51 protein-coding genes (2 of these 51 running past the window's edge) are annotated in these 55,807 nt (G+C 72.5%); 27 read left to right on the top strand and 24 right to left on the bottom strand.

The features are described from left to right. The 10 genes from nusA to FFT10_RS04495 form a co-directional block, all read left to right on the top strand. Positions 1–772 carry the 3' portion of a transcription termination factor NusA gene (nusA, locus tag FFT10_RS04540; protein ID WP_137731598.1) on the top strand. The gene continues 707 nt to the left of window position 1, outside the view, so 772 of the gene's 1,479 nt are visible here — the last part of the coding sequence; the start codon falls outside the window, past its left edge; it ends in the stop codon at positions 770–772. Positions 773–860: 88 nt separating this feature from the next. Further along, the gene (gene infB / locus FFT10_RS04535; protein WP_137731597.1) at positions 861–3,782 is read left to right on the top strand and encodes a translation initiation factor IF-2; all 2,922 of its coding nucleotides are present in this window, start codon (positions 861–863) and stop codon (positions 3,780–3,782) included. Between the two features lie 82 nt (positions 3,783–3,864). Beyond that, positions 3,865–4,230, top strand: coding sequence for a 30S ribosome-binding factor RbfA (gene rbfA, locus FFT10_RS04530; RefSeq protein ID WP_137731596.1), 366 nt, complete (start codon positions 3,865–3,867; stop codon positions 4,228–4,230). A 4-nt stretch (positions 4,231–4,234) separates the two neighbouring features. Then, positions 4,235–5,209: a tRNA pseudouridine(55) synthase TruB gene (gene truB / locus FFT10_RS04525; RefSeq protein WP_137731595.1), complete on the top strand. Its 975-nt coding sequence runs from the start codon at positions 4,235–4,237 to the stop codon at positions 5,207–5,209. An 18-nt stretch (positions 5,210–5,227) separates the two neighbouring features. Further along, entirely contained in the window at positions 5,228–7,057 is a 1,830-nt protein-coding gene (gene typA, locus FFT10_RS04520; protein WP_137731594.1) for a translational GTPase TypA, read from the top strand. Further along, complete coding sequence (locus FFT10_RS04515; protein WP_137731593.1) at positions 7,054–7,971, top strand: DMT family transporter; 918 nt, start codon at positions 7,054–7,056, stop codon at positions 7,969–7,971. The genes typA and FFT10_RS04515 overlap by 4 nt, the downstream gene beginning before the upstream one ends. Then, positions 7,968–8,501 carry a VOC family protein gene (locus tag FFT10_RS04510; RefSeq protein WP_137731592.1) on the top strand — a complete coding sequence of 178 codons (534 nt, stop codon included), beginning with the start codon at positions 7,968–7,970 and terminating at the stop codon, positions 8,499–8,501. The genes FFT10_RS04515 and FFT10_RS04510 overlap by 4 nt, the downstream gene beginning before the upstream one ends. Further along, entirely contained in the window at positions 8,474–8,794 is a 321-nt protein-coding gene (locus FFT10_RS04505; protein WP_137731591.1) for a hypothetical protein, read from the top strand. The genes FFT10_RS04510 and FFT10_RS04505 overlap by 28 nt, the downstream gene beginning before the upstream one ends. A gap of 70 nt (positions 8,795–8,864) precedes the next feature. Beyond that, entirely contained in the window at positions 8,865–10,556 is a 1,692-nt protein-coding gene (locus FFT10_RS04500) for a wax ester/triacylglycerol synthase family O-acyltransferase (protein WP_162520692.1), read from the top strand. After that, positions 10,553–11,434 carry an alpha/beta fold hydrolase gene (locus FFT10_RS04495; RefSeq protein ID WP_137731589.1) on the top strand — a complete coding sequence of 294 codons (882 nt, stop codon included), beginning with the start codon at positions 10,553–10,555 and terminating at the stop codon, positions 11,432–11,434. The genes FFT10_RS04500 and FFT10_RS04495 overlap by 4 nt, the downstream gene beginning before the upstream one ends. On the opposite strand, the gene FFT10_RS04490 is transcribed toward FFT10_RS04495, so the two are convergent. Beyond that, the gene (locus FFT10_RS04490) at positions 11,431–14,250 is read right to left on the bottom strand and encodes a cation-translocating P-type ATPase (RefSeq protein ID WP_137731588.1); all 2,820 of its coding nucleotides are present in this window, start codon (positions 14,248–14,250) and stop codon (positions 11,431–11,433) included. The two genes, FFT10_RS04495 and FFT10_RS04490, sit on opposite strands and share 4 nt — an antisense overlap. Before the next feature lie 128 nt (positions 14,251–14,378). On the opposite strand from FFT10_RS04490, the gene FFT10_RS04485 reads away from it, so the two are divergent. The 7 genes from FFT10_RS04485 (at position 14,379) to FFT10_RS04455 (ending at position 18,413) form a co-directional block, all read left to right on the top strand. Further along, positions 14,379–15,038: a BON domain-containing protein gene (locus FFT10_RS04485; RefSeq protein WP_137731587.1), complete on the top strand. Its 660-nt coding sequence runs from the start codon at positions 14,379–14,381 to the stop codon at positions 15,036–15,038. 5 nt (positions 15,039–15,043) lie between these two features. Beyond that, complete coding sequence (locus tag FFT10_RS04480; RefSeq protein WP_137731586.1) at positions 15,044–15,766, top strand: VIT1/CCC1 transporter family protein; 723 nt, start codon at positions 15,044–15,046, stop codon at positions 15,764–15,766. Positions 15,767–15,849: 83 nt separating this feature from the next. Beyond that, complete coding sequence (locus tag FFT10_RS04475) at positions 15,850–16,452, top strand: pyridoxamine 5'-phosphate oxidase family protein (protein ID WP_137732052.1); 603 nt, start codon at positions 15,850–15,852, stop codon at positions 16,450–16,452. Between the two features lie 111 nt (positions 16,453–16,563). Beyond that, positions 16,564–16,929, top strand: a complete 366-nt coding sequence (locus FFT10_RS04470; protein ID WP_162520691.1) for a BON domain-containing protein — start codon at positions 16,564–16,566, stop codon at positions 16,927–16,929. Further along, positions 16,926–17,723, top strand: coding sequence for a sensor histidine kinase (locus tag FFT10_RS04465; RefSeq protein WP_137731584.1), 798 nt, complete (start codon positions 16,926–16,928; stop codon positions 17,721–17,723). The genes FFT10_RS04470 and FFT10_RS04465 overlap by 4 nt, the downstream gene beginning before the upstream one ends. 139 nt (positions 17,724–17,862) lie before the next feature. Next, positions 17,863–18,027, top strand: a complete 165-nt coding sequence (locus tag FFT10_RS04460; RefSeq protein ID WP_137731583.1) for a DUF1328 domain-containing protein — start codon at positions 17,863–17,865, stop codon at positions 18,025–18,027. 44 nt (positions 18,028–18,071) lie between these two features. Then, entirely contained in the window at positions 18,072–18,413 is a 342-nt protein-coding gene (locus FFT10_RS04455; RefSeq protein WP_137731582.1) for a hypothetical protein, read from the top strand. A 90-nt stretch (positions 18,414–18,503) separates the two neighbouring features. Here the strand turns inward: FFT10_RS04455 and FFT10_RS04450 are convergent, their stop codons facing one another. Together FFT10_RS04450 and FFT10_RS04445 are read right to left on the bottom strand one after the other, a co-directional pair. Continuing rightward, positions 18,504–19,196, bottom strand: coding sequence for a Crp/Fnr family transcriptional regulator (locus FFT10_RS04450; protein WP_137731581.1), 693 nt, complete (start codon positions 19,194–19,196; stop codon positions 18,504–18,506). A 116-nt stretch (positions 19,197–19,312) separates the two neighbouring features. Beyond that, positions 19,313–20,032, bottom strand: a complete 720-nt coding sequence (locus FFT10_RS04445; RefSeq protein WP_137731580.1) for a Crp/Fnr family transcriptional regulator — start codon at positions 20,030–20,032, stop codon at positions 19,313–19,315. A gap of 232 nt (positions 20,033–20,264) precedes the next feature. On the opposite strand from FFT10_RS04445, the gene FFT10_RS04440 reads away from it, so the two are divergent. Genes FFT10_RS04440 through FFT10_RS04425 form a run of 4 tightly spaced genes read left to right on the top strand, consistent with a single transcriptional unit; the run spans position 20,265 to position 30,589 of the window. Continuing rightward, on the top strand, positions 20,265–20,867 hold the full coding sequence (locus FFT10_RS04440; RefSeq protein ID WP_162520690.1) for a sterol desaturase family protein: 603 nt from the start codon (positions 20,265–20,267) through the stop codon (positions 20,865–20,867). Positions 20,868–20,905: 38 nt separating this feature from the next. Then, positions 20,906–22,111 (top strand): OmpA family protein, encoded by a 1,206-nt coding sequence (locus tag FFT10_RS04435; protein WP_162520689.1) that lies wholly within the window; start codon positions 20,906–20,908, stop codon positions 22,109–22,111. A 14-nt stretch (positions 22,112–22,125) separates the two neighbouring features. Beyond that, on the top strand, positions 22,126–22,368 hold the full coding sequence (locus FFT10_RS04430; protein ID WP_137731577.1) for a hypothetical protein: 243 nt from the start codon (positions 22,126–22,128) through the stop codon (positions 22,366–22,368). A gap of 4 nt (positions 22,369–22,372) precedes the next feature. Continuing rightward, positions 22,373–30,589, top strand: coding sequence for a GH36-type glycosyl hydrolase domain-containing protein (locus FFT10_RS04425; protein WP_137731576.1), 8,217 nt, complete (start codon positions 22,373–22,375; stop codon positions 30,587–30,589). 22 nt (positions 30,590–30,611) lie between these two features. Here FFT10_RS04425 and FFT10_RS04420 read toward each other — a convergent pair whose 3' ends face one another. Then, positions 30,612–31,586, bottom strand: coding sequence for an OmpA family protein (locus FFT10_RS04420; protein WP_137731575.1), 975 nt, complete (start codon positions 31,584–31,586; stop codon positions 30,612–30,614). Between the two features lie 47 nt (positions 31,587–31,633). Continuing rightward, positions 31,634–32,014 (bottom strand): DUF4398 domain-containing protein, encoded by a 381-nt coding sequence (locus FFT10_RS04415; RefSeq protein ID WP_137731574.1) that lies wholly within the window; start codon positions 32,012–32,014, stop codon positions 31,634–31,636. Between the two features lie 275 nt (positions 32,015–32,289). Here FFT10_RS04415 and FFT10_RS04410 point away from each other — a divergent pair, with 275 nt between their 5' ends. Next, a complete protein-coding gene (locus FFT10_RS04410; protein ID WP_137731573.1) occupies positions 32,290–32,604 on the top strand; it encodes a BON domain-containing protein in 315 nt (104 codons plus the stop codon). A 135-nt stretch (positions 32,605–32,739) separates the two neighbouring features. Here the strand turns inward: FFT10_RS04410 and FFT10_RS04405 are convergent, their stop codons facing one another. The 6 genes from FFT10_RS04405 to ssuC form a co-directional block, all read right to left on the bottom strand. Further along, positions 32,740–34,164 carry a serine hydrolase domain-containing protein gene (locus FFT10_RS04405; RefSeq protein WP_137731572.1) on the bottom strand — a complete coding sequence of 475 codons (1,425 nt, stop codon included), beginning with the start codon at positions 34,162–34,164 and terminating at the stop codon, positions 32,740–32,742. Positions 34,165–34,259: 95 nt separating this feature from the next. Next, positions 34,260–35,444, bottom strand: coding sequence for a helix-turn-helix transcriptional regulator (locus FFT10_RS04400; protein ID WP_137731571.1), 1,185 nt, complete (start codon positions 35,442–35,444; stop codon positions 34,260–34,262). Positions 35,445–35,455: 11 nt separating this feature from the next. Further along, positions 35,456–36,046 carry a hypothetical protein gene (locus FFT10_RS04395; protein WP_137731570.1) on the bottom strand — a complete coding sequence of 197 codons (591 nt, stop codon included), beginning with the start codon at positions 36,044–36,046 and terminating at the stop codon, positions 35,456–35,458. A 58-nt stretch (positions 36,047–36,104) separates the two neighbouring features. Continuing rightward, positions 36,105–37,115 (bottom strand): sulfate ABC transporter substrate-binding protein, encoded by a 1,011-nt coding sequence (locus tag FFT10_RS04390; protein ID WP_137731569.1) that lies wholly within the window; start codon positions 37,113–37,115, stop codon positions 36,105–36,107. A gap of 82 nt (positions 37,116–37,197) precedes the next feature. Continuing rightward, positions 37,198–37,956: an ATP-binding cassette domain-containing protein gene (locus tag FFT10_RS04385; protein ID WP_137731568.1), complete on the bottom strand. Its 759-nt coding sequence runs from the start codon at positions 37,954–37,956 to the stop codon at positions 37,198–37,200. Then, complete coding sequence (gene ssuC, locus FFT10_RS04380) at positions 37,953–38,762, bottom strand: aliphatic sulfonate ABC transporter permease SsuC (protein WP_137731567.1); 810 nt, start codon at positions 38,760–38,762, stop codon at positions 37,953–37,955. The genes FFT10_RS04385 and ssuC overlap by 4 nt, the downstream gene beginning before the upstream one ends. A gap of 205 nt (positions 38,763–38,967) precedes the next feature. On the opposite strand from ssuC, the gene FFT10_RS28930 reads away from it, so the two are divergent. Next, a complete protein-coding gene (locus FFT10_RS28930; protein WP_444544322.1) occupies positions 38,968–39,516 on the top strand; it encodes a thiamine-binding protein in 549 nt (182 codons plus the stop codon). A gap of 19 nt (positions 39,517–39,535) precedes the next feature. On the opposite strand, the gene FFT10_RS04370 is transcribed toward FFT10_RS28930, so the two are convergent. Genes FFT10_RS04370 through FFT10_RS04355 form a run of 4 tightly spaced genes read right to left on the bottom strand, consistent with a single transcriptional unit; the run spans position 39,536 to position 43,365 of the window. Then, the gene (locus tag FFT10_RS04370) at positions 39,536–40,615 is read right to left on the bottom strand and encodes a sulfate/molybdate ABC transporter ATP-binding protein (RefSeq protein WP_137731565.1); all 1,080 of its coding nucleotides are present in this window, start codon (positions 40,613–40,615) and stop codon (positions 39,536–39,538) included. Positions 40,616–40,618: 3 nt separating this feature from the next. Further along, positions 40,619–41,500: a sulfate ABC transporter permease subunit CysW gene (gene cysW / locus FFT10_RS04365; RefSeq protein WP_137731564.1), complete on the bottom strand. Its 882-nt coding sequence runs from the start codon at positions 41,498–41,500 to the stop codon at positions 40,619–40,621. A gap of 4 nt (positions 41,501–41,504) precedes the next feature. Continuing rightward, positions 41,505–42,338 carry a sulfate ABC transporter permease subunit CysT gene (gene cysT, locus FFT10_RS04360; RefSeq protein ID WP_137731563.1) on the bottom strand — a complete coding sequence of 278 codons (834 nt, stop codon included), beginning with the start codon at positions 42,336–42,338 and terminating at the stop codon, positions 41,505–41,507. A 7-nt stretch (positions 42,339–42,345) separates the two neighbouring features. Beyond that, a complete protein-coding gene (locus tag FFT10_RS04355; RefSeq protein WP_137731562.1) occupies positions 42,346–43,365 on the bottom strand; it encodes a sulfate ABC transporter substrate-binding protein in 1,020 nt (339 codons plus the stop codon). A 168-nt stretch (positions 43,366–43,533) separates the two neighbouring features. On the opposite strand from FFT10_RS04355, the gene FFT10_RS04350 reads away from it, so the two are divergent. After that, positions 43,534–44,523 carry an ABC transporter substrate-binding protein gene (locus tag FFT10_RS04350; protein ID WP_137731561.1) on the top strand — a complete coding sequence of 330 codons (990 nt, stop codon included), beginning with the start codon at positions 43,534–43,536 and terminating at the stop codon, positions 44,521–44,523. A 9-nt stretch (positions 44,524–44,532) separates the two neighbouring features. On the opposite strand, the gene FFT10_RS04345 is transcribed toward FFT10_RS04350, so the two are convergent. Together FFT10_RS04345 and FFT10_RS04340 are read right to left on the bottom strand one after the other, a co-directional pair. After that, on the bottom strand, positions 44,533–45,324 hold the full coding sequence (locus FFT10_RS04345) for a VOC family protein (protein WP_137731560.1): 792 nt from the start codon (positions 45,322–45,324) through the stop codon (positions 44,533–44,535). Positions 45,325–45,351: 27 nt separating this feature from the next. Next, positions 45,352–46,194: an isocitrate lyase/PEP mutase family protein gene (locus FFT10_RS04340; protein WP_137731559.1), complete on the bottom strand. Its 843-nt coding sequence runs from the start codon at positions 46,192–46,194 to the stop codon at positions 45,352–45,354. A 180-nt stretch (positions 46,195–46,374) separates the two neighbouring features. Here FFT10_RS04340 and FFT10_RS04335 point away from each other — a divergent pair, with 180 nt between their 5' ends. Then, complete coding sequence (locus FFT10_RS04335; protein ID WP_137731558.1) at positions 46,375–46,983, top strand: hypothetical protein; 609 nt, start codon at positions 46,375–46,377, stop codon at positions 46,981–46,983. A gap of 37 nt (positions 46,984–47,020) precedes the next feature. Here the strand turns inward: FFT10_RS04335 and FFT10_RS04330 are convergent, their stop codons facing one another. The 6 genes from FFT10_RS04330 to FFT10_RS04305 form a co-directional block, all read right to left on the bottom strand. Further along, positions 47,021–48,604, bottom strand: coding sequence for a gamma-glutamyltransferase (locus FFT10_RS04330; RefSeq protein WP_137731557.1), 1,584 nt, complete (start codon positions 48,602–48,604; stop codon positions 47,021–47,023). A 78-nt stretch (positions 48,605–48,682) separates the two neighbouring features. Continuing rightward, complete coding sequence (hpaH, locus tag FFT10_RS04325) at positions 48,683–49,486, bottom strand: 2-oxo-hept-4-ene-1,7-dioate hydratase (RefSeq protein ID WP_137731556.1); 804 nt, start codon at positions 49,484–49,486, stop codon at positions 48,683–48,685. Positions 49,487–49,499: 13 nt separating this feature from the next. Continuing rightward, positions 49,500–50,435, bottom strand: a complete 936-nt coding sequence (gene hpaD / locus FFT10_RS04320; protein WP_137732051.1) for a 3,4-dihydroxyphenylacetate 2,3-dioxygenase — start codon at positions 50,433–50,435, stop codon at positions 49,500–49,502. Positions 50,436–50,437: 2 nt separating this feature from the next. Then, positions 50,438–51,907: a 5-carboxymethyl-2-hydroxymuconate semialdehyde dehydrogenase gene (gene hpaE / locus FFT10_RS04315; protein WP_137731555.1), complete on the bottom strand. Its 1,470-nt coding sequence runs from the start codon at positions 51,905–51,907 to the stop codon at positions 50,438–50,440. 10 nt (positions 51,908–51,917) lie between these two features. Continuing rightward, the gene (locus tag FFT10_RS04310) at positions 51,918–52,697 is read right to left on the bottom strand and encodes a fumarylacetoacetate hydrolase family protein (protein ID WP_137731554.1); all 780 of its coding nucleotides are present in this window, start codon (positions 52,695–52,697) and stop codon (positions 51,918–51,920) included. After that, positions 52,694–53,392: a fumarylacetoacetate hydrolase family protein gene (locus FFT10_RS04305; protein ID WP_137731553.1), complete on the bottom strand. Its 699-nt coding sequence runs from the start codon at positions 53,390–53,392 to the stop codon at positions 52,694–52,696. Before FFT10_RS04305 ends, FFT10_RS04310 begins: the two co-directional genes overlap by 4 nt. A gap of 50 nt (positions 53,393–53,442) precedes the next feature. Here FFT10_RS04305 and hpaR point away from each other — a divergent pair, with 50 nt between their 5' ends. Together hpaR and FFT10_RS04295 are read left to right on the top strand one after the other, a co-directional pair. Continuing rightward, positions 53,443–53,934 carry a homoprotocatechuate degradation operon regulator HpaR gene (hpaR, locus tag FFT10_RS04300; protein WP_137731552.1) on the top strand — a complete coding sequence of 164 codons (492 nt, stop codon included), beginning with the start codon at positions 53,443–53,445 and terminating at the stop codon, positions 53,932–53,934. After that, on the top strand, positions 53,924–55,339 hold the full coding sequence (locus tag FFT10_RS04295; protein WP_137731551.1) for an MFS transporter: 1,416 nt from the start codon (positions 53,924–53,926) through the stop codon (positions 55,337–55,339). Before hpaR ends, FFT10_RS04295 begins: the two co-directional genes overlap by 11 nt. Before the next feature lie 43 nt (positions 55,340–55,382). Here FFT10_RS04295 and FFT10_RS04290 read toward each other — a convergent pair whose 3' ends face one another. Beyond that, positions 55,383–55,807: the 3' portion of a MarR family winged helix-turn-helix transcriptional regulator gene (locus tag FFT10_RS04290; protein ID WP_137731550.1), read on the bottom strand. Its footprint extends 37 nt past the window's final position; the window shows 425 of its 462 coding nt (coding positions 38–462); its start codon lies off the right edge, out of view — the gene reads right to left on this strand; its stop codon occupies positions 55,383–55,385.

The raw sequence follows: 55,807 nt of genomic DNA, 5'->3' as shown, positions 1-55,807 counted from the left end.
CAAGATCGCCGTGGTCTCGCACGACAAGCGCGTCGACCCGATCGGCACCTGCGTGGGCGTGCGTGGTTCGCGCGTCAACGCGGTGACGAACGAGCTGGCGGGCGAGCGCGTGGACATCGTGCTCTGGTCGGAAGACCCGGCGCAGTTCGTCATCGGCGCGCTGGCGCCGGCCAATGTGCAGTCCATCGTCGTCGACGAAGAGAAGCACGCCATGGACGTGGTGGTTGACGAGGAGAACCTCGCCATCGCCATCGGCCGCGGCGGCCAGAATGTGCGGCTCGCATCCGAGCTGACCGGCTGGCGCATCAACATCATGACGGCCGAGGAATCGCAGGCCAAGCAGGCGGTCGAGAGTGATTCGATCCGCAAGCTGTTCGTCGAGAAGCTCGACGTCGATGAGGAAGTGGCCGACATCCTGATCGCCGAGGGTTTCTCCAGCCTGGAAGAAGTGGCCTACGTGCCGCTGCAGGAAATGCTGGAGATGGACGCCTTCGACGAGGACACCGTCCATGAGCTGCGCACCCGGGCCAAGGACGCGCTGCTGACGATGGAAATCGCCCGGGAAGAGAATGTCGAGGCGGTGTCGCAAGACCTGCGTGATCTGGACGGCCTGACGCCCGACCTGATCGCCAAGCTGGCCGACGGCGGCGTGAACAGCCGCGACGACCTGGCCGACCTGGCTGTCGATGAACTGGTCGAGATGACCGGCATCGACGACGAGGCGGCCAAGGCTCTGATCATGAAGGCGCGGGAGCACTGGTTCACGGCCTGACGGCCCATTCCGTCGCCGGCACCAGCCTCCACCCACGCCACCGCACCACCGCTCGCTAGATTCGCAAGATTCGCAAGGAAATTCACCCATGGCCGTGACGACCGTCGCCCAGTTCGCAGCCGAGCTCAACCGTCCTGCCGGGACGCTGCTCGAGCAGCTGCAGTCTGCCGGTGTCGCGAAGAAGTCGCCCGACGACGCGCTCACCGACTCCGACAAGGAGCGCCTGCTGGAGCACCTGCGCCGCGCGCACGGCACCGACAGCGGTGAGCGCAAGAAGATCTCGATCGTGCGCAAGAGCACCAGCGAGATCAAGCAGGCCGATGCCTCCGGCAAGGCCCGCACCATCCAGGTGGAAGTGCGCAAGAAGCGGGTGTTCGTCAAGCGCGACGATGCGCCGGCCGGCGCCGACGAAGCCAGCACCCAGCAGGCCGAGGAGGCCGAGCTGCAGCGCCGCGAGGACGAGGCCAACGCCCAGGCCGAGCTGCTGCGCCAGCAGGAGGAAGCCCTGGCCGAGCAGGCGCGCCAGCGCGCCGAGCGTGAGCGCCAGGAGCGTGAAGCTGCCGAAGCCGCCGCCAAGGCCGCGGCCGAGGCGCGCGCCGCGGCGGAAGCCGAGGCGGCGCGTGAAGCCGCGCAGGCCGCTGCCAAGGCGGCGGCGGCTGCGGCCATCGAGAAGGCATCCAGCCCGGCACCCGCGCCGGCAGCGGCACCCGCTTCAGCGCCAGCTCAGGCCAAGGCCGCCCCCGCGGCGCCGGCTGCTGCGCCTGCCGCGCCGGCCGCGGCCGAGCCGGCCAAGCCCGGGATCCGCATCGTCAAGGCGGTCGACGCCGAGGCCGCCGAGAAGGCCGCCCTGGACGCCGTGGCCCGCCGCCGCAAGGCCGCCGAGGCCGAGGCCGCGGCCATCCGCGAGATGATGAACAAGCCCAAGGGCGTTCAGACGGCCAAGAAGCCCGAGCCGCCTCCGCCGGCCCCGGGCAAGGAAGCCATCTCCGGCACCATCCACAAGCCCAAGGCGGCCCCGGGCGCCCCGGGCGCGACCACCACCACCGCGGCCAAGCCGGGCGACAAGAAATCGGTCAAGAGCGAGAAGCTGTCGTCCAGCTGGGCCGACGACGCCGCCAAGAAGCGCGCCGCCGCCGGCAAGGGCCGCAGCGATTCGGGCGCGTCCAACCGGCCGGGCTGGCGCGCACCGCGCGGCGGCCGCCGCGGCGAGCGGGATTCCGGTCCCAGCACTTTCCAGGCCCCCACCGAGATGGTGATCCAGGAAGTGCACGTGCCCGAGACCATCAGCGTGGCCGACCTGGCGCACAAGATGTCGGTGAAGGCGGCCGAGGTGATCAAGCAGCTGATGAAACTGGGCCAGATGGTCACCATCAACCAGCAGCTGGACCAGGAGACCGCGATGATCGTGGTCGAGGAGATGGGCCACAAGGCCTTCGCCGCCAAGCTGGACGATCCGGACGCCTTCCTCGAAGAAGAGCACAGCGCCACCGAGGGCGAGGACCTGCCGCGTGCGCCGGTGGTCACCATCATGGGCCACGTCGACCACGGCAAGACCTCGCTGCTGGACTACATCCGCACCACCCGCGTGGCCGCGGGCGAAGCCGGCGGCATCACCCAGCACATCGGTGCGTACCACGTGGAAACCCCGCGCGGCATGATCACCTTCCTGGACACCCCGGGTCACGCCGCCTTCACGGCGATGCGTGCCCGCGGCGCCACCGCCACCGATCTGGTGATCCTGGTGGTGGCGGCCGACGACGGCGTGATGCCGCAGACCAAGGAAGCCATCTCCCACGCCAAGGCCGCCAACGTGCCGATGGTGGTGGCGATGAACAAGATCGACAAGCCGGGCGCCAACCTGGAACGCCTGAAGGGCGAGCTGGTGTCCGAATCGGTGGTGCCGGAAGACTTCGGCGGCGATGTGCCGTTCGTGCCGGTGTCGGCCAAGACCGGCGAAGGCATCGACAACCTGCTGGAGCAGGTGCTGCTTCAGGCCGAGATCCTGGAACTGAAGGCACCGAAGGACGCACTGGCCAAGGGCCTGGTGATCGAAGCCAAGCTCGACAAGGGCCGCGGCCCGGTGGCCACGGTGCTGGTGCAGAGCGGCACGCTCAAGCGTGGCGATGTGGTGCTGGCCGGCAGCAGTTATGGCCGCGTGCGCGCCATGCTCGATGAAGACGGCAAGTCCTGCCAGGAAGCCGGCCCGTCGATCCCGGTCGAGATCCAGGGCCTGACCGAGGTGCCGCAGGCCGGCGACGAGTTCATGGTGCTGACCGACGAGCGCCGTGCCCGTGAAATCGCCACCTTCCGCCAGGGCAAGTACCGCGAAGTGACGCTGAACCGCCGCCAGGCCGCCAAGCTCGAGAACATCTTCGAGAACGTGGGCGAAGGCGCGGCGCAGACCCTGCCGCTGATCATCAAGGCCGACGTGCAGGGCTCGCAGGAAGCACTGGCGCAGTCGCTGCTCAAGCTCAGCACGCCCGAGGTCAAGGTGCAGATCGTGCATGCGGCCGTGGGCGGCATCAGCGAGAGCGACATCAACCTGGCCATCGCCAGCAAGGCAGTGATCATCGGCTTCAACGTGCGGGCCGATTCCAACGCCCGCAAGCTGGCCGAAGGCAACGGCATCGACCTGCGTTACTACAACATCATTTACGACGCGGTCGACGATGTGAAGGCGGCCATGACCGGCATGCTGGCACCGGAGCAGCGCGAAGAGGTCATCGGCTCGGCCGAGATCCGCACGGTGTTCGTCGCCAGCAAGATCGGCACGGTGGCCGGTTGCATGGTCACCTCGGGTGTGGTGCGGCGCAACGCCAAGTTCCGCCTGCTGCGCCAGAACGTGGTGATCTACACCGGCGACCTCGATTCGCTCAAGCGCATGAAGGACGATGTGCGCGAGGTGAACGAAGGCTTCGAGTGCGGCATCAAGCTGAAGAACTACAACGACATCGCCGAGGGCGACCAGCTGGAGTTCTTCGAGGTCAAGGAAGTCGCACGAACGCTGTAAGGCGGATTTGCCCTCACCTGCAAACCCCGCCCACTGCAAAGTCGGCGGGGTTTGTGCTGATGGACACCCCCAGGAACCCACCATGCGCCACAAACGTGCCATCCCCAACCGCAGTCTGCGGGTGAGCGACCAGATCCAGCGGGATCTGGCCGAGCTCATCCGCGACCTGAAGGACCCGCGCATCGGCATGGTCACCATCAACAGCGTGGAGGTGACGCCCGACTACGCCCATGCCAAGGTGTACTTCTCGCTGCTGCTGGGCGACACCGCCGAGTGCGAGGCCGGGCTCAACGAGGCCGCCGGCTTCCTGCGCAACGGCCTGTTCAAGCGCCTGCAGATCCACACCGTGCCGACGCTGCACTTCCAGTTCGACCGCACCACCGAGCGTGCGGCCGAGCTGAGCGCGCTGATCCGCACCGCCAACGCCACGCGCGCCAAGGACGACTGACACCGTGGCCCAGCCTGCGCGCCAGAAGATCAGCCGTCGCCCGGTGCACGGCGTGTTGTTGCTCGACAAGCCGCTGGGCTGGTCGAGCAACGACGCGCTGCAGAAGGCGAAATGGCTGCTGCGCGCCGAGAAGGCCGGCCACACCGGCACGCTCGATCCGCTGGCCACCGGCCTGCTGCCGCTGTGCTTTGGTGCGGCCACGAAGTTCAGCCAGATCAGCCTGGATGCCGACAAGGCCTACCGCGCCACGCTGCGCCTGGGCCAGCGCACCACCACCGGCGACCGCGAAGGCACGGTGACCGAGGAGCGGCCGGTGGCCGTCGATGCGGCCCAGCTGCAGGCCGCGGTGGCCCGCTTCACCGGCGCCATCGCCCAGCTGCCGCCGATGCATTCGGCACTGAAGAAGGACGGCAAGGCGCTGTATGAATACGCCCGCGCCGGCACCGTGGTGGAGCGCACGCCGCGCCAGGTGCAGATTCACGCCATCGACATCGTCGGCTGGCAGGATGCCGAGCTGGTGATCGACGTGCGTTGCAGCAAGGGCACCTACATCCGCACCCTGGCCGAGGACATCGGCGAGGCGCTGGGCTGCGGCGCCCACTTGAGCGCCCTGCGCCGCACCGCCAGCGGCCCGCTGACGCTGGCCGGCACGGTGACGCTGGCCGACCTGGAAGCCATGGACGAAGCCGCCCGCCTGGCCCTGCTGCAGCCGGTGGATGCCTTGCTGGCCGACTGGCCCCAGGTCGTGCTGGATGCCGACGAGGCCGGCCGCTTCCTCACCGGCCTGCGGCGGCGCCTGCTGCAGCCCGATGCCCCCGCGCTGCGTGTCTACGGGCCGCAGCCCCGCGCCTTCCTCGGAAGCGCCCACATCACGGCCGGGGAACTGATCCCCGACCGCCTGCTCAGCCCCGCCGAGGTGCAGTCGCTGTTGAGCCCCCTCCAACACCCTGCACCCGAGCCGCTGCAAGCAGCCGCCTGAATCTTCCAGAGAACCACCATGACCCTGCAAATCCGCAACATCGCCATCATTGCGCACGTCGACCACGGCAAGACCACGATGGTCGACCAGCTGCTGCGCCAGAGCGGCACCTTCGCCGAACACGAGAAGGTGGTCGACACCGTGATGGACAGCAATGCCATCGAGCGCGAGCGCGGCATCACCATCCTGGCCAAGAACTGCGCCGTCAGCTGGGAAGGCACCCACATCAACATCGTCGACACCCCCGGCCACGCCGACTTCGGTGGCGAGGTGGAGCGGGCGCTGTCGATGGTCGACGGCGTGCTGCTGCTGATCGACGCCCAGGAAGGCCCGATGCCGCAGACCCGCTTCGTCACCAAGAAGGCGCTGGCCCTGGGCCTGAAGCCGATCGTGGTGGTGAACAAGGTCGACAAGCCCGGCGCCAAGCCCGATGCGGTGATCAACGCCGCCTTCGATCTGTTCGACAAGCTCGGCGCCAACGACGAGCAGCTGGACTTCCCGGTGGTCTATGCCTCGGGCATCAACGGCTGGTCCAGCCTGGAAGAGGGTGCGCCCGGTGAGCAGTGGGGCCCCGACATGTCGGCCCTGTTCAACACCATCCTCAAGCATGTGCCGGCCCAGAAGGGCGACCCGGCCGCGCCGCTGCAGCTGCAGATCTCGGCGCTGGACTACTCCACCTTCGTCGGCCGCATCGGCGTGGGCCGCATCAGCAACGGCACCATCAAGCCCGGCATGAACGTGGCCGTGATGGAAGGCCCGGACGGCAAGACCATCAGCGGGCGCATCAACCAGGTGCTGACCTTCCAGGGCCTGGACCGCGTGCAGGTGACCGAAGCCGGCCCCGGCGAGATCGTGCTGATCAACGGCATCGAGGACATCGGCATCGGCGTGACGGTGACCGACCCGGCCAACCCGGCGCCGCTGCCGATGCTGAAGGTCGACGAGCCGACGCTGACGATGAACTTCTGCGTCAACACCAGCCCGCTGGCCGGCCGCGAAGGCAAGTACGTCACCAGCCGCCAGATCTGGGACCGGCTGCAGAAGGAACTGCAGAGCAACGTGGCGCTGCGGGTGTCGGAGACCGATGAAGACGGTATCTTCGAGGTGATGGGCCGCGGTGAACTGCACCTGACCATCCTGCTGGAGAACATGCGCCGCGAGGGCTACGAGCTGGCGGTGAGCAAGCCGCGCGTGGTGTTCCGCACCATCGACGGCGAGAAGCATGAACCCATCGAGCTGGTGACCGCCGACGTGGAGGAAACCCACCAGGGCGGCGTGATGCAGGCCCTGGGCGAGCGCAAGGGCGAGCTGGTGAACATGGAGCCGGACGGCCGCGGCCGCGTGCGCCTGGAGTACCGCATCCCGGCACGGGGCCTGATCGGCTTCACCAACGAGTTCCTGAACCTCACGCGTGGCTCGGGCCTGATCAGCAACATCTTCGACGGCTACGAGCCGCACAAGGGCGAGATCGCCGGCCGCAAGAACGGCGTGCTGATCAGCATGGACGCCGGCGAGATCTTCACCTATGCGCTGGGCAAGCTGGATGACCGCGGCCGCATGTTCGTCAAGGCCAATGATCCGGTCTACGAGGGCATGATCGTCGGCATCCACAACCGCGAGAACGACCTGGTGGTCAACGCCACCCGCACGAAGCAGCTGACCAACTTCCGCGTCAGCGGCAAGGAAGACGCGATCAAGATCACGCCGCCGATCGAGCTGACGCTGGAGTACGGCGTCGAGTTCATCGAGGACGACGAGCTGGTCGAGATCACGCCCAAGTCGGTGCGGGTGCGCAAGCGCCACCTGTCCGAGCACGAGCGCAAGCGGGCCTCGCGCGAAGCAGCATGACCCACGGCAGGGCCGTGTCGCTGATGCTCCTCGTCACCCTGATGTGGAGCACGGCGGGGGTGGTCACGCGGCACCTGGAAAGTGCGCAGAGCTGGGAGGTGACCTTCTGGCGCAGCGGCTTCAACGCCCTGGCGCTGGTGGTGGCGCTGCTGTGGCTGCGCGGGCCGCGGCTGTGGGCCGACATCCGCCACGGCGGTGCGGCGCTGTGGGTGTCGGGCCTGTGCTGGATGGTGATGTACACCAACTTCATGCTGGCCATCACCCTGACCACCGTGGCCACGGTGCTGATCACGATGTCGATCGCGCCGCTGCTGACCGCGCTGTTCGCCCGCGTCTTCCTGCGCCATGCGCTGCCGGTGCGCACCTGGGCGGCCATCGGCGTGGCCGGTGCGGGCATCGCCTGGATGTTCGGCCAGCAGGCCCTGGCGCCGGGCGCGTCGATGACAGGCGCCCTGGTGGCGCTGGGCGTGCCGATCGCCGGTGCCACCAACTGGGTGCTGCTGCAGCATCTTCACCAGCGGCATGCCGCCGACCCGTCGGTGAAAGCGCCCGACATGCTGCCCGCGGTGCTGATCGGCGCCACGCTGTCGGCGGCGGTCACGCTGCCGATGGCGCTGCCGTTCGCCGCCACCGGGCATGACCTGGCGCTGCTGGCCGGCCTGGGCGTGTTCCAGCTGGCCATCCCGTGCCTGCTGGCGGTGGCGCTCACCCGCGTGCTGCCGGCGCCCGAGATCTCGCTGCTGGCCCTGCTGGAGGTGGTGTTCGGCGTGCTGCTGGCCTGGGTGGGCGCGGGCGAGGCGCCAGGCGCCAATGCGCTGGCCGGCGGCGCGCTGGTGGTGGGGGCGCTGCTCTTCAACGAGTGGCTGGCGCTGCGCGAACGGCGCGGCAGCACCGCGCTGGGGCAACCGGCGTGACCAGCAGCCGCCTCGCGCTGTTCGCGCTGCTGGTGGCCGACCACGACGACGCCATCGATTTCTTCACCCGCGCGCTGCGCTTCCGGCTGGTGGAGGACACCGACCAGGGTGGCGGCAAGCGCTGGGTGGTGGTGGCGCCGCCGGGCGGGCAGGGCGGCGCGCTGCTGCTGGCACGGGCAGTCACTGAACGCCAGCGCGCCCAGGTGGGTGAGCAGTTCGGCGGCCGCGTCGGGCTGTTTCTCGAGACCGACGACTTCGCCGCCCAGCATGCCCACATGCTGGCCCACGGCGTGCGCTTTGCCGAGGCACCACGCCACGAGGCCTACGGCACGGTGGCGGTGTTCGAAGACCTCTGCGGCAACCGCTGGGACCTGATCCAGCGCCGGCTGGCGGGTTTACGCCACGCGGGCGGAATTGCCGCCCGTTGCCGGCACTCCTGCGGGGTTTGGCGCCCGGCGCGCTCGGGATACTGGGGCCATCCCAGCCCGCCGAGCCGCCCGCCATGCGCCGACCCGACACCAGCCCGCTGATCGCCGACCGTGCCGAATTCGTCGATGCCCTGGGCCAGCTGCTGCGCGGCCATGTGCTGGTGCGGGTGAGCGATGCCTCCTGGGGTTGCCAGCTCAACGGCGCGCCGCTGCGCTGGTCGTTCCACACGCTGCTGCATTTCGGTTTGATCGCCCGCTACGACAACCCGTCGGGCTTCCAGGGCGTCGACTATTACCGCATCACCGACAGCGGCCGCTGGTTCGCCCGCCAGGCGCTCGCGGTCTGGCACAGCATGCCGCTGTGGCAGCGCACGCTGGTGCGGCTGACCGGCTGAGCCAGCGCCCGCCGCCGGGTGAAACCCCGGGGCGCGGCCGCCCGGCCGCAGGGCTAGCATGGCCCGCACCATGAAGCAGCTCTCCGGCCTGGACGCCACCTTCCTCCACCTCGAGACGCCCGAGATGCCGATGCATGTCGGCGCCCTGCATGTCTTCGAGATCCCGCCCGGCCAGACCGGCAAGTTCGTCACCCGGCTGCGTGCCCACATCGCCAGCCGGCTGCCGGCCGCGCCGGTGCTGCGCCGCCGGCTGTGGTGGATGCCGCTGAACCTGGCCAACCCGGCCTGGGTGGATGCCGAGCCCGACCTGAAGCAGCACATCGTCGAGATCAAGCTGCCGCCGTCGGCGAAGCTGGGCGACGGTCAGGCGGCGCTGGAAGAGGCCGTCTCGCAGCTGCATCCGGTGCTGCTCGACCGCAAACGGCCGCTGTGGAAGATGCATGTGCTCGAAGGCCTGGCCAATGCGCCTGACGGCAGCCGCCGCGTCGGCCTGTACACCCAGTTCCACCATGCGGCGGTGGATGGCCAGGCGGCGGTGGCGCTGGCCCAGGTCATCCTCGATCTGCAGGCCGCCGGGCGGGATCTCGCGATCCGGCCGAGCAGCCGCAGCAAGGTGTTCCAGCTCGGCTGGCAGGAAATGCTGCGCGGCGCGATTGCCAACGAGGCGAGCCAGGTGGCGCAGATCGTCAAGCAGCTGCCCGGTACCGCCAAGGCGCTGGCCGGGGCGGCCGGCGCGGCGCTGCAGCGCACCCAGCTGCTGGCCGGTGACCAGGCCACGCCGTCGAACCTGACGCTGGCGCCGCGCACCGTGCTGAACCAGAGCGTCGGCCCGGGCCGCGCCTTCGCCGCCATCAGCCTGCCGCTGGACCGGCTGAAGGCCAGCGCCCGCACCCACGAGGCCACGCTCAACGACATCGTGCTGCTGCTGTGCAGCACCGCACTGCGGCGCTGGCTGGGTCAGCACGGCGGCGTGCCGCGCAAGAGCCTGGTGGCGGCGGTGCCGATCTCGCTGCGCGCCAAGGGCGACACCAGCTCGGACAACCAGGCCTCGATGAGCCTGGTCAGCCTGGGCACCCAGGTGGCCGACCTGCGCAAGCGCCTGGCCCACATCAAGCAGGCCACCAGCGCGATGAAGGCCACGGTGGGCGGCCTGAAGAGCGTGCTGCCGACCGACTTCCCGTCGATCGGCGTGCCCTGGCTGATGGAGGCGCTGACCGCGCTGTACGGCAAGGCGAAGGTGGCCGACCGCATCCCCCAGGTGGCCAACCTGGTGATCAGCAACGTGCCCGGGCCACCGGTGCCGCTGTTCATGGCGGGCGCGCGGATGACGGCCAACTTCCCCACCAGCATCGTGGTGCACGGCATGGCCCTGAACATCACGGTGCAGAGCTACGACCAGCAGATGGATTTCGGCCTGATGGCCGACGCCGCCGCCATGCCCGATGTGCGCACCCTGGCCGATGCGCTGCGCGTGGCCTTCGACGACCTGTGCCTGCTCGATGACGAGCTGAACGCCCCGCCCACGCTGGCCGACACCGGCCTGGCGGTGGCGGCCCAGGCCGGCAAGCGGGTGCAGGGCGGCCTCAGCAGCATGGGCGGCAAGGTGGGCAGCCTGGTCGGTGGGATGGTGGGCAGCGTGGTCAAGCGGGCGGTGCAGGGCGCCGTCAGTGGCGCGGTGAAGCCGGCTGCCAAGCCCGCGCCGGCTGCCCGCAAGGCCCTGGCCAAGGCCGCAGGAAAGCGCCCCCGTACCATCAAGGCATGAAACTCCAAGCGAACGGCCTGCAGATCGAGGTGGATGTGCAGGGCCCCGCCGGCGGCGAGCCGGTGCTGCTGATCATGGGCCTGGGCATGCAGCTGGTGGCCTGGCCGGAAGAACTGGTGGCCGAGCTGGTGGCGCGCGGCTTCCGCGTCATCCGCTTCGACAACCGCGACATCGGCCTCAGCCAGGGGCACGACCACCTGGGCATGCCGCGCATGGTGGGCGCGATGCTGCGCTACACCCTGCGCCTGCCGGTGCCCTCGCCCTACACCCTGCGCGACATGGCCGACGATGCCGCCGGCGTGCTGACCGCGCTGGGCATCCCCGCCGCGCATGTCTGCGGCGCGTCGATGGGCGGCATGATCGCCCAGCAGATGGCCCTGCGCCACCCGCAGCAGGTGAAGAGCCTGACGCTGATCATGACCACCAGCGGCGCCCGCCATCTGCCCCAGCCCAGCCTGCGGGTGCGCCAGGCGCTGCTGGCCCGGCCGCGCAGCACCGCGGTGGCCGATGTGGTGGCCCACATGGAAGGCCTGGTGCACACCATCGGCAGCCCCGGCTACCGGCCCGAGCCGGCCCGCCTGCGCGAGCGGCTGGAAGCCTCTGTGCGCCGCGCCTACCGGCCTGCCGGCACGGCGCGCCAGCTGCTGGCCATCGTGGCCGATGGCGACCGCACGCCGCTGCTGCGGCAGATCCGCCACCCGACCCGGGTGATCCATGGCGCCGACGACCCGCTGGTGCCACCGGCCGCCGGCCAGCACCTGGCCAGCCTGATCCCCGGCGCCACGCTGGACCTGGTGCCCGGCATGGGCCACGACCTGCCGCTGCCGCTGCTGCCGCGCATCGCCGACGGCATTGCCACCGCCGCCGGGCGCGCCTAGCCCTGGGGTCGGCGCCGGCCCCACCACTTCCGCAGCTCGCTCCCCCACAGCGTGCCGCTGGCCAAGGCCCCGCACAGCGCCCACTGCGCCGGCGCCATCGGCACCGTGCCGAAGGCCTGGTTCAGCCAGGGCAGGTGCACCACCGCCACCTGCAGCAGCACCCCCAGCGCCAGTGACGCCCACAGCCAGCGGTTGTGGCTGAAGCCGGCCTGCAGCGCGCTGGCCGTGGCGCTGCGGCAGGCCAGGGCGTTGAACAGCTGGCTCAGCACCAGGGTGGTGAAGGCGGCGGTGCGGGCCAGGTCGATGCTGCCGCTGCCGGCGATCAGCCCGCCGGGCAGGCAGGCGTCCAGCGCCAGCAGGGTCAGTGCGGCCATCAGCCCGCCACCGCGCAGCACCGCCCAGGCCAGCGGCGCATCCAGCAACCGGGCCTGGCGCGGGCGCGGCGGGCGCTGCATCACGGCCGGGTCCACCGGCTCCACGCCCAGGGCCAGGGCCGGGCCGCTGTCGGTGATCAGGTTGATCCACAGCACCTGCGTGGCCAGCAGCGGCAGCACCAGGGCGCCACCGGGTGCGCCCAGGCCCAGCAGGCCGGCCCCCAGCACGCCGCCCAGCACCACCAGCACCTCGCCCAGGTTCGACGACAGCAGGTAGTGCAGCGTCTTGCGCAGGTTGTCGAACACGCCGCGGCCCTCGCGCACCGCGTGCACCAGGGTGGCCAGGTTGTCGTCGGCCAGCACCATGCGCGCCGCCTGGCGGCTGACTTCGGTGCCGGCCAGGCCCATGGCCACGCCGATGTCGGCCGCGCGCAGGGCCGGCGCGTCGTTGACGCCATCGCCGGTCATCGCCACCACCGCGCCGCCGGCCTGCAGGGCCTGCACCAGGCGCAGCTTCTGCGCCGGCGCCACGCGGGCATAGACGCCGGTGCCGGCGCTGGCGGCGGCCAGCGCGGCATCGTCCATCGCGCCGATCTGCGGGCCGGTGAGGGCGGCCGCGCCCGGCGGCACCAGGCCCAGGTCGGTGGCGATGCGCAGCGCCGTGGCCGGGTGGTCGCCGGTGATCATCACCACCCGGATGCCGGCCTGCTGCGCCTGGGCGATGGCGGCGGCGGCCTCGGGCCGCGGCGGGTCCATCAGGCCCAGCAGGCCGCGCCAGGCCAGGCCCTGCTCCAGCGCGTCGGTGGGCGGGGCGGCGGCTTCGGCGGCCGTCAGGTCGCGCGTGGCCACCGCCAGGGTGCGCAGGGCCTGGCCCGACAGCGTGGCCGCCTCGGCCAGCAGCTGGTCGCGGATGGCGTCGTCCAGCGGCTGCAGCGCGGCGCCCACCCAGCGGTGGCTGCAGCGCGCCAGCACCACCGCCGGCGCACCCTTGCACACCAGCATGGCGGCATCGGCGCGCTGGTGGTCGTGCACCAGGGTGGCCATGCGCTGGCGCTCGGCGCTGAAGGCCAGCTCGCCGAAGCGGCTGTGGCGCTGCGCCGGCCAGCGGCGCGCGCCCAGCTTGGCATCGGCCACCACCAGGGCGGCCTCGGTGGGGTCGCCCTGGGCCAGCCAGGTGCCGGCGGCGCTGCGGTGCACGCTGGCATTGCAGGCCAGCACCGCGCAGCCCAGCAGGGCCGTCACCTCGTCGGTCAGCACGCCGGTGGGCAGCGGCTGGTCGTGCGCGTCGGGCAGCAGCACCTGGCCGCCGGGGCCATAGCCGGTGCCGCTGCAGCGGGCCGCGCCGCTGGCGGTGGCCAGGCGCAGCAGGGTCATCTCGCCGCGGGTCAGGGTGCCGGTCTTGTCGGTGGCGATGACCGAGGCGCAGCCCAGCGTCTCCACCGCCGCCAGCTGCCTGACCACCGCCCGGTGGCCGGCCATGCGCTGCACGCCCAGCGCCAGCAGCACGGTGACGATGGCGGCCAGCCCCTCGGGCACCGCCGCCACCGCCAGCGACACGCCCAGCAGCAGCAGCGGCAGCGCGTCGGCCAGACCGGCCGGTGGCGCCACCGCCGCCACGGCGGCCACCACCACCGCGGCCACCGCCAAGGCCGCCCAGCCCAGCCAGCGGCCCAGCCGCGCCACTTCCACCTGCAGCGGTGTGGGCGGCGGCGTGGTCTCGGCCAGCAGCCGGGCGATGGCGCCCATCGCGGTGCCCATGCCGGTGGCGGTGACCACCGCCAGGCCATGGCCCTGGACCACCGCCGTGCCCTGCCACACCATGTTGCTGCGGTCGGCCAGGGCCTGGGCGGCGGGCAGCGTGGCGCTGCGCTTGGCCACCACCGTGCTCTCGCCGGTGAGCGCAGCCTCCAGCAGGCCCAGGCTGCTGGCGCGCAGCAGGCGGGCATCGGCGGCCACGGCATCGCCTTCGGCCAGCACCAGCAGGTCGCCGCGCACCAGGCTGGCCGCCGGCACCCGCAGCAGCTGGCCACCGCGGCGCACGCTCGCCTGGGCCGCACTCAGCCGGGCCAGGGCAGTCACCGCCTGGTCGGCGCGCGCCTGCTGCCAGGCCCCGATGCCGGTGTTCAGCAGCAGCACGGCAGTGATCACCACGCTGTCGATCGGCGCCCCCGCCGCGCCTTGCAGCCACCACACGCCCAGCGACAGCGCCGCCGCACCGGCCAGCAGCAGCGACAGCGGCTCCGCCAGCGGCGCCAGCAGCCTGCGCCAGGGTGCGGGCGGCGCCGCCCGGTGGAGCTGGTTGGGGCCGTCGGCAGCCAAGCGGCGGGCCGCCTCGGTGGTGCCCAGGCCCTGGCTGGTGTCACAGCCCTGCCGGCGGGCGACATCGGCGGCCTCCTGCAGGCTGTGGTCGTCGGCGGGGAAGGTGGCGGGCTGGACGGGCACGCTGGGCTTGTAGCCCGGCCGCGGCGCCTGGTCTGTGCGGTGGGGGCGGTGTTCTCCAGCGCACAGACGGCCGCGCGGCGGGCCGGCAGCCTGTGCGCACCTCCACCTTTCTGCACCGAGACCCCGCCATGAAGACCGATGCGCAGCTGGCCCAGGACGTCACCGACGAGCTGGAGTGGGAGCCGGCCTTGCAGGCCGGGCCGATCCGGGTGCAGGCCCGCGCCGGCGTGGTCACCCTCAGCGGCGAGTTGCCGAATCCGGCCGAGCGCTGGATCGCCGAGCGCGCCGCCCGCCGCGTGGCCGGCGTGCAGCAGCTGGCGCTGGCGCTGACGGTGCGCCCGCCGGCCAGCGGCCCGCGTGCCGACAGCGACATCGCCCACGATGCCCGCAACGTGCTGGCCTGGCTGGTGGGGCCGCCGGTGCCCACGGTGCAGGTGGCGGTGTTGCGCGGCTGCATCACGCTGGGCGGCCAGGTGGCCTGGCCCTGGCAGAAGCCGGTGATCCTGGATGCGATGCGCCTGCTGCCCGGCGTGCAGGGCCTGACCGATGCGATGCGGGTGTTGCCCGGCCCGCCGCTGTCGGCACCGCCGCCGCCGGACAGCCGGCCGATCGAGGCGGCGCTGCGTCGCCGCATCGCCAGCGGCCCGCTGCGGGTGCTGGTGGAGGGCAGCGGCGTCACCCTCTGCGGCCAGATCCGCACGCCGGCCGAGCGGGCCCTGGCCCACCATGCGGCCTGGGGCACGCCCGGTGTGCGCGCGGTGCACGACCGCCTGCAGCTGATCGGCTGAGCCGCATGGCCCGCCTGCCTGCCGCGCCCGCGGCCGACGCGCAGGCCCCCGAGCACCACCACACCCAGCGCGTGGGCTGGCTGCGGGCGGCGGTGCTGGGCGCCAATGACGGCATCGTGTCCACCGCCAGCCTGGTGCTGGGCGTGGCCGCCGCCAACGCCGACAGCCACAGCGTGCTGCTGACCGGCGTGGCTGGCCTGGTGGCGGGCGCCATGTCGATGGCCGCCGGTGAATACGTGTCGGTGCATGCCCAGGCCGACACCGAGCAGGCCGACCTGGGCCGCGAGCGTGCCGAGCTGCAGCGCAGCCCTGCCAGCGAGCTGCAGGAACTGGCGGCGCTCTACCAGGCCCGCGGCCTGCAGCCGGCACTCGCGCTGCAGGTGGCCGGGCAGCTGACGGCCACCGATGCGCTGGCCGCCCATGCCCGTGACGAGCTGGGCATCAGCAGCACGCAGGCGGCGCAGCCGCTGCAGGCGGCCTGGGCCTCGGCGGCGGCCTTCTCGGTGGGCGCGGCGCTGCCGCTGCTGGTGACCTTGGCCGCGGGCAACCGCACCAGCCTGATGGTCTGGCTGGCCGCCACCGCGCTGCTGGCGCTGGCCGGGCTGGGTGCCCTGTCGGCCTGGGCCGGCGGCGCAGCGCTGTGGCCGGGCGTGTGGCGGGTCAGCTTCTGGGGTGCGCTGGCGATGGCGTTGACCACCGTGGTGGGCCGGCAGTTCGGCGCTGGTTGACCACGCCGCATGACGGCGCGGCGTGGCAGCATCGGGGCCGTCGCCACCACAGGCCGGCCGCGCCGGCGCCCGCCATGCCCCACCTGCTGCACACCGACGCCGAACTGCGCCAGCTTTATGCCCAGCCGATGGAGCGCGCCGTGCGCAAGGAGATTCCGGCGCTGGACGTGCATTGCCGGCGCTTCATCGCGTTGTCGCCGTTCCTGGTGCTGTCCACCGGCAGCGCCGACCACCAGCTCGATGCCTCGCCGCGCGGCGGCGCCCCCGGCTTCGTCCAGGTGCCCGATGACCACACCTTGCTGCTGCCCGACGCACCGGGCAACAACCGGCTGGACTCGCTGCAGAACATCCTGGCCACCGGGCAGGTGGGGCTGCTGTTCATGGTGCCCGGCGTTGACGAGACGCTGCGCGTCAACGGCCGCGCCGTGCTGTCCACCGACCCCGCCGACATCGCCGCCTGCGACGACGGCAGGCGCGCGCCCAAGCTGGTGCTGCGGGTGACCGTGCAGGCCGCCTACCTGCACTGTGCCAAGGCCTTCATGCGCAGCCGGCTGTGGGACCCGGCGGCCCGGGTCGAGCGCAGCGTGCTGCCCACCATCGGCCAGATGATCGCCGACCAGACCGGCCTGCAGGTGGCTCCCGAATCGCAGGAGCAGATGGTGCGCCGCTACGCGGCCGACTTGTAGCCGCAGGCAGGGCGCGGTCGCGGTGCGCTGGCGCACCGACACCGGCACGCTGGTCGCGCATCGTGGGGGCATTGCGCCGTGACGCCGGCGCGCCACCCAACGAGGACTGCCGTGCCGCCTGCCCTGATCGCCCGCCCCGCCTTCCATTCCGCGCCGCGGGCCGGCGTTGCCACGGCGCTGGTGGTGCTGGCGTTCGCCGCGTTGCTGGGCGCCTGCAGCAAGTCGGCACCCGAGCCGGTGGCCGCTGTGCAGCCGTCGACGGTCAGCGACGGCGAAGTCACCGCCGCGGTGCGCAGCCTGCTGGACGGCGATGCCCAGACCAAGGCCTTCGCGATCACCGTGTCCACCAGCGCCGGCGAGGTCAGCCTGAACGGCACCCTGGACACCCAGGTGCAGATCGACCATGCCCTGGCCCTCACCCGTGCCACCGCCGGCGTGCGCAGCGTCAAGGACGGGCTGGTGCTGAAGCCATCGTGACCCGCCGCTCGGCCCGGGCGCCACGCCCGCTGGTGCTGGCAACGGCTGCGGTGCTGGCGGTGGTGTCGCTGGTCCTGGTGGCCCGGCAGCGCCGCTCGCAGGCCGAGCAGCGGACGCTGGAGGCCGAGGTGGCGCTGCGCACCGGCGAACTGGTGGCCCTGACCCAGCACCTGCAGACCGCCCGCGAGGACGAGCGCGCCCGCCTGGCGCGCGACCTGCACGACGAGCTGGGCGCACTGCTCACCGCCGCCAAGCTGGACGCCGCCCGCATCCGCAGCCGCCTGGCCGGCCAGGCGCCGGAGGCGCTGGAGCGCCTGGCCCACCTGGTGGCCTCGCTCGACAGCGTGATCGCGCTCAAGCGCAGCATCAGCGAGAACCTGCATCCCTCATCGCTGCACCAACTGGGCCTGGTGCCGACGCTGGAGAACCTGGCGGCCGAGTTTTCGCAGGCCGCCGACATCCCGGTGCACTGCAGCCTGCAGCCGGTGCAGCTGCCGCCCACGGCCGAGCTGATGGTGTTCCGCCTGGTGCAGGAGTCGATCACCAACATCAGCAAGTACGCCCATGCCAGCCAGGTGTGGCTGGCCCTGCACCAGGCCGGCGGCCAGGTGCGGCTGGAGGTGCGCGACGACGGTGTGGGCTTCGACCCCGGCCTGCTGCCGCGCAGCGCCTGCGGCCTGGTGGGCATGCGCTACCGGGTGCAGGCCGAGCATGGCAGCCTGCACCTGGCCAGCGCGCCCGGGCGGGGCACGCGCATCGAGGTGCGTCTGCCGGCCGCGCAGCTATCTTGCTAGGGCCATGGCCGATTGGGCGGGCGCGGTGTCGGCGCCGTCCTACGCCTGCGCGGGCAGGCTGCCGCTACAGCGCGGACCCGGGTCCGCCCACACTGGAGGCACCGATGCAGCCACCGGCTGCCCACCCTGGAGACCCACCATGCTGCACTACGCCGTCGTCTTTCTCGTCATCGCCCTGATCGCCGCCGTCTTCGGCTTCGGTGGCATTGCCACCAGCGCGGTGGGCATCGCCAAGATCCTGTTCTTCGTGTTCGTGGTCCTGGCCGTGCTGAGCTTCCTGTTCGGCCTGGTGCGCCGGCCATGAACCAGCCCCTCGCTTCCATCCTCCACACCCTGAAAGGCAACACCATGACCGAACTGAACACGCCCGCGTCCGCCGCCAACATGATCGACCGCGCCACCCAGCGCAGCGACGCCGCCATCCAGGCCGGCACCGAAGCCGCCCACCAGGCGCTGGAGGGTCTGTCGCAGTCGGCCCGTCAACTGCAGGCCGATGCCGGCCACCTGAGCCAGCGCGGCCTGGACGCCCTGCGCGACGGCACCCGCGACCTGCGCATCAGCGCCCGCCGCGCCGGCGAGCGCACCGTGGGCTACATCCACGACGAGCCGGTCAAGTCGATGCTGTTCGCAGCGGCGGCCGGTGCCGCGGTGATGGCGCTGTTGAGCCTGGCCGGCCGCTCGCACCGCTGAGCGCGGCGCAGGACCGCTGACCTGCCTCAGGCCCGCAGCGCCTGGTCCGCCAGGTGCTTCATGCCCGCAGCGCCTGGTCCGCCAGGTGCTTCATGCCAGCAGCGCCTGGTAAGCCAGGTGCTGCCGGGCATAGCAGGGGCAGGCGGCCTGCTCCAGGCCGGCACGGTCGAGCACCGTGACCCGGCCGCGGTGGTAGGCGATCAGGCCGAGGCGCTGCAGTTCGCCTGCCGCGACTGTCACGCCCACCCGGCGCACGCCCAGCATGCAGGCCAGGAACTCATGCGTCACCTGGAACTGGCTGGCATGCGCCCGGTCGGCGCTCATCAGCAGCCAGCGCGCCAGGCGCGGGCCGATCAGGTGGAAGCGCAGGCAGGCGGCCGACGAGGCCATTTGCGCCATCACCACGTACACATAGCGGTGCAGCGTCTGCCGCAGGGCGGCGCTGCGCGCCAACTCGCGCACCAGCGCAGCCGCGGGCAGGCGCCAGGCCTGGCCGGCGCCCTGCACCAGGGCCTGCAGCGGCGACACCGCCACCCCCAGCACCAGCGCAGCGCCGAACAGGCCCTCCCGCCCGACCATGCCCACCTCCAGGCTGGGGTGGTCCTCGATGCGGGTGAGCAGGGAGATGAAGCCATCGACCGGGAAGTAGGCAAAGGGCAGCGGCACGCCGGCTTCGCAAAGCACATCGCCCAGGTGCAGCTGCACGCTCTCGCAGCGCCCCAGCAGGCGCTCGAGGTCGGCGGCCGGCAGCAGTTCAAGCAGGTGGTTCTGGTCAGGGGCCAAGGGGTGCTCCGCAGGTGGGCCGCCACGGGTGGGGCCCGTGGCATGCAAGCCGGACAGTCTGGGCAGCACGGTGGCGCCGGTCTGTGCCCTGTCGAACACAGGCGGCGCCCGGTCGCTCACATGGCCTGGCGCTCCGGCAGCAGCCGCTCGTATTCCTTCTTGACCACGGCATAGCACTCGCAGGTGCGCTCGGCCAGGCCGGGCCGGTCGAGCACGGTGATGTGGCCACGGGCATAGCGGATCAGGCCCAGCTTCTGCAGCTTCAGCGCCGCCTCGGTCACGCCCTCGCGGCGCACGCCCAGCATGTTGGCGATCAGCTCCTGCGTCATCACCAGCTCGTTGCCGGGCAGGCGGTCCAGGCTCAGCAGCAGCCAGCGGCACAGCTGCTGGTCCAGGCTGTGGTGGCGGTTGCACACCGCCGTCTGCGCCATCTGGGTGATCAGCGCCTGGGTGTAGCGCAGCAGCAGGTGCATCACCGGATGGGAGCGGTTGAACTCGTCCTTGATGGCGGCGGCGCGCAGGCGGAAGCCCTCGCCGGCGCTCTGCACCACGCCGCGGCTGGGGGTGGATTCACCGCCCATGAACAGCGAGATGCCGACCACGCCCTCATGCCCCACCACCGCGATCTCGGCCGAGGCGCCGTTTTCCATCACGTACAGCAGCGACACGATGGCGGTGGTGGGAAACACCACATGGCTAAGTGACCGGCCGGACTCATAGACCACCTGGCCCAGCGGCATGGTCACCCGCTCCAGCTGCGGCAGCCAGCGCTCCCATTCGGTGGGGGGCAGGGCGGCCAGCAGCTGGTTGTCCTTCGGTTCGGTCTTGGGTGTCATGGGCGGGCCTCCGGTGGGGCGCTGCAGGGCAGCGCGGGGGCATGGCGCGGCGTGCTGGCGCGCATGCGGCGTTCACCGGTGCCAGCACCGGAGGGTGGCCGGATCATAGGCATGCGACGGTGCGCCGACTGTGCGGCACCGCACCGACCGACCCGGGCGCGGCGGTTAGCTTGGGCCACGGCCTGCGGGGCCGGCCCGGCCCGGGCCGGATGCGCCGGCCGACAGGATGCGCATGGGTCTGCTCTCGCTGGAACACAGTCCCACGGTCTACTGGGCCGACTTCGCCTGGCATGCCGCGCTGGCCCTGGGGCTGGCGGTGGCGGTGGGGGCCGGGATGCCTGCCACCCCGGTGGCCACCGGCCTGGGCCCCGCCCTGGCCCTGGCGGCCGCCGGTGCCGCGGCCTGGACCCTGGCGGAGTACCTGCTGCACCGTTTCGTGCTGCACGGCCTGCCACCGTTCAAGGCCTGGCATGTGCTGCACCACCAGCGGCCGCGGGCGCTGATCTGCGGTCCCACGCTGCTGAGCAGCACGCTGATCGGCGGGCTGGTGTTCGTGCCGGCCTGGTGGCTGCTGGGCGCGGCCCATGCCCAGGCGCTGACCCTGGGGCTGGTGCTGGGCTACCTGGCCTATGGCGTGGTGCACCACGGCGCCCACCACGGCGGTGGTGGCGCCTGGATGCGGGCGCGGCGCCGCTGGCATGCGCTGCACCACCATGCGCCCGCGCCCGGCGGCTATGGCGTCAGCACCGGCCTGTGGGACCACGTGTTCGCCACCGTACCGACACCCGGATGCCGCCGCCCTACAACCGGCACCTTGCCGGCGGCCGGGCCCTGAGCCCCGCCGCCTGCCCACCGAGCACCCGAAGGATCGCCATGCGCCACACCTCCACACCCCAGCGCCCGCCGCTGCACCGCCTGCTGCCGCTGGCCCTGCTGGGCGGCATGCTGGCCAGCCCGGTCAGCGCGCAGGACCCTGGCGCCTACTACGTCGGCCTGGGCGTCGGCCAGACCCGCGGCGGGCTGGACGCACTGCGCATCGGCGACGGCGTGGTCGCGCCGGTGGCGGGCGGCTTCAGCAGCCAGACCGTCACCACCGACAACCGCGATGTCGGCTACAAGGTGTTCGGCGGCTACCAGATGACCCCCTGGCTGGGCATGGAACTGGGCTACTTCCACCTGGGCAAGCAGCGCTTCACCACCACCACGGTGCCGGCCGGCCAGCTCAACGGCCAGCTGCGCTCGCAGGGCGTGAACCTGGACCTGGTGGGCACGGTGCCGGTCAGCGGCAACCTGTCGGCCCTGCTGCGCGCCGGCGTGGCCTATGCCCGCACCCGTGACCAGTTCAGCGGCAGCGGCGCGGTGGTGGTGACCAACCCCACCCCCAGCGATCGCAGTGCCAACCTGAAGCTGGGCGTGGGCCTGCAGTACGCCTTCAGCCCGTCGGTGCTGCTGCGCGGCGAGGCCGAGCGCTACCGCAACAGCGACGCGGTGGGCGGGCATGGCCATGTCAACCTGTTCTCGGTCAGCCTGGTCTTCCCGTTCGGCGGTGCCCCGGCCACCATGCGCCGCACCGCGGCACCGATGCCGATGCCCATGCCGATGGCCGCTGCGCCCATGCCCCCGCCGGCGCCGATGCCCGCCGCCATGCCGGCGCCCGCGCCGGTGGTGGCGGTGGTGGTGCCGCCGCCGGCCGTGCCGCGGCGCATCAGCCTCAGCACCGAGTCGCTGTTCGGCTTCGACGCTGCGCAGGTGCAGCCGGCCGGCCAGACCGCGCTGGACAGCTTCAGCGCCGAGCTGGCGGGCGCCAGCTACAGCAGCATCCAGATCGAGGGCCACACCGACCGGCTGGGCAGCAGCGCCTACAACCAGGCCTTGTCGCTGCAGCGCGCCGAGGCGGTGAAGGCCTATCTGGTGACGCATGGCAAGCTCGATCCGGCCAAGCTGCAGGCGGTGGGCAAGGGCGAGACCATGCCGGTCACCGATGCCGCCACCTGCCCCGGCCAGCGCCAGAGCAGCGCGCTGATCGCCTGCCTGCAGCCCGACCGCCGCGTGGTGATCGACGTGGCCGGCAGCCGTTGACGCGGGGGCACGCCATGACCACCCCACCGCACAACGGCCTGCACTGGAGCACCGCCGCCTTCGGCGACAGCACCGACACCGCGCCCGGCGAGCTCTGCGCCCTGGACCAGCACCTGCAGCATTGCCAGGCCGGCCACCGCCGGCTGCGCGCCCTGGGCCGCGGCGCCGAGGGCCTGCACGGCTTCGTGGCGCCGCGCTTCATCACCACGCTGGCCCTGCTGGCCGCGGCCGCTGCGCTGGTGCTGGTGCTGTTCTAGGCCGATGGGGCCGGACACCCTGCGGCGGCTGTTGCCCGATGCGCCGCCCGCGCTGCGTGCGCTGCTGGCGCCGGCACGCGGCATGGTGCTGCCGCCGATCCGCTCGGAGATCTTCGGGCCCGAGCGGTTCGCCCAGCATGGCCGCAGCCTCGGCCTGGCGCACCAGGCGGTGCGCCCGCGCGCGCGTGAGGCCACCTTCTTCCCGCGGCTGCGCGGCAACATCGCGGTGCTGCGCAGCGCCCATGCCTACCTGGGGGCCCGCGAGGCCGGCGGCGACGACATCAGCCCGGCGGCCGAATGGCTGCTGGACAACTTCCACCTGATCGAAGCCCAGCTGCAGGCCATCCACGACGGCCTGCCGGGCAGCTACTTCCGCAGCCTGCCGGTGCTGCAGGACGAGCCGCTGGCCGGCCTGCCGCGGGTCTACGGCATCGCCTGGGCCTTCGTGGCCCACACCGACAGCGATGTCGACGACGACCTGCTGGTGCGCTTCCTGCGTGCCTACCAGGACAGCCGCGAACTGGGCCTGGCCGAGATGTGGGCCCTGCCCACCACGCTGCGGGTGGTGCTGGTGGAGAACCTGCGCCGCCTGGCCGAGCGCCTGGCCACCCACAAGGCCGCCCATGCGCTGGCCAACCTGGTGAGCGACCGCATCCACGGCCTGCGCCTGCCGGTGCTGGTGCAGCTGCGGGCGCTGCTGGCCGCGCGCGGGGTCGACGGCGTCTGGCTGGCCCAGCTGTCGCTGCGCCTGCAGGACCGCGTGGCCGGCTCCGGCATGCCGGTGGCGCCCGACTTGCTGGACTGGCTGCAGCAGGCCCTGCCCGAGCCGGCCGCCGCGCTGGCCCAGCAGAGCGCCGACCAGACCGCCGACAACCTGAGCGTGCGCAACGCGGTGACCTCGCTGCGCGCCATCGGCGATGCCGACTGGCCCGACATCGTCGGCCGCAGCAGCGTGCTGATGCAGCGCATGCTGGGCGCACCGCTGTTCGCCGCCGAAGACACCACCACCTGCGACCGCACCCTGCATGCCATCGAGCTGCTGGCCCGCCGCAGCGGCCTGGGCGAGCTGGCCGTGGCCGGTGCACTGCTGGGGCTGATGCAGGCCCCGGCGGGCGGCCATCCGCTGGCTGCCACGGCGGGCCACTGGCTGGCCGGTGACGGCCGCCCGGCGCTGCGCCAGGCCCTGGGCCTGCCGCCGGCGCCCTGGCGCGCGGCCTGGCAGCGCTGGGCACCGGCGCTGGCCCTGCCCGTCTACCTGGGCACGCTGGCAGGGCTGACGGCGGCGCTGCTGGCCTGGCTGCTGGCCGGCAGCGGGCTGGCCGTGCTGCCGGCGCTGCTGGCCGGGCTGCTGCTGCTGGGCCCGGCCGGCGAGGCGGTGGTGGCCCTGGTCAACCGGCTGATCAGCGAATCACGCCGGCCGGCCCACCTGCCGCGCCTGGCCCTGGCCGAGGGCATTCCGGCCGCGCACCGGGTGCTGGTGGTGGTGCCGGCCTTCCTGTCCAGCAGCGCCGGCGTGGCCGCGCTGCTGCACCGCCTGCGCCTGCACCACCTGGCCAACCCCGAGGACCAGGCCCAGTTCGCGTTGCTGGCCGACTGGCCCGATGCGCCCGCCGCCACGCTGCCGGGCGATGCCGCGCTGCTGGCCGATGCCCAGCGCCAGCTGGCGGCGCTGAATGCGCTGCACCCGCGGCCCGGTGCGCCGCGTTTCATCCTGCTGCTGCGGCCGCGCCGCTTCAGCCCCAGCGAGCAGTGCTGGATCGGCTGGGAGCGCAAGCGCGGCAAGCTGGCCGAGCTGGTGCACGCCCTGGCCACCGGCGACGCCGGCGCCTTTGCCGACCTGGGCCCGGCCGCACAGCTGGTGGCGGGCACGCCCTACATCGTGACGCTGGATGCCGACACCCAGCTGCCACCCGGCCGCCTGCGCGAGCTGGTGGCCGTGGCCGCCCATCCGCACAACCATCCGGTCATCGATCCGGTGCAGCGCCGGGTGGTGGGCGGTGCCGGCATCCTGCAGCCGCGGCTGGCCACGCCGCTGCCGGCCGCCGGCCAGGCCACCCGCTTCCACTGGCTGTTTGCCGGCCAGGGCGGGGTGGACCCGTACGGCGCCGCCAGCTCCGAGCTGTACCAGGACCTGTTCGGCGAGGGCAGCTTCAGCGGCAAGGGCCTGCTGCATGTGGCCGCACTGCAGGCGGTGCTGGCCGACCGCCTGCCTGAGGCCCTGGTGCTCAGCCACGACCTGCTGGAGGGCAGCCTGGCGCGCTGCGCCGTGCTCAGCGACATCACGCTGGTCGAGGATGCGCCCTTCCACCCCGACGTGGCCGCCTCGCGGGTGCACCGCTGGATGCGTGGCGACTGGCAGCTGCTGCCGCTGCTGTGGCCCGGCCGCCTGCCGCTGGCCGGCGTGCACCGCTGGAAGATGCTGGACAACCTGCGCCGCGCCCTGGTGGCGCCGCTGTCGCTGGGCCTGCTGCTGCTGTCGCTGGCTGGCCGTGGCCTGGCGCCGGCGGCGGCGCTGGCCCTGGTGCTGGCGGCCTTCGCCGCCGGCCCGCTGATGGGGGCGCTGGCCGGCCTGGCGCCCAGCCGTGACGACATCGCCAAACGCCACTTCTACCGCGCTGCGCTGGCCGACGTGCTGCGCGCCGCGCTGGGCGGCCTGTGGCACCTGGCGCTGCTGCTGCAGCAGGCGCTGGCGGCACTGGATGCCATCGGCCGCGCGCTGTGGCGCCAGGCCGTCAGCCACCGCCACCTGCTGCAGTGGACCACCGCCGCCGCCGCCGAGGCCGCCGCCGCGTCCGGCATGCGCCGCCTGCTGCGCCAGCACCGGACCACGCCGGTGGTGGCGCTGGGCCTGCTGGCCGCGCTGGCCGCCGATGCCTGGTGGGGCAGCGGCGCCGGCCGCGACCAGCTGCCGCTGGCCGCCGCGCTGTGCGGCCTGTGGGCCAGCGCGCCGCTGTGGACCTGGTGGGCCAGCCGGCCGCTGCCGGCCTGCGACGGCGCGCCGCTGGATGCCACCGCCCGCCGCCACCTGCTGGTCGTGGCACGCGACACCTGGCGCTACTTCGAGCGCTGCGTCACCGCCGCCGACCAGCACCTGCCGCCCGACAACCTGCAGACCACGCCGCACACCATGCTGGCGCACCGCACCTCACCCACCAACATCGGCCTGTACCTGCTCAGCGCGGCCTGTGCGCAACGCTTCGGCTGGATCGGCGCGGCCGAGTTCTGCACCCGGCTGGAGGCCACGCTGGCCACGGTCGACCGGCTGGAGCGCCACCGCGGCCACCTGCTGAACTGGTACGACACGCTGACCGGCGCCGCGCTGCTGCCGCGTTATGTGTCGACGGTGGACAGCGGCAACTTCAGCGGCCACCTGCTGGCCGTGGCCCAGGCCTGCACGGCGCTGGCGGCCGAGCCCGACGGCGCCGCCGAGGCCGCCCGCCTGCAGGCCCTGGCCGCACGCTGCGCCGCGCTGGCCTGGCAGGCCGACTTCGGCTTCCTGTACCACCCGCGCCGGCACCTGCTGCACATCGGCTACCGGGTGGCCGAGCAGCAGCTGGACGCCGGTTTCTACGACCTGCTGGCCAGCGAATCCCGGCTGACCAGCCTGCTGGCCATCGCCAAGGGCGACGTGCCGGTGCGCCACTGGTCGGCCCTGGGCCGGCCGTTCTTCCCGGTGGGCGCGGTGGCCGGGCTGCGCAGCTGGTCGGGCTCGATGTTCGAGTACCTGATGCCCAGCCTGGTGCTGGACGAGCCGCCCGGCAGCGTGCTCAGCAGCGCCTGCCTGGCGGCGGTGCGCGAGCAGATGGCCTATGTGGCCCGCCAGCACCTGCCCTGGGGCATCTCTGAATCGGCCTATGCCGGCTGCGACCACACCCTGGCCTACCAGTACGCGCCGCAGGGCGTGCCGGCCCTGGCGCTGCGCCGCACGCCGCCGGACGAGCTGGTGATCGCGCCCTATGCCAGCGTGCTGGCGGCCCAGGTGGCGCCGGCACTGGCCAGCGCCAACCTGGTGCGCCTGCAGGCCCTGGGCGCCCGGGGCTCGCTGGGCTTCATCGAGGCACTGGACTACACGCCGGCGCTGCAGGTGGCCGGCGGCGCCTGCATCCCGGTCAACACCTTCATGGCCCACCACCAGGGCATGAGCCTGGTGGCCCTGGCCAATGTGCTGCTGGACGGCGTGGTGCAGCGCTGGGGCATGGCCGATCCGCACCTGCAGGCGGTGTCGGCCCTGCTGCATGAACGCGCCCCGCGCGAGGTGCCGATGCGCCAGCCGCTGCCCGCCGGCCCGCGCACGCCGCCGTTGCTGGCCCGCGCGCCGGCCCTGCTGCGCCATGTGCTGCCCGGCCAGCAGGCGGTGGAACCCACCCAGCTGCTGAGCAATGGCCGCTTCCATGTCAGCCTGCGGGCCAACGGCGCCGGCACGCTGCGCCTGGGCGCCCTGGCCCTGGTGCGCGAGCGCGACGACGCCCTGCGCGACGACCAGGGCCACTTCCTGTACCTGCGGCGCACGCCCGGCGGCCCGCTGGTGTCGATCACCCAGCACCCCGCGCCCGATCCGGCTGCCCACTACCGCAGCGTGTTCCATGCCGACCGGGTGTGCTTCGACGCCGAATGGCCGGCGTTGCAGGCCCATGTGACCTGCTGGGTCAGCCCGGAAGACGATATCGGCTTCCGCCAGATCGAACTGCGCAATGCCAGCGATGCGGCGATCGAGATCGAGCTGGTCTCGGCCTGCGTGCCGGTGCTGGCCGATCCACGTGCCGACGAGGGCCACCCGGCCTTCGGCGGGCTGTTCGTGCAGGCCCAGTGGCAGCCGGCGCAGCAGGCCCTGGTGTTGCAGCGGCGGCCGCGCCTGGCCGACGAGGCGGCGCTGCACCTGGCCCACTTCATCACCGATGTGGAGCCCAGCGTCCAGGCGGTGCTGCTGGGCGTGCACGGCCAGGCCGACCGCGCCCGCTGGCTGGGCCGCAACCGCGCGCCCAGCCAGCCGCTGGCCGCGCTGCAGCCGCTGCCTGCCCAGGGCGCGCCACTGGTGCTGGACACCGGGCTGGACCCGGCCTGCGTGCTGGCCCTGCGCTGGCGCATTGCGCCACAGGCGGCGGCCCGCTTCACCCTGGCCACCGCAGCCAGCGCCGATGCCGGCAAGTTGCGCGCGCTGGTCGACACCTACCGGCAGGCCAGCCATGTGCAGCGGTCCTCCCTGATGTCGGCCACGCTGGCCGGCATCCGCCAGCGCAGCCAGCGGCTCAATGCCGACAACCTGGCCGCGGTGCAGGCACTGACCACCGCGCTGGTGCAGTGCCTGCACCGCAGCAGCGGCCCGGCCGGTGGTGCCGATGCGGCCTGCGACCGGCGCCTGCTGTGGCGCCTGGGCATCTCGGGCGAGCGGCCGGTGCTGCTGGTGTCGGCCGGCTCGGTGGCCGGCATGGGCCTGCTGCGCACCCTGGCGCAGGCGCTGCAGCTGTGGCAGTGGGGCGGCCTGGCGATGGACCTGGTGGTGGTCAATGCCGAGCCGGCGAGCTACCTGATGCCGCTGCAGCGCGAGATCGGCGCGCTGCGCGACCGCCATGCCGCCGAGGGCGCGGCCGGCACGGTGGGCTTCCACCTGCTGCGCGCCGATGCGCTGTCGGCCGACGAACTGTCCACGCTGCAGGTGCTGGCCCGGGTGCGCCTGTCGGCCGACGGCCGCAGCCTGCTTCACCATGTGCACGACTGGCTGGCCGGCCACGCCCAGTCGCGTGAGCAGCGCCAGGCCGGCTCGGCGGTGGCGCTGACGGCAGTGCACGGCCCGGGCGCGCCCAGCAACGGCCGCTTCAGCGACGACGGCAACAGCGTCAGCTTCAACGCCGGCCATGGTCAACGGCCACCCAGGCCCTGGGTCAACGTGCTGGCCAACCCCGGCTTCGGCAGCCTGGTCAGCGAGGCGGGCGGCGGCAACAGCTGGGCCCACAACAGCCGGCTGCACCAGATCACGCCCTGGCAGAACGACCCGGTGGCAGATCCGCCCGGCGAATGGCTGCTGCTGCAGGACCGCCGCAGCATGCAGACCTGGAGCGCCACGCCCTCGGCCTGGGGCGCGCCCGGTGTCGACTACCGCGTGGTGCATGCGCCGGGTTCCACCCGCATCAGCCACCAGCGCGGCGATCTGCACTGCGAGCTGCAGTGGTGCGTGGACCGGCACCAGCCGGTGCGCCAGCTCAGCGTGCGGCTGCACAACCTGGGGCCGCGGCCGCTGCGCCTGCGCCTGGTGGCGGTGGCCGAATGGCAGATGGGCGAGCGCCGCGCCGAGCGCCACACCCTGCACACCGCGCGGCACACCCAGCGCCTGCCGCAGGGCCGGCTGACGGCGCTGCTGGCCACCCAGCGCGAGGCCGCCGGCGGCCTGGGCCAGGCCACCGCCTGGCTGGCCGTGGCCGGCCCCGACGCCGCCAGCGCCCCCGACGACGACTGGACCTGCGACCGCCGCGAGCTGTTCGACGCCCGCGGCCAGCCGGTGCTGCCCGACCACCTGGGCCGCCAGCAGGGCGCCGGCCTGGACCCTTGCGCCGCGCTGTCGCAGGACGTGACCCTGGCCCCCGGCCAGCGCCTGGGCAAGGTGTTCCTGCTGGGCCATGCCGACAACCCGGCGGCGGCCCGCAGCCAGGCCGCGCTGGCGGCCAGCCAGCCGCCGTCACAGCGCCATGCCGAGGTGCAGGCCCATTGGGACCACCTGCTCGGCGCCACCACCGTGGCCACGCCCGATCCGCTGTTCGACGCCCTGGTCAACCGCTGGCTGCTCTACCAGGCGGTGAGCTGCCGGCTGTGGGCCAAGGCCGGCCACTACCAGGCCGGCGGCGCCACCGGCTTCCGCGACCAGCTGCAGGACACGCTGGCCCTGGCCTGGGCCGCGCCGCACCTGCTGCGTGCGCAGCTGCTGCTGTGCGCCTCGCGCCAGTTCACCGCCGGGGATGTGCAGCACTGGTGGCATGCACCCGGCGGCGCCGGTGTGCGCACCCATTTCAGCGACGACCTGCTGTGGCTGCCGCATGCGCTGCTGCACTACCTGCGCCACACCGGCGATGCCGCGGTGCTGGACGAGGTGGTGGGCTTCCTCGATGGCGAGCCGCTGCCGCCCGGCGCCGAAGACCGCTACGACACGCCCGCCACCAGTGCCGAGCGTGCGCCGCTGTACGAGCATGCCGCCCGCACGCTGGACCGCAGCCTGCGGGTGGGTGTGCACGGCCTGCCGCTGATGGGCGCCGGCGACTGGAACGACGGCATGAACCGGGTGGGCATCGGCGGCCTGGGCGAGAGCGTGTGGCTGGCCTGGTTCCTGGGCCCGCTGGTGGCCGGCATGGTGCCGCTGGCCCAGGCCCGTGGCGAGCATGCCCGCGCCCAGACCTGGGCCACGGCGGCGCTGGGCTGGCGCGCCGCGCTGGACGGCCCGGCCTGGGACGGCGACTGGTATGTGCGCGCCTTCTTCGACGACGGCTCGCCGCTGGGATCACACACCCAGGCCGAGGCCCGCATCGACCTGATCGCCCAGGCCTGGGCGGTGCTGTCGGGCACCGCGCCGGCCGGCCGCCAGCAGCAGGCCATGGCAGCGGTGCAGGCGCGGCTGGCCGATGGCCAGGCCGGCGTGTTGCGGCTCTTGCACCCGCCGCTGCAGTTGGCGGCGCCCAGCGCCGGCTACATCCAGGCCTACCCGCCCGGCGTGCGCGAGAACGGCGGCCAGTACAACCATGCGGCGGTGTGGGGCCTGATGGCCCAGGCCGAACTGCAGGCCCGTGGCCTGGCGCCGGCCAGCGACCGGCCCTACGACTGGTTCACCTGGATCAGCCCGGCCCACCGCAGCGCGCACCCGGTGCAAGGCCCGCTGTACGGCCTGGAGCCGTATGCGGTGGCCGGTGACGTGTATGCCCAGGCGCCTTATGCCGGCCGTGGTGGCTGGAGCTGGTACACCGGCGCCGCGGCCTGGCTGCACCGGGCGGCGGTGGAATCGATCTTCGGCCTGGACCTGCAGGCCGGCACGCTCAGCCTGCGGCCCAGCCTGCCGGCGCACTGGCCGCAGGCCAGCCTGGCGCTGGACCGCGACGGCCACCGCATGCAGTTCCTGCTGCGCCGGCCCGGCAGTGCCCAGCCGCTGCCGCCCCATGCGGTGGCATTGGCGGTGGGCGCCGTGCTGGACTGGACGGCCCTGCCGGCCGACAGCTGCTTCGTGCTGCAGCTGCCGGCCGCCTGAGCCGGCGGCCTGTGCAGGGTGCTCAGCGCGCCGGGATCAGCCCGCTGTCGTCCGACAGCAAGATCTCCACCCGGCGGTTCGCCTGCCGGCCACCGGCATCGGCATTGCCGGCCACCGGGAACTGCTCGCCGAAGCCCTGGGTGCGGATGCGCTCCGCGCCCACGCCGGCGCCCACCAGGGCGGCACGCACTGCCTCGGCACGGCGGCCCGACAGGGCCAGGTTGTGGTCGGCACCGCCGGTGCTGTCGGTGAAGCCTTCCACCACCGCGCGGCGCAGCGGGTAGGCCTGCAGAAAGGCCACCAGCTTGTCCATGCTGCGCAGGCCGCCGGGCTTGAGTTCGGCGCGGTCGGTGTCGAACAGCACATCGCCGATGGTCACCACCATGCCGCGGTCGGTCTGGCGGGCGTCCATCGCCTTCAGCTGCTCCGCCAGCATGGCGGCGCGGCGCTCGGCATCGCCGGCCTGCACCTGGGCAGCGCCGGCCTCGCGCTGGGCGGCCTGGGCATCACGCTGGGCCAGCTCGGCCTGGCGCTGGGCCATCTGGGCGTCGCGCTGCGAGGCTTGTGCATCCCGCTGCGAGGCCTGGGCACTGCGCTGGGCGCTGTCGGCCTCCTGGGTGCGGGCGGCCAGGCGCTGCTGGTCACGCTGGCCGGTGGCCTGCGCCACGGTGGCTTCGGCCTGGCGGCGCAGACCGGCCTGCTGCAGCAGCACGGTGCGCTGGCTGGCCAGGTAGGCCAGGTGGTCGACGCTGGCGCTGTCCTCGCCCTTGGCCAGGGCGCTCTCGGCGGCGTCCATCGCGGCATCGGCGTTCTGCCGTTCGGGGCCGGCCAGGCCCTGGTTCAGCGGGTCGGCACGGGCGGCGCGCAGCTGGCTGCGGGCGGCGTCCAGCTGGGCATTGGCCGGCGGCGCGCTGGCGCAGGCGGTGAGGGCGGCCAGGGCCAGCACGGCCAGCGGCAGCAGGAACGGGCGGGCGGGGTGGTGCAAGGGCGAGGTCATGGGCAGATCCTGGGTGTGTGGTCGGGCGAGGAGGTGGGCGGCGGGCATCACGGCTTCTTGCGCGCCAGCTCGTCGGTCAGGGCCTGGCCGGCGGACTGCACCTCCTGGGCGGCGCGGCGGGCCTTGGCGGTCTCGCCGCGGGATTCGGCCACCAGCGCATCCACCTGGGCCTGCTGGGCCAGGCGGCCGGCGGCCAGGTGGTCCTTGTCGGCCAGGGCCTGGTTGGCGCGCTGCAGCTTGTCGCGCGCCAGGGCCAGCTCGGGCTGCGGCTGGCCCTGGCCGGTGGCGGCATTGGCATGGGCCAGGGCCGCGGTGCTGACGGCCAGCTGGGCGGTGGGTGGTGGCACGCTGGCGCAGGCGCCCAGGGCCAGCAGCGCCAGGGCGGCGAGTGTGGGGCGAACAGTGCCGCGGGCAGGGTGGTGGTGCATCGTGGAGCCTTTCAGGGCAATGGAAGAAGCGGGGGCGGCGCAACCGTGGCCACCTTGGGGCCAGGGTGGGCCGGCGCGCCGGGCCGGTCGGTGCGGTGGCGCACCGGCGGGCACAACGGCTTGCCGTCCTACAGCAGGGCCGGCTGCCCGCCGATGGGCCCTGGCCACGCCGCTGCCTACAGTGACCAGCAGGGTCGCAGACCCGGTGCCTGGCAGCCGATGGACGCGGCCAGGCAACGGCCCGACCAGATCCCCACCACCCCCAGGAGCCCTCCATGCAACAACGCAACATCCTCGCCGCCGTCATCACGTCCATCGTCCTGCTCACCGCCACCGGCTGTGCCGTCACCCGCGGCCAGGAGAGCGTTGGCGCCTATGTCGACGACTCGGCCATCACCACCGCGGTGAAGGCCCGATTCGTCGAGAACCAGATGGTCGACGCCGCCGCCATCAGCGTGGAGACGATGAAGGGCACGGTGATGCTGTCCGGCTTCGCCAAGGGCCCGACCGAGCGCAGCACCGCCGAGGCGCTGGCCTGGAAGGTCAGCGGCGTGAAGGCCGTGAAGAACGAGATCGCCCTGCGCCCGTGACCGCCGGCGCCCGGGCGCCGCGCCGCTGAGCGGCGCGCCCCGCCGCCGCGTCCCCTGCAACGCCAGCGCCAGCCGCTGGCGTTGCCGTTTCCGGGGCCGGGATCTGGGGTCCGGGGCGCGGGCAGGCGCTGCGCTTCAGTCGGCCGTGGCCGCCAGGATGTCGGCCACGATGCGGTCGGTCTCGGCGATGTCGTCGCCACGCTCGTGGCTGCTGGCCAGGCGCACCACCACCAGCCGGCGCGACGGCACCACCACCACGAACTGGCCCATGAAGCCGCGGCCGAAGAAGGCATCGGCCGGTGCCGAGGGCAGGCCCCAGGGCACGCCCCACTCGGGCACGTTGCCGCTCTGGCGGTTGGTCCACCAGCCGGCGCCATAGCCGGTGGTCCGCGTGGGGGTGCTGGTGGGCGTGGTGCTCCAGGCCACCCAGCCGGGTGGCAGCAGACGCTGGCCGGCCACCACGCCGTCGTCCAGGAACAGCTGGCCGAAGCGCGCCCAGTCGCGGGCGCTGGCGGTGACATGCGCGGCGCCCATGCCGGTGCCGGTGCTGTCGATGTCCATGCGGGCGTGGCGCATGCCCAGCGGGCCGAACAGCGCGGTCTGCAGGAAGCCGCGCACCGCGGCGGCATCGCCGCCCACGGCATCGCGCACGGCGCGCGACAGCAGGCTGTAGTGGGTGTCGGCATAGGCCCAGCGGTGGCCTGGCGGCGCCGCCAGCGGCGCGGCGGCGGCCACCGCGGCCTTGTCCTGCACGGTGTACATGATCTGCGCGCTGGGGTCGAAGCCGCTGTTGTTCTGCCACAGGTCCAGCCCGCTGGTCTGGCGCAGCAGGTGTTCCAGCGTGATGGCGTGCCGCGGATCGGCCGGGTTCTGCCAGGCCGGCAGCACGCCCGGGCGCACCGGATCGAGCCGCCCCTGCTGCACCAGGATGCCGACCAGCGCGTTGGTGACCGACTTGCTCAGCGAGAAGCCCAGCATCGGCGTGTCTGGCCCGAACCCGGCGGCATAGCGCTCGCCGGCGATGCGGCCGTTGTGCAGCACCAGCACCGCACGGGTGCGGTGGGCATCGGCCGGCTCAGGCAGGGCGCGCGCCAGCGCTGCCTGCAGCCGCGGGCTGGTGGCGGGCACCGGCGTGCTGCCGTCGGGGTCGGGCGGCAGGTCGGGCGTGGGACGGTCTGGCGGGGACTCCGGAGGGGGCTGGCTGCCATCGCCGTCGGCCAGCACCTGGCAGCCGTCACGCGCGCTGAAGCGGGCCAGGCTGGTGAAGCCGCCGGCCAGCGTGACCTGCAGTGTCTGCGCCGCCGGATCGGCCTGCACCGCCAGGGCCCAGCCCACGGCGCGCATGGCCGGCATCGGCCGGATGCGGTCGTCCAGGGCGCGCTGCAGCGTGGTGCCGGTGATGTAGACCTCATCGCACAGCACATGGCTGGCAAAGCCGGTGGCGGTGCGGGCGGCCTGGTCGATGCGAAAGCTGCCGCAGCCGGTGGTGGCGCCGGCCACGGTGGCCAGGGCCAGCCATCGGGCCAGGTGCCGCAGTTGGTGGGGGGGTGGGGTGGGCATCGTCGGCTCCGGAGTGGGGATGCCGCCGATGCTGGCCACCGCCGTGTCCGCGGTCTGGCCGATTTGTCGCGTGCGCTGGCCGATTCCTCGCGAAATCAGGCCGAAACCTGGGTTTCCGGCGGGTCTGGTGGCGCCTGGCCCAGCCGCAGCGCGGCCCGGTAGGCGGTGGGCGTGGTGCGGAAGCGCTGCTTGAAGGCGCGGTTGAACGGCCCGATCGAGCCGTAGCCGCAGGCCAGGGCCACGGTCAGCACCGGCTGGTCGTCGGCGGCCAGCTGTTGTGCCGCATCGGCCAGCCGGTGGTGGTGCAGGAAGTCGTTGAAGTTGCGGAAGCCCAGGTGCTGATGGATCAGCGCACGCAGCGCGGCCTCGCCCAGGCCCAGGCGGCCGGCCAGGTCGGCCAGCGACAGGCCATCGGTGTGATGCACCTGCTCGGTGCGCAGCAGGGTGTCGAGCCGGGCCAGGGCCTGGGCGCTGCGGGCGGGCAGGGGTGGGGGCGGAGGCGGCTGGTTGGGCGCCGGACCGCTGTCGGGCGCGGCGGCGGGCGCGGCGTCGGCCAGCGGTGGCGGGGCGGTGGCCATGTCGGGGCCCAGCACATCCGCCAGCGAGCCACGCGCCACCACCAGCGACAGCCACAGCGCGATGGCGCCGATCACCGCCACATGCAGCGCCGGCAGCAGCGGGCCGACCGGCTGGCCGCGCAGCGCCAGTTCCACCACCAGGGCCAGGCCGGCGTAGCCGACGATGCCCACTGCCGCCCAGCGCCGCAGCGCCCGGCGGCTGGCCACCAGATCGTCGCGCCAGCCGCGCAGCGCTTCCCACAGCGCGGCGGCGCTGCAGGCCAGCATGGCCAGCCCATGGGCCCGGCCCAGGCCTGCCACCAGCCCATCCGGCGGGTGCTGCAGGAATGGCCCGTCACCGGCTGGAAAGTACGGCAGGTTGGCCGCCAGCCCCAGCGCCGTGGTGCCGGCGATCACCGCCGCCACCGGCACGCTGAAGCGGAAACCGTCGTCGAACAGCCCGCGCGTGGCCGCCCACAGCCAGGCGGCCGAGCCGACGCAGACCGTCAGCAGCCCATGCGCCAGCGGCCTTGGCAGGTGCAGCAGCAGCACCGGCTGCTGGCAGGCCAGGTAGCCGGCCACGCTGGCGACGAAACCGGCGAGAACCCGGCGCACCACCGGCCGCGGCCCAGGCAGCAACAGGTGCAGCAGGTGGTGCAGCAGCAGGCCGGCCACGGCGCCGCGCAGCACCAGGTCCCAGGTCGGCAGGGTGATGGTCGGCATCGGGGCGGTGCTCAGCCGCGGCGCCAGCGGGTGGCGGTGAGGGTGTCGGACACTGCGGTGGTCTTGTGGTCGGCGTAGCCGCGGTCACGCAACACGGTGCGGATGGCGGTGTCGCCCAGCGCCACGCCGCGGCCCTTGCGGTGCACCAGCCACAGGCCGGGGCAGGCCAGGCCGGCATGCACCTGCAGCGCGGCGTCCAGATCGGCCGGGCGGATCACCACGACCAGCATCTGCGTGGCGGCGGCGGGGTCGGTGGTGGTGGCGCCAGCCAGGGCCTGGGCCAGCGCGGCGTCGTCGGCCGCGCCGTGCAGCCACACCGGCGCACCGGGTGCCACGCCCAGCTTGGCGGCCAGGCTGGGCGGCGGTGTCTGGATCTTCAGCAGCCAGCGGCCGGCTTCGGCGGCGCCCAGCTGCAGGCGCACCGCTTCGCCATCGGCCTGGAACTGCAGCGCCTCCCCGGCCACCTGCAGGTGCTGCAGGGCCGCCAGCGCCCAGCGCCGCCGCAGGCTGCCGCGCAGGATCAGCGCCTGCGCTTCCAGCAGCGCCTTCACCGTCGCCGTCTCGGCACCCACCTGCGCCGCGCAGCTTGCTTCGCGTCCCATCGCCGTCCTCCCCGTGCCGGATCGCTCCGGTGGGGATTCTGGCCTGGGCGCGTGGCGGTCACTTCCGGGTGTAGACCTTGTCGAAGCTGCCGCCGTCGGCGAAGTGGGCCTTCTGCGCCTTGGCCCAGCCGCCGAACACCTCGTCGATGGTAAACAGGTTCACCTTGGGGTATTGCCTCGCGTACCTGGCGGCCACCGCCGGGTCGATCGGCCGGTAGTAGTTCTGGCCGGCCAGGTCCTGGCCCTCGGGGCTGTACAGGTACTCCAGGTAGGCCTGGGCCACGGCGCGCGTGCCCTTCTTGTCGACCACCTTGTCGACCACCGCCACCGGCGGTTCGGCCAGGATGGACAGGCTGGGCGCGACGATGTCGAACTTGTCCGGGCCGAGCTCCTTCTGCGCCAGCAGGGCCTCGTTCTCCCAGGCCAGCAGCACGTCGCCGATGCCGCGCTCGACGAAGGTGGTGGTGCTGCCGCGGGCGCCGGCATCGAGCACCGGCACGTTGGCCAGGATCTTGCCGACGAACGCCTGTGCCTTGGCCTCGGAGTTGCCGAACTTCTTCAGCGCATAACCCCAGGCGGCCAGGTAGTTCCAGCGGGCACCGCCGCTGGTCTTGGGGTTGGGCGTGATGACGCTGATGCCGGGCCTGGCCAGGTCGTCCCAGTCCTTGATGCCCTTGGGGTTGCCCTTGCGCACCAGGAACACGATGGTGCTGGTGTACGGGCTGCTGTTGTGCTTGAGCCGCTTCTGCCAGTCGGCCGGGATCAGCTGGGCCTTGGCGGCCAGCTCGTCGATGTCGTAGGCCAGGGCCAGGGTCACCACGTCGGCGTCCAGGCCGTCGATCACCGAGCGCGCCTGCTTGCCCGAGCCGCCGTGGCTCTGCTTGACGATGACGTTGTCGCCGGTCTTGGCCAGCCAGTGCTTGGCGAAGGCCTTGTTGAAGTCGGCGTAGAACTCGCGCGTGGGGTCGTAGGAGACATTCAGCAGGGTGATGTCCTTGGCCTGTGCGGCCAGGCTGGCGGCGGCCAGGCCCAGGGCGAGCAGGCTGCGGCGGAGGAGCGGAAGGTGCATGGTGCGGTGGCATTGCAGTGCAGGGATGGCCACCATGCTAGGCAGGCCGCCTGCCTGGCCCAACGACGCAATGCGCGCAAGCTCATGCAGCAACCGAGGAAGCCGGTGCGTTGCCGTCCGGGCGCTGCAGCACCCGGGCCAGGATCTCGGCCTCATGCTGGGCGAAGGCTGGCGAGCCCTGCACCCGCGGCCGCGGCAGGTCGATGGTGCGGTCCAGCGCCACGCCGCCGTCCTCGATCAGCAGCACCCGGTCGGCCACGGCCACGGCTTCGGCCACGTCATGGGTGACCAGCAGCGCGGTGAAGCCATGGCGCTGCCACAGCGCTGTGATCAGCCGGTGCATGTCGATGCGGGTCAGCGCGTCCAGCGCGCCCAGCGGCTCGTCCAGCAGCAGCAGGCGCGGCGCATGCACCAGGGCGCGGGCCAGGGCAACACGTTGCCGCTGCCCGCCCGACAGCACGGCCGGCCAGTCGTCGGCGCGGTCGGCCAGGCCCACTGCGGCCAGGGCGTCGCGGGCGCGGTCCAGCGCGTCGGTGCCGGTCAGGCCCAGGGCGGTGTTGTGCAGCACCGTCTTCCAGGGCAGCAGCCGCGCGTCCTGGAACATCATGCGGATGTCCTGGCGCAGCGCGGCCAACGGCTGGCCCCCCGCGGCCTGCAAGTGGCCGGCATCGGGTGGCTCCAGCTGGGCCAGCAGGCGCAGCAGCGTGCTCTTGCCGCAGCCGCTGCGGCCGACGATGGCAACGAACGTGCCCGGCGCGATGTCCAGGTCGATGCCGCGCAGCACCTGGCGCGCGCCGTAGTGCTTGCCGATGCCGCGCAGCTGCAGGTGCAGGCCGGTCATGCGGTGCGGCCCACGCCCTGGTGGGCGGGGTGCCAGCGCAGCCACCGGCGCTCCAGCGCCTTGGCGGCCAGATCGGCCAGCTTGCCCAGCGCGGCATACAGCAGGATGCCCACCAGCACCACGTCGGTCTGGAGGAATTCGCGCGCCGTCATCGTCAGGTAGCCGATGCCGGCTTCGGCCGAGATGGTCTCGGCCACGATCAGCAGCACCCACACCAGGCCCAGGCTGAAGCGCACGCCTACCAGGATGGACGGCAGCGCGCCGGGCAGGATCACCTGGCGGTACAGCTGCCAGCCCGACAGGCCGTAGCTGCGGGCCATCTCGATCAGGCCCTTGTCGACCGAGCGGATGCCGTGGAAGGTGTTCAGGTAGACCGGGAAGAACACGCCGAAGGCCACCAGGAACAGCTTGGCCGTCTCGTCGATGCCGAACCACAGGATGACCAGCGGGATCAGCGCCAGCGCCGGGATGTTGCGCACCATCTGCAGCGTGGAATCCAGCAGGGTCTCGGCCAGCCGCAGGCTGCCCGTCAGCAGGCCCAGCAGCAGCCCCAGGCCGCCGCCGATGGCAAAGCCGATGGCCGCACGCTGGCTGCTGACCGCCACATGGGCGGCCAGTTCACCGCTGGCCGCCAGGCGCCAGCAGGCCTGGGCCACCGACCAGGGCGCGGGCAGCACCTGGGTGGACAGCCAGCCTGCGGTGGAGGCGATCTGCCAGACGATCAGGATGCCGATCGGCACCAGCCAGGGGGTGATGCGGCGGCGCAGCGTGGCCAGGCTGTTGGAGGAGGTGGCAGGGGCGGACATGGAAGCAGGGAAGGTGCGGCCCGGTGCGCCGCGTTGCCGGACGCCGGGGAGCGGCAGTATTCCAGACCGAACAACGTGCCGGCCCATCCGCCGTTGGCGGCCTTAGACTTCGGATGAATCGCCGGGACAGCCAGGGTGCTGCGGGCGGTGCATCGCTGGGGGTGTTGGCAGGGCCGCAAGGCCGGTGCCGACTGAGAGAGTCCCTTTGAACCTGATTGAGGTAATCCTCGCGCAGGGAAGCATGCTCCAGGGTCGGCCGGTGTCCGCTTTCTCACGCCGGCCGGAAGGCCCCGGACGCTCGCCGACCTGCGATCTGCAAGGCCTGGACATGGCGTCTTCCGTTTTCCTTTCCTCCTGGCGCCGTCTGCGGCATGCCTGGGTTCCACTGTGGCTGCTGGCGGGCGCGGCGGCATCCGCGCAGCCGTTGCCGGCTACCGGCAGCACAGCGGCCAGCCCGCACATGCTGGCCGAGATCCAGGTCGTTCCGCGGCCGGTGGGCACCGCCGACGACCGCTACAAGCATGTGGACGCCGCCATCGCGGTCATCCAGGCATCGGGCCTGCGCTTCGAGGTGCATGCGCTGGGCACGGTGGTCGAGGGGCCGGCCGACAAGGTTTGGCTGCTGCTGCAGGCCGTGCACCAGGCCACGCTGGAGGCTGGCGCCGAGCGAACCCTGAGCATCATCAAGGTGTCCAGCGGTGCCCAGGCCGGTGGGCCCAGCGTGGCCGATCTGGTGCGCAAGTTCCGCCCCTGAGCTGGGCACTGCGCCCGGTTCAGATGGCAGCCGCCGGATCGTCCGCCACCGTCTGCGGGCCGCTGCTGATGAAGCGCGTCACCTGGCGCGGCTTCAGGTGGGCGCGGCTGCCGGGGGCCAGCTTCAGGCTGTCGCGCAGCTGCTGCCAGCGCTGGCGGCTCAGTTCCACGTCGACATAGCTGCCGTCCTCGCGCTTGAACTCCAGGCGCGTCACCGGGCCCAGGGTCAGCGCCTGCGACAGCTCGGCGGGCCAGGTGCCGTCAGCGGCTTCAGCCACCACGTCCAGTTCATGCGGGCGCACATAGTGCACATCGTCCACGGCGGCCGTGGCGCCGCCGGGCCCATGTCCCTGGTGGCCGGTGCGGCCGTGGAACAGGTTCACGTCGCCCAGGAACTGCAGCACGAAGGGCGTGGCCGGGTGGTCGTAGACGGCGTCCGGGCTGCCCACCTGCTCGATGCGGCCCTGGTTCATCACCACGATGCGGTCGGCGACTTCCATGGCCTCGTCCTGGTCGTGGGTGACGAAGACGCTGGTCACATGCATCTCGTCGTGCAGGCGGCGCAGCCAGCGGCGCAGCTCCTTGCGCACCTTGGCATCCAGCGCGCCGAAGGGCTCGTCCAGCAGCAGCACCTTGGGCTCGACCGCCAGCGCGCGGGCCAGGGCGATGCGCTGGCGCTGGCCACCGCTCAGCTGGTGCGGATAGCGGTCGGCGATCCAGTCCAGCTGCACCAGCTTCAGCAGCGCGGTCACCTTGCTCTTGATCTCACCTTCAGACGGCCGCGTGGCCTTGGGCCGCACCCGCAGGCCGAAGGCCACGTTCTCGAAGATGGTCATCTGCGGGAACAGCGCGTAGTGCTGGAAGACGAAGCCCACCTGCCGGTCGCGCACATCGGTGTGGGTGGCGTCCTGGCCGTGGAACAGCACGGTGCCGCTGTCGGGCACCTCCAGCCCGGCGATGATGCGCAGCAGGCTGGTCTTGCCCGAGCCCGACGGCCCCAGCAGCGCCACCAGCTCGCCATCGGGGATGTCGAGGTTCAGGTTGTCGCAGACGACGGTGGGGCCGAAGCGCTTGTTGAGGTTTCTGACTTCAATGGACATGGTTCACTCGCTCCGGTCGCCGGTGCTGCGCTTCTGCGCCTTCACCCGCTGCTCGACCACGTACTTCAGTCCCAGCGTCACCAGGGCCAGCAGCGCCAGCAGGCTGGCCACCGCAAACGCCGCGGCGAACTGGTACTCGTTGTAGAGGATCTCGATGTGCAGCGGCATGGTGTTGGTCTGGCCGCGGATGTGGCCCGAGACCACGCTGACCGCGCCGAACTCGCCCATCGCCCGCGCATTGCACAGGATCACGCCGTACAGCAGCGCCCACTTCACGTTGGGCAGGGTCACCCGCCAGAAGATCTGCCAGCCGTTGGCGCCCAGCACGCGGGCGGCCTCTTCCTGCTCGGTGCCCTGGGCCTGCATCAGCGGGATCAACTCGCGCGCCACGAACGGGAAGGTGATGAAGATGGTGGCCAGCACGATGCCCGGCACCGCGAAGATCACCTTCAGGTCATGGTCGCGCAGCCACTCGCCGAACCAGCCCTGCAGGCCGAACACCAGGGTGAAGATCAGGCCCGAGATCACCGGGCTCACCGAGAACGGCAGGTCAATCAGCGTCAGCAGCAGGCTCTTGCCCTTGAACTCGAACTTGGCAATCGCCCAGGCTGCGCCCACGCCGAAGACCAGGTTCAGCGGCACCGAGATGGCCGCGGCGATCAGCGTCAGCTTGATCGCCGAGACGGCGTCGGGCTCGATGACGGCTGCGAGGTAGACCTCCCAGCCCTTCTTCAGCGCCTCGACGAAGACGATGGCCAGCGGGATGAACAGGAAGAAGGTCAGGAAGGCCAGCGCCACGCCGATCAGCGTCCACTTCAGCCAGGTGGGCTCGGTGGTGGCGTTGCGCAGGCGCGGCGGGGCCAGCGGTTGGGGGTCGGTGTTCATGGTGTCAGCGGCCCTGGCGGCGGCGGGCCCAGCCCTGCAGCGCGTTGATGCCCAGCAGCAGGATGAAGGCGGCCACCAGCATCACCACGGCAATCGCGGTGGCACCCTGCACGTCGTACTGCTCGAGCTTGGTGATGATCAACAGCGGCGTGATCTCGCTGACCATCGGCATGTTGCCGGCGATGAAGATCACGCTGCCGTACTCGCCCAATGCGCGGGCGAAGGCCAGCGCAAAGCCGGTGAGCAGGGCCGGTGCCAGGATCGGGAAGATCACCAGCCGGAAGGTCTGCCAGCGGTTGGCGCCCAGGGTGGCGGCGGCTTCCTCGAATTCCTTGTGCAGGTCTTCCAGCACCGGCTGCACCGTGCGCACCACGAAGGGCAGGCCGATGAAGGTGAGCGCCACGAACACGCCCAGCGGCGTGAAGCTCACCTTGAACGGCAGGAACTGGCCGATCCAGCCGTTCTGCGCGTACAGCGCGGTCAGCGCGATGCCGGCCACCGCGGTGGGCAGGGCGAACGGCAGGTCGACCAGCGCGTCGATGAAGCGCTTGGCCGGAAAGTCGTAGCGCACCAGCACCCAGGCCACGATCAGGCCGAAGACCGCGTTGACCAATGCGCCGCCCAGGCTGGCGCCGAAGGTCAGCCGGTAGCTGGCCAGCACCCGCGGTGCGGTCACCGTCTCCCAGAAGGCCGGCCAGGTCATCGTGGCCGTCTTCAGGAAGGCCGCCGACAGCGGAATCAGCACGATGAAGCTCAGGTACAGCAGCGTGAAGCCCAGCGCCAGATCGAAACCGGGCAGCACGCTGTGGCGCTTGAGCAGCGCTTTGCGCAGCAGCATGGGGGGCTCAGCGGCGCTTGGCCTTGGCGATCACCTGGTCGTACAGCCCGCCGTCGTTGAAGTGGTCGGCCTGGGCCTTCTTCCAGCCGCCGAACACCTGGTCGACGGTGAAGGTCTGCACCTTGGGGAAGTCCTTCGCGAACTGGGCCATCACCTTGGCGTTGCGCACCCGCAGGTGGTGCTTGGCGGCCACGGCCTGGCCTTCCTCGCTCCACAGGAACTTCAGGTAGGCCTCGGCTTCCTTGCGCATGCCCCGCTTGTCGACCACCTTGTCGACGATCGACACCGGGTTTTCGGCCAGGATGGTGCGGCTGGGGTAGATGACCTCGAAGCCGCCACCGAACTCGCGCTGGATCAGCGGCACCTCGCTCTCGAAGGTGACCAGCGCATCACCCAGCCCCCGCTGCGCGAAGGTGGTGGTGGCCGCGCGGCCACCGCCGTCGAGCACCGGCACGTTGGCGAAGATGCGCTCCACCAGCGCCTGCGCTGCCGCCGGCTGCACGCCGGCCTGCACCGCAGCGCCCCAGGCCGCCAGGTAGGTGTAGCGGCCGTTGCCGGTGACCTTGGGGTTGGGAATGATCACGCCGACGCCGGGCTTGCCCAGGTCCGACCAGTCGCGGATGTTCTTCGGGTTGCCCTTGCGCACCAGGATCACGCTGATGCTGGTGGTGGGCGCGCTGTTGTCGGGCAGGCGCTTGGCCCAGTCCGCGGGGATCAGCTTGCCCTGGTCGGCCAGGATGTCGATGTCGTTGGCCTGGTTCATCGTGATCACGTCGGCCTCCAGGCCTTCGACCACGCTGCGGGCCTGGCGACTGCTGCCGCCGTGGCTCTGGTTCAGCGTCAGCGTCTCGCCGGTGGTCTTCTTCCAGTGCGCGGCGAAGACGGCGTTGTAGTCCTTGTAGAACTCGCGGCTGACGTCGTAGCTGACGTTCAGCAGGGTCTTGGTCTGGGCCTGGGTTGGCGCGGCGGCCAGCAGCAGCAGGGCAGAGGCCAGCAGGGCGCGACGGGGCAGGGAGGCAGCGGTCATCGGAGGGGGCAGTCAGGGCGAAGCGGCGGATTGTGGTCAGGCAGTGATCGCCACCCAACCGCGGAATCAGCGCATCGATATTCGGAAAACAGATAAACCGGCCGGTCGCCGCGCAGGCCCAGGCTATGCTGCGCGCCTTTTTCCTGACGAAGGGACCACAGATTGACGATGCAGCAGGATGAGATCCGGGGCGCCCGGCGACGCACGGTGCTGGGCGCCGGCCTGGCCGCCTGGGCCGGCGCGGGCGGTGCCCGGGCGGCTGACAACCTGGCCGGCGTGACCTTGCGCGTGGGCACCTACAAGGGCAACTGGCGCGCGCTGCTGGCCGCGGCGGGGCTGCCGCCGCCGCCCTACCAGGTGGCCTGGCGCGAGCTGAACAACGGCACCCTGCATGTCGAGGCCATCCAGGCCGATGCGCTGGACCTGGGCTTCGGCAGCGAGGTGCCGGCGCTGTTCGCCGCGCGCCAGCAGGCCCCTGTGCGCTTCATCGCCGTGGTGCGGGAGGACCTGAACAACCTGGTGACGGTGGCGCGCGGCGCCACGCCCATCCGCCGCGTGGCCGACCTGAAGGGCCGGCGGGTGGGCTATGCCCGCGGCACCATCGCGCACTACTTCCTCAGCCGCCAGCTGGCCGGGGCGGGCCTCCAGCTGTCGGACATCCAGAGCGCCCACCTCGCGCCGGCCGATGCGCTGCAGGCCTTTGCCCGCGGCGACATCGACGCCTGGGCGATCTGGGGCTACAACGGCCAGCTGGCCCGGCTGCAGCATGGCGGCCGGGTGGTGAAGACAGCCCATGGCTTTGCCTCGGGCAACTTCCCGGTCTTCGCCAACCCGAAGGCGCTGGCCGATCCGGCACGCGAGGCGGCGATCGGCGACTTCCTGCTGCGCTTGCGCCGCGCCTACCTGTGGGCCAACAGCCACTACCTGGATTTCGCGCGCGCCCAGAACGCCGAGACCCGGGTGGCCGTGGGCGACCTGATCGAGCTGTGGAACCAGCGCAGCACCGACTATGCGGTGCTGCCGCCCAGCCCGCAGACGGTGGCCGCCCACCAGCAGGTGGCCGATGTGTTCCTGCAGGCCGGCGTGCTGGACGCGCCGACGAAGGTGGCGCCGTTCTGGGACGCGCGCTACGCGCCGCTGCTGGCCCGCGGCGTGTGAGGCGCGGCCTCAGCCGCCGGTGACGATCTCGATCGGTGCGCCGTGGCAGCGCGTCAATGACAGGCTGGCCGACCCCGGCCCGCGCAGCGCGATGCCGACCACGCCGGCGCTGCGGCCGCCCAGCGCGCTGTGCAGCGCCTGTGCCGCCGGGCCATGGGCACCGGCGCCCGGTGCCACCAGCAGCAACGCCGTCGGGCCCAGTTGCAGCCGCGCCTGCTGCAGGCCCAGGCCGGTGAGCGGCAGGCGTTCGCCCGGCTGGCCCAGCAGGGCGCTGTAGCGGGCCAGGCTGGCTTCCATGTCGGTCACCGCCACCGTCACGCAGGCCACGCCGGTGGCGCCATTGGCATGCTGGCGTATGGCGCCTTCGGGCACGCGCAGGTGACGCGGGGTCACATCCCCGCAGAGGAACGGCAATTCGGCCGATGGCGGCAGGCCCATCTGCCAGACCAGGCGCTCGCCATCGGGCCGCAGCCGGCCGCCGTCATGCGGGCCGGTGTAGGCCAGGCCGCGGCCGGCGGCCTCGGCCACCACCGCGCCCACGCTGGACGGCAGCAGCGCAAAGTCGACGAAGCCGCTGTGGCCCCGCGCCGCGTGGCCGGCCCAGCGGTGGCCGGGGTGCGGCCGCAGGAAGGCGATCAGCTCCAGGTAGGCGCCGTCGTCAAACACCACCAGCGCGTTGTGGGTGCCGCCGTCGGCATGGGTGCCGCCGGGCTGCACGGTGAAGCCCTGCGCGCGGTAGTCGGCGATGGCGGTGTCCAGGTCGGGCACCAGGATGACGAGGTGGTCCAGTGGCAGGGCCATGGTGGTGTCTCCGGTCAGGGTGGACGGTCAGCGCCGGGTGGCGTCGGGGCCGAAGAAGCCATTGAGGCCGCTGCCTGCGGCGGCGCCGGCAAAGCCGTCGAAGCGGCCTTCGGCCAGCGCCTGGGCCGCGCGCTGGAAGCCGCCCCAGGCGCTGCGCGCCAGCGCGCCGCCCACGCTGATGCGGCGCACGCCCAGCGCGGCGATGTCGGCCACCGCCATCGGGCTGGGGCTGCCCACCAGCAGGTTGACCGGCTTGGGCGCCACCGCGGCCACCACGGCGCGGATGTGCTCGGGCTGCTGGATGCCGGGGGCGTACAGCACATCGGCCCCGGCAGCGGCATAGGCCTGCAGCCGGGTGATGGTGGTGTCGATGTCGGGTTGGCCGACCAGGAAGCATTCGGCCCGGCCGACAAGCAGCACCTCGCCGCCGGCGGCATCGATGGCCGCGCGCGCGGCGCGCAGGCGCTGCACCGCCACCTCCAGCGCAAACAGCGGTGCCGTGGCATCGCCGGTGGAATCCTCGATCGACAGGCCGGCCACGCCGGTGGCCACCGCCAGGCGCACGCTGTCGGCCACCGCCGTGGCATCGGCGCCGAAGCCGTTCTCGAAATCCGCGTTCACCGGCAGGTCGGTGGCGTCCACCAGGGTGTGCAGGTGGTTTAGCACCTGCTGGCGGCTGAGCCGGTTGTCGGCTGCGCCCAGCGACCAGGCCAGGCCCGAGCTGGTGCTGGCCAGCGCCTGGAAGCCCAGGCCCTGCAGCCAGCGGGCGCTGCCCACGTCCCAGGGGTTGGGCAGCACGAAGCAGCCGCTGGCGTGCAGCGCGCGGAAGTTCTGCCGCTTCGCGGCGATGCTGGGTCGGTCAGCGGTCATCGGTGCTCCTGCAGGGATGGGCGTGGCGGATTCTGCGCCGGTACGCGCCGCGGGCCCATCCGGGCGCGCGGCCAGGCGCATGCGGGCACGCGCCACCGGTTCGCGGGGGTGGCGCCGCCCCTGTGCACCTGTGCACGTTCGATGCAAGTCAGAATAAATGAACAAATTGATAATCAACGAATGGCAGCCGATCCCCACACTCCCCCACCCCAGCAGGTCGGCGCACCGGTCGATGGCGCGTTCCAGCATCCTCCGTCGGCGCTGTCGCTCTGGCTGCGCAGCGACTTTCCCTGGCTGTTCCGTCCCTGGCGGGCGGCGGTGGTCGGCCTGACGCTGGTGTTGCTGGTGCTGGGTGCCCAGCAGGCAGTGTCACGGCTGTCGCGTCCGCCACCGCAGCCCGTGCAGGCGGAGGTGCAGGCGCTTCGCGCCTTGGTCTCCCTGGTGGAGGAGTGCCGCGGCACCGAGTCCCTGCTGGTGCTGCTGCCGCGCGGCGCCGAACGCGATGCGGCGATCGACCGGCTGCACCAGCAGCAGGCGGGTGTGGGCGACTGGTTGCAACGCCATGACGGTTGGCTGGTCGCGGCGCATGGGCGCGCGTCGGTCGACCAGCTGGCTGCTGCTGCCGGCACCTGGCACGCGCTGCAACTGCGCATCGTCGCTGCGCCGCCTGGCGACGACCGGGGTGGCCAGACCAACGCGTCCCGCGTGCTGACCACCGGCCCGTCGGCCGACGCCTACGCCACGGTGGTGGCGTCGGTGGAGGGCATGCTGCGCCGCCACAGGCGCTGATCCGGCGGGGCCGGGCGGGCGGTGGACTGTCCGGCGTTCAACCCGGCAGCCGCTCGGCCACCGCATCGCCCCAGGGCGAGGCGATCTCGGTGCAGCCGGTGTTCCAGCCGCTGTGCCGCAGCACGCCGGCCGGGCAGGCGAAGGCATAGGGGTGCGGCTGGCGGCGCACCGGCGTCACGGTGAACTCGGCGGCCAGCGCGGCCTGCACGGCGGCGGGCAGCGCCTGGTCGGCCAGCAGCTGGCGCTGGTTGTTGCTGATGTCGAAACGCGGCTGGTGGAAGGCGCCTTCCAGGTCCATGCCGTGGTCGACCAGGAAGCTGGCCAGCTGCAGCACCGACCCCAGGATCTTGCGGCCGCCCGAGGCGCCCAGCGCAAAGCGCCGCCCATCGGCCGCCTCGCCCACCACCGGGCAGTAGTTGGCCAGGCAGCGCTTGCCCGGGGCCAGGGAATTGGGCTTGCCGGGCTCGGGGTCGAACCACAGGATGCCGTTGTTCAGCAACAGGCCGGTGCTGGGCGACACCACCCGCGAGCCGAAGATCGACAGCAGCGTCTGCGTGACCGCGGCCATGTTGCCGTGGCGGTCGACGATGCTGAAATGGGTGGTGCAGCCCGGTGCCCGCGGGCTGTCGTGGTCGCCCATGCCGCGCAGGCGGGCATCGAACGCGGCATGCAGGGCGCGGGCGGTGGCCAGGCTGCTGGCTGCGCCGGGGCCGCCGGGCGGTGGTGGCGGGCCTTCGTTCAACAAGGCCAGCGCGGCGGCCAGCGTGGGGCCGCCGGTCAGGCCGGGTGGGGCATGGATGCGGCCGCCGCGGTAGGCGATGGCCAGGGGCTCGGCCCATTCGGCGCGGTAGCCGGCCAGGTCGTCCAGCGACAGGCAACCGCCCTTGGCCTGCACATCCCGCACCAGGGCCTCGGCGATGCCGCCGCGGTAGAAGGCATCGGCGCCCTCGGCGGCCAGCTGCTGCAGCGTGCGCGCCATCGCCTTCTGGTCGAGGTGGCGCTGGGTGGTGGCCGTCCAGCCTTCGACGATGGCGAACAGGCCGTCGTCCAGGAACATGCGCGCGGCATCCGGGTCCAGCGACAGCGCCTTGGCGGTGGAGGCCGTGAGCAGGCCCGAGTACCAGTCGGCGATCATGCCCTGCTCGGCCAGCGCGGCGGCGGGCAGCACCAGGTCACGCCAGGGCAGGCGGCCGTGGCGGCCATGGGCCAGTGCCATGCCGGCCACCACGCCGGGCACGGCCACGGCGGTGGCGCCCTGCTGGTTGCGGTCGTTCACCACCCGGGGCCAGGGGAACAGGTCGGCGCTGCGGCCGTCCTGGGCCAGCGGGTAGTCGGCCGGGTTCAGCGCCAGCGGCGCACGCATGCCGTAGTCCACCACCTGGGCCTGGCCGGTGTCGGCGCGCCACAGCGTCATGCAGCCGCCGGCGGCCGGGCCGCTCATCCAGGGCTCGACCACGCCGATGGCGAACGACACCGCCACCGCGGCGTCCACCGCGTCACCGCCGGCTTCCAGCACGGCGGCGCCCACCTCGGCGGCGCGCCGGTGCTGGGCGGCCACCACGCCGCCGCGGGTGGCGATGACCTGCTTGCGCACGGTCTGGGTGTTGGAGAAGTTGTCCATGGTGCGCAGTGGGGTGGAAGAGGAGGGCTGGCCGTTGGCCGGATCGTCAACACATCTTAGCGACCAGTCGGTCGTCGCTCAGACCAGCCGGAAGGTCACCGACCCCAGCGGCCCGTAGTCGGCATGGAAGCTGTCGCCCGCCACCGCCGTGGTCGGCCGGGTGAACGAGCCGGCCAGCACCACGTCCCCAGCGTTCAGCTGCTCGCCGTGCGGGGCGATCTTGTTGGCCAGCCAGGCCACGCCGTTGGCCGGGTGGTTCAGCACCGCGGCGGCCAGGCCGGTCTCTTCCACCACGCCGTTCTTGTGCAGCAGCGCGCCCACCCAGCGCAGGTCCACCGCGTCGGGCTTGACCGGCCGGCCGCCCAGCACGATGCCGGCATTGGCGGCGAAATCGCTGATGGTGTCGAACACCTTGCGCGGCGCCTTGGTCTCGCGGTCGAACTGCTCGATGCGGGCGTCGATGATCTCGATGGCCGGCACCACGTAGTCGGTGGCGCGCAGCACGTCGAACAGCGTGGCCCGCGGGCCGTGCAGCGGCCGGCCCAGCACGAAGGCCAGTTCCACCTCGATGCGCGGCGCGATGAAGCGGTTGAACGGGATGTCGGTGCCGGCCTGGAAGAACATGTCGTCCATCAGCGGCGCGTAGTCGGGCTCGTCGATCTGGCTGGACAGCTGCATCGCCCGCGAGGTCAGGCCGATCTTGCGGCCCAGGATGCTGCGGCCGTCGGCCAGTTCCAGCGCCACCCAGGCGCGCTGGATGGCATAGCCGTCGTCGATGGTCATGCCCGGATGCCGGGCCGAGAAGTGGCGCAGCGCGGTGCGGGTCTTGCGCGCCTGGTACAGCTCGCGCGCCAGGGCCTGGATGGTGTCGATGGGCAGCATGTGGTTGCTCCGTTCAAAGCCGTGTGGCGACGCGGCTGAAGCCGTCAGCCGCCGAGGCCTGGGCGGCGGGGATGGCGCGGCCGTCCTGCGGCGTCACCGGGAACAGCGCGTTGATCTGCCCGGTGCCCGAGGCGCCGAAGTAGGGCGTCAGCACCTCCACCGGCGCGTCGTAGGCGCTCCAGCCCAGGGCGCCCAGCAGCATCGCGGTGTCGTGCATGAAGCCTTCACCGTGGCCCTTGGCCGCGTACTCGGGCAGCATGGCGCAGAAGTCGGCCCAGTCCTGCTGCCGACCCGATTGCCAGAGGCGCACCACGTCGCGGTCCAGCCGCTCCAGCAGCGGGCTCCACAGCTTGAAGGCGTATCCCGGCGCCAGGCCGTTTTGGGCGAAGCGGTGGCTCAGCGAGCCACTGGCCAGGAAAGCGACGGTGCCGTCGTAGTGCTGCTCCACCGCCTGGCGGAAGGCCCAGCCCAGCCGGGCCGAATCATTCAGGTAGTGCGCCATGCACAGCGCCGAGACGCTGACCGCCTTGAAGTGCTGGTCGGCATTCATGTAGCGCAGCGGCACCAGGGTGCCGTACTCGGGCGCCAGCGTGGTGGCGTCGTGCGCCAGGGTCTCCACGCCGTGGTCGCTGGCCACCCGGGCCAGCAGCCGGCCCAGCACCGGGTTGCCAGGGGATTCGTATGCCAGGTTGCTGATGAAGTGCGGCAGCTCGTTGCTGGTGTAGCTGCCCTTGAAGTGCGGCGCGCAGTTGACGTGGTAGCTGGCATTGACCAGCCAGTGGGTGTCGAACACCACCAGCGTGTCCACGCCCAGCGCCTTGCAGCGGCGGGCGATCTCGGCGTGGCCGTCGATCGCGTCCTGCCGGGTGCCGTGGCGCGGGCCGGGCAGCTCGCTCAGGTACATCGACGGCACATGGGTGATCTTGGCGGCCAGCGCCAGCGTGCCCATCGTCATGCCCCCCAGTGCGGGATGTGGTGGCTGCCCATCGACACCGCGATGTTCTTGGGCTCCAGGAACACCTCGTAACTCCAGGTGCCGCCTTCGCGGCCGGTGCCGCTGGCCTTGGTGCCGCCGAAGGGCTGGCGCAGGTCGCGCACGTTCTGGCTGTTGACGAAGCACATGCCGGCCTCGATGCCCGCGGCCACACGGTGGGCGCGGCCCAGGTTTTCGGTCCACACATAGCTGCTCAGGCCGTATGGGATGTCATTGGCGATGCGCACCGCGTCGGCCTCGTCGTCGAACGGGATCAGGCAGGCCACCGGGCCGAAGATCTCTTCCTGCGCGATGCGCATGCGGTTGTCGACATCGGCAAACACCGTGGGCCAGACGAAGTTTCCGCGCTGCAGATCACCCGCCAGCGCCGGCGCGTACGACGGCCGGTCCACGCCGCCGCACAGCAGCGTGGCGCCTTCCTTGGGGCCCAGGTCGATGTAGCTGCGCACCTTGGCCAGGTGGGCTTGGCTGATCATCGGGCCGACCAGGCTGGCCTCGTCCAGCGGGTCACCCACGGTGATGCGGCGGGCGCGTGCGGCGAACTTCTCGGCAAAGTCGGCATAGATGCTGCGTTGCACCAGGATGCGGCTGCCGGCGGTGCAGCGCTCGCCGTTGTTGCTGAAGACCATGAACACCGCGGCGTCCAGCGCGCGCGGCAGGTCGGCGTCGTCGAAGATGACGAACGGGCTCTTGCCGCCCAGCTCCATGCTGAACTTCTTCAGCCCGGCGGTCTGGATGATGCGGTTGCCGGTGGCGGTGCTGCCGGTGAAGCTGATGGCGCGCACATCGGGGTGGCCGCACAGCGGCTCGCCTGTGGCGCGGCCGGTGCCGTGCACGATGTTCAGCACGCCCGCCGGAATGCCGGCCTCCAGCGCCAGCTGGCCCAGGCGGTCGGCCGTCATCGGGCTCAGCTCGCTCATCTTCAGCACCGCGGTGTTGCCGAAGGCGAGGCACGGCGCCACCTTCCAGGTCGCCGTCATGAAGGGCACGTTCCAGGGGCTGATCAGCGCGCACACACCCACCGGGTGGAACAGGGTGTAGTTCAGGTGGGTGGGTGTGGGGTAGGTGTGGCCATCCACCCGGGTGCACATCTCGGCGAAGTAGTGGAAGTTGTCGGCCGCGCGCGGCACCAGCTGCTTGCCGGTCTGGCTGATGGTCTGGCCGGTGTCCTGCGTCTCGGTGCGGGCGATCTCGGGCACATGCCTGGTGATCAGGTCGCCCAGCTTGCGCATCAGCGCGGCGCGCTCGGTGGCCGGGCGGGCTGCCCAGGCGGGGAAGGCGGCCCTGGCGGCGGCGACGGCGGCGTTCACTTCGTCGGCGCCGCCGGCGGCCACCTCGGCCAGCACGGCCTGGGTGGCGGGGTTCACGGTCTCGAGGCTGTCGCGGCTGTCGACCGCGCGGCCGTTGATCAGGTGCTGGATGCGCATGGGAAGGGTCCTAACGTCCGAAGATGGCGTCGCCGACGATGTGGTTGACCAGCCGGCCGATGCCGTCGATCTCGCAGACCACTTCATCGCCTTCGCTGACATTGACCACGCCGTCGGGCGTGCCGGTGAGGATCACATCGCCCGGCTGCAGGCTCATGAAGCTGCTGAGGTACTCGATCAGCGCCGGGATGCGGTGGATCATCTGCGCGGTGCTGCCCTGCTGGGTGACGCGGCCGTTGACCAGCGTGCGCAGCTGCAGCGCATGCGGATCGGGCACCAGCTCGGCCGGCACGAACCACGGGCCCAGCGCGGTGCCGCCGTCGCGGTTCTTCACCCGCAGGTTGGGGCGGTACCAGTTCTCCAGGTGGTCGCGCACCGCGTAGTCGTTGCAGACGGTGTAGCCGGCCACATGGGCCATGGCATCGGAACCGCGCACGTTGCGCGCAGGCCGGCCGATCACCACCGCCAGTTCGCATTCATAGTGCATGAAGGCCACGCCGGCCGGCCGGCGGGTGGCGCCCTGGTGGCCGACCAGGCTGCCCGGGCCCTTCAGGAAGACCAGGGGCTCGTCCTGGGTGGTGACGGTCAGCTCCTTGGCCAGCTCCTTCACATGGTCGGCGTAGTTCAGGCCCAGGGCGATGATGCTGCCCACGTCGAACGGCGGCAGCCAGACCACGTCGGCCTCGGCCACGGTGCGGCCGTCGGCCAGGCGCAGGCGGGCGGTGCTGTCGCCGTCGACCGGCGTGGCGGTGTGGATGGCGCCGCTGTGGGCGACCCGTGCGGTCTTCATGCGGCCTCCGCCACCAGGGTGTTGTGCAAGCGGCCGACGCCGGGCATGTCGACCACCATGGCCTGGCCGGGCGCGGCCAGCGGTGCATCGGCCGGGATGCCCAGCAACAGCACGTCGCCGGGCTGCAGGGTCATGAAGTCGGTGACGTCGGCCAGCAGCTGGGCCACGCCGCGCACCCGGCCGCTGGTGTGGCCCTGCCACACCACCGCACCGTCCAGCGCCAGGGTGATGGCCAGCGCATCGGGGTCGGCCACCGCGCCGGCCGGCACCGCCGGGCCCAGCGGGCAGAACCCGTCGCGGGCCATCTGGCGCACAGCGGGGCGGTAGTGGCTGCTGATCGGCAGGCTCAGGTCGTTGGCCACCAGGTAGCCGGCGATCCAGTCCAATGCGCTCGCTGCGGGCACGCGGCAGGCGGTGCGGCCGATCACCAGGCCCAGACCGGGGCCGGTGCGCAGCGCATCGGCGCCAGCCGGCACGCCGATGGCATCCCCATCGCCGGCCAGGGTGTTGCGCGGCCGCACGGCCAACACCGGATGGGCCGGCGGCGCCTTGTAGGGCGGCTGGTGCACTGCATCGCCCAGGGCAGCCACCTGGCGCGGATCGTTCAGCAGCGCGGTGTAGACCACGCCGCTCAGGCGCCAGGGCGCGAAGTCCAGGCGCGGCAGCGTGGCCGGCAAGTTGGTGGAGACGGGCATGGATGGGTGGATCACTAGGATGTGAGCAATCTAGTCGCTAAGATGTGAGCATGTCAACCCGTCGCAGCCCCAAGGCCGCGGCCAGTGCCGCCGGGCCGGCCTTCCACCACCGCAACCTGCCGCTGCTGCTGCTGCAGGCGCGCGAAGGCGTGATGGCGCAGTTCCGCCCGATTCTCAACGCCCACGGCGTGACCGAGCAGCAGTGGCGCATCGTGCGCGCGCTGCTGGAGCAGGGCCCGCTGGAGCCGCGGCAGATCGGCCAGGTGTGCCGCCTCTCCAGCCCCAGCCTGGCCGGCGTGCTGGCCCGCATGGACGACCTGGGCCTGGTGCAGCGCGCCCGCATACCGCAGGACCAGCGCCGCGTGCTGGTGCAGCTGACCGCGCGCAGCCAGGCGCTGGCCGCCGCGATGGCGCCGCAGATCGAGGCGGCCTATGCCGCCATCGAGGCCCACATCGGCCGCGACTTCATCGACGGCTTCTATGCCGCGCTGGACGAGCTGATCGGCCTGCTGGGCAGCCTGCCGGCCGACGATGCCGACTGATTCCGCCCACGCCCACGCCCCCGGCGACGGCCTGCCCACCCCGGCCCGCCACTGGGCGATGGCCACGGTGCTGCTGGGCATCGGCCTGTCGGTGCTGGACGCGACCATGGTCACGCTGGCGCTGCCGGGCATCGTGCGCGATCTGCGCATCAGCGAATCCGACGGCGTCTGGCTGCTCAATGCCTACCAGCTGGCGGTGCTGGTGCTGCTGCTGCCGCTGGCCATGGTGGGCGACCTGTTCGGCTACCGGCGTGTCTACCTGGCCGGCGTGGCGCTGTTTGCGCTGGCCTCGCTGGCCAGCGTGCTGGCCACCAGTGCCACCCAGCTGGCCCTGGCGCGGGCGCTGCTGGGCGCCGGTGCGGCCGGGGTGTTCGCGGTCAATGCGGCGCTGGTGCGGCTGATCTACCCGGCGCGGCTGCTGGGCCGCGGCATCGCCATCAACTCGGCGGTGGTGGCGGTGGCCTCGGTGGCCGGGCCGGCGGTGGCGGCGGGCATCCTGTCACTGGCGTCCTGGCACTGGCTGTTTGCGCTGAACGTGCCGATCGCGCTGGGGCTGCTGCTGCTGGCCTGGCGCAGCCTGCCGCCCAACCGCAGCCCGGCACCGGTCGGCACCCGCATCCCCTGGCTGGACGGGCTGCTGAATGCGGCGATGTTTCTCTTGCTGTTCCTGGGCGTGCAGCGCCTGGTGCCGCACGGCCAGCTGCCGGCGGCGCCGACCTTGGCTGCGGGCCTGATCGCCGCAGGCGTGGTGGTGGGCGTGGTCTACGTGCGGCGGCAGCGGCGCCAGGCCGTGCCGCTGCTGCCGGTGGACCTGCTGGCCATCCCGGTGTTCCGGCTGTCGATGTGCACCTCGGTGGCGGCCTTCGGCGCGCAGACGCTGGCGGCGGTGGCGCTGCCCTTCCTGCTGCTGGACGGCCTGCAGCGCAGCGCCGGCCAGGTGGGCTGGCTGCTGGCCGCCTGGCCGGCCGGCACGGTGCTGTCGGCGCCGCTGGCCGGGCGCCTGATCGGCCGCGTGCCCAGCGGCCTGCTGGGCGGCATCGGCCTGGGCCTGCTGGCGCTGGGGCTGGCCGGGCTGGCGCTGCTGCCGGCGCATCCGTCGGGTCTGGCGCTGGCCGGGTGGCTGGGGGTCTGCGGCATCGGCTTCGGGCTGTTCCAGTCGCCCAACAACCACACCATCGTGACCTCGGCGCCGGCCCACCGTTCAGGCGGCGCGGCCGGCATGCTGGGCACGGCGCGGCTGACCGGCCAGTCGATCGGCGCGCTGGTGATCGGCCTGCTCTACGGCCTGCAGGCCGGCCACCCGGGCCAGGTGCCGGTGCTGGCGCTGGGGGTGGCGGCGGCACTGGCGGCGGTGGGGGGCGTCACCAGCCTGCTGCGGGTGCGGGTGCAGACGGCCCGGCCTTGACCGGTCTGCCCACCCGGCCTGCTGCCGGCGGGTGCCGGGGCCGTCAGCCCGCGGCCAGCTTGGCCGCGGCGACCTTCCGCAGCAGTTCGCCCAGCAGCACGCGCTCGCCAGGGCTCAGGCCGGCGAGCGCCTCGTTCTCCGCCGCGGCGATCGCAGCCGTGGCCTGCCGCAGGAGGTCGCCACCCTCGCGGGTGATGTGCAGGTGGTTGGCGCGGCGGTCGGTGGCACTGGGCCGGCGTGCCAGCAGGCCCTTGCCGCTCAGCCTGTCCAGCCACAGCGCCATGTTGGGTGTGGAGACGCCCAGCGTGCGCGCCAGCACCGCTGCCGTGCAGCCTGCATTCGCCTTGACGAAGGCCAGCACCGTGTATTCCACGCGGTGCAGGCCGGTGCTGGATCCGGCCGCCGTCTCGTAGGCCTGCTCCAGGACCAGCACGGCCCGCGTCATCTGGTAGCCCAGGACGTCGGCGA

The sequence above is a fragment of the Pseudaquabacterium pictum genome, from assembly GCF_005403045.1.
Classification (GTDB): domain Bacteria; phylum Pseudomonadota; class Gammaproteobacteria; order Burkholderiales; family Burkholderiaceae_C; genus Pseudaquabacterium; species Pseudaquabacterium pictum.
The sequence above is the reverse complement of the archived record's forward strand: the minus strand, read 5'-3'. Positions and strand labels throughout refer to the sequence as shown.

What these genes read in the sequence shown, in the direction of transcription:
- FFT10_RS04420 (WP_137731575.1), bottom strand. Translation starts at nt 31,586, where the DNA reads ATGACCTCGCCCTTGCACCACCCCGCCCGCCCGTTCCTGCTGCCGCTG.
- FFT10_RS04515 (WP_137731593.1), top strand. Translation starts at nt 7,054, where the DNA reads ATGACCCACGGCAGGGCCGTGTCGCTGATGCTCCTCGTCACCCTGATG.
- infB (WP_137731597.1), top strand. Translation starts at nt 861, where the DNA reads ATGGCCGTGACGACCGTCGCCCAGTTCGCAGCCGAGCTCAACCGTCCT.
- FFT10_RS04445 (WP_137731580.1), bottom strand. Translation starts at nt 20,032, where the DNA reads ATGACACCCAAGACCGAACCGAAGGACAACCAGCTGCTGGCCGCCCTG.
- FFT10_RS04350 (WP_137731561.1), top strand. Translation starts at nt 43,534, where the DNA reads ATGCAGCAGGATGAGATCCGGGGCGCCCGGCGACGCACGGTGCTGGGC.
- FFT10_RS04310 (WP_137731554.1), bottom strand. Translation starts at nt 52,697, where the DNA reads ATGAAGACCGCACGGGTCGCCCACAGCGGCGCCATCCACACCGCCACG.
- FFT10_RS04345 (WP_137731560.1), bottom strand. Translation starts at nt 45,324, where the DNA reads ATGGCCCTGCCACTGGACCACCTCGTCATCCTGGTGCCCGACCTGGAC.
- FFT10_RS04405 (WP_137731572.1), bottom strand. Translation starts at nt 34,164, where the DNA reads ATGCCCACCCCACCCCCCCACCAACTGCGGCACCTGGCCCGATGGCTG.
- FFT10_RS04415 (WP_137731574.1), bottom strand. Translation starts at nt 32,014, where the DNA reads ATGCACCACCACCCTGCCCGCGGCACTGTTCGCCCCACACTCGCCGCC.
- FFT10_RS04390 (WP_137731569.1), bottom strand. Translation starts at nt 37,115, where the DNA reads ATGCACCTTCCGCTCCTCCGCCGCAGCCTGCTCGCCCTGGGCCTGGCC.
- FFT10_RS04480 (WP_137731586.1), top strand. Translation starts at nt 15,044, where the DNA reads ATGGCCCGCCTGCCTGCCGCGCCCGCGGCCGACGCGCAGGCCCCCGAG.
- FFT10_RS04505 (WP_137731591.1), top strand. Translation starts at nt 8,474, where the DNA reads ATGCGCCGACCCGACACCAGCCCGCTGATCGCCGACCGTGCCGAATTC.
- FFT10_RS04485 (WP_137731587.1), top strand. Translation starts at nt 14,379, where the DNA reads ATGAAGACCGATGCGCAGCTGGCCCAGGACGTCACCGACGAGCTGGAG.
- FFT10_RS04370 (WP_137731565.1), bottom strand. Translation starts at nt 40,615, where the DNA reads ATGTCCATTGAAGTCAGAAACCTCAACAAGCGCTTCGGCCCCACCGTC.
- hpaE (WP_137731555.1), bottom strand. Translation starts at nt 51,907, where the DNA reads ATGCGCATCCAGCACCTGATCAACGGCCGCGCGGTCGACAGCCGCGAC.
- FFT10_RS04460 (WP_137731583.1), top strand. Translation starts at nt 17,863, where the DNA reads ATGCTGCACTACGCCGTCGTCTTTCTCGTCATCGCCCTGATCGCCGCC.
- FFT10_RS04435 (WP_162520689.1), top strand. Translation starts at nt 20,906, where the DNA reads ATGCGCCACACCTCCACACCCCAGCGCCCGCCGCTGCACCGCCTGCTG.
- cysT (WP_137731563.1), bottom strand. Translation starts at nt 42,338, where the DNA reads ATGCTGCTGCGCAAAGCGCTGCTCAAGCGCCACAGCGTGCTGCCCGGT.
- FFT10_RS04330 (WP_137731557.1), bottom strand. Translation starts at nt 48,604, where the DNA reads ATGGACAACTTCTCCAACACCCAGACCGTGCGCAAGCAGGTCATCGCC.
- FFT10_RS04425 (WP_137731576.1), top strand. Translation starts at nt 22,373, where the DNA reads ATGGGGCCGGACACCCTGCGGCGGCTGTTGCCCGATGCGCCGCCCGCG.
- hpaH (WP_137731556.1), bottom strand. Translation starts at nt 49,486, where the DNA reads ATGCTGCCCATCGACACCATCCAGGCCCTGGCGCGCGAGCTGTACCAG.
- ssuC (WP_137731567.1), bottom strand. Translation starts at nt 38,762, where the DNA reads ATGTCCGCCCCTGCCACCTCCTCCAACAGCCTGGCCACGCTGCGCCGC.
- FFT10_RS04305 (WP_137731553.1), bottom strand. Translation starts at nt 53,392, where the DNA reads ATGCCCGTCTCCACCAACTTGCCGGCCACGCTGCCGCGCCTGGACTTC.
- FFT10_RS04295 (WP_137731551.1), top strand. Translation starts at nt 53,924, where the DNA reads ATGCCGACTGATTCCGCCCACGCCCACGCCCCCGGCGACGGCCTGCCC.
- FFT10_RS04340 (WP_137731559.1), bottom strand. Translation starts at nt 46,194, where the DNA reads ATGACCGCTGACCGACCCAGCATCGCCGCGAAGCGGCAGAACTTCCGC.
- FFT10_RS04430 (WP_137731577.1), top strand. Translation starts at nt 22,126, where the DNA reads ATGACCACCCCACCGCACAACGGCCTGCACTGGAGCACCGCCGCCTTC.
- FFT10_RS04395 (WP_137731570.1), bottom strand. Translation starts at nt 36,046, where the DNA reads ATGGGACGCGAAGCAAGCTGCGCGGCGCAGGTGGGTGCCGAGACGGCG.
- FFT10_RS04410 (WP_137731573.1), top strand. Translation starts at nt 32,290, where the DNA reads ATGCAACAACGCAACATCCTCGCCGCCGTCATCACGTCCATCGTCCTG.
- FFT10_RS04355 (WP_137731562.1), bottom strand. Translation starts at nt 43,365, where the DNA reads ATGACCGCTGCCTCCCTGCCCCGTCGCGCCCTGCTGGCCTCTGCCCTG.
- FFT10_RS04440 (WP_162520690.1), top strand. Translation starts at nt 20,265, where the DNA reads ATGGGTCTGCTCTCGCTGGAACACAGTCCCACGGTCTACTGGGCCGAC.
- FFT10_RS04500 (WP_162520692.1), top strand. Translation starts at nt 8,865, where the DNA reads ATGAAGCAGCTCTCCGGCCTGGACGCCACCTTCCTCCACCTCGAGACG.
- FFT10_RS04385 (WP_137731568.1), bottom strand. Translation starts at nt 37,956, where the DNA reads ATGACCGGCCTGCACCTGCAGCTGCGCGGCATCGGCAAGCACTACGGC.
- rbfA (WP_137731596.1), top strand. Translation starts at nt 3,865, where the DNA reads ATGCGCCACAAACGTGCCATCCCCAACCGCAGTCTGCGGGTGAGCGAC.
- FFT10_RS04495 (WP_137731589.1), top strand. Translation starts at nt 10,553, where the DNA reads ATGAAACTCCAAGCGAACGGCCTGCAGATCGAGGTGGATGTGCAGGGC.
- FFT10_RS04455 (WP_137731582.1), top strand. Translation starts at nt 18,072, where the DNA reads ATGACCGAACTGAACACGCCCGCGTCCGCCGCCAACATGATCGACCGC.
- hpaD (WP_137732051.1), bottom strand. Translation starts at nt 50,435, where the DNA reads ATGGGCACGCTGGCGCTGGCCGCCAAGATCACCCATGTGCCGTCGATG.
- FFT10_RS04400 (WP_137731571.1), bottom strand. Translation starts at nt 35,444, where the DNA reads ATGCCGACCATCACCCTGCCGACCTGGGACCTGGTGCTGCGCGGCGCC.
- hpaR (WP_137731552.1), top strand. Translation starts at nt 53,443, where the DNA reads ATGTCAACCCGTCGCAGCCCCAAGGCCGCGGCCAGTGCCGCCGGGCCG.
- typA (WP_137731594.1), top strand. Translation starts at nt 5,228, where the DNA reads ATGACCCTGCAAATCCGCAACATCGCCATCATTGCGCACGTCGACCAC.
- cysW (WP_137731564.1), bottom strand. Translation starts at nt 41,500, where the DNA reads ATGAACACCGACCCCCAACCGCTGGCCCCGCCGCGCCTGCGCAACGCC.
- FFT10_RS04335 (WP_137731558.1), top strand. Translation starts at nt 46,375, where the DNA reads ATGGCAGCCGATCCCCACACTCCCCCACCCCAGCAGGTCGGCGCACCG.